Source organism: Stenotrophomonas sp. PS02297 (genome assembly GCF_029959705.1).
In the GTDB taxonomy this organism is placed as follows: Bacteria; Pseudomonadota; Gammaproteobacteria; order Xanthomonadales; family Xanthomonadaceae; genus Stenotrophomonas; species Stenotrophomonas nitritireducens.
Map to the genome: position 1 here is coordinate 1 of NZ_JASCOS010000011.1, position 57,052 is coordinate 57,052.

47 protein-coding genes, 1 tRNA gene, 1 pseudogene and 2 riboswitches (1 of these 51 cut by a window edge) are annotated in these 57,052 nt (G+C 69.2%); of the genes and pseudogenes, 16 read left to right on the plus strand and 33 right to left on the minus strand.

The annotated features are described in order from the left end of the window. Window positions 1–69: 69 nt before the first annotated feature. From QMX80_RS04420 to QMX80_RS04430, 3 genes are all read left to right on the plus strand, one after another. On the plus strand, window positions 70–792 hold the full coding sequence (locus tag QMX80_RS04420; protein WP_273081194.1) for a hypothetical protein: 723 nt from the start codon (window positions 70–72) through the stop codon (window positions 790–792). A gap of 86 nt (window positions 793–878) precedes the next feature. Further along, on the plus strand, window positions 879–1,679 hold the full coding sequence (locus QMX80_RS04425; RefSeq protein ID WP_273081196.1) for a hypothetical protein: 801 nt from the start codon (window positions 879–881) through the stop codon (window positions 1,677–1,679). A 420-nt stretch (window positions 1,680–2,099) separates the two neighbouring features. Next, window positions 2,100–3,149, plus strand: coding sequence for a hypothetical protein (locus tag QMX80_RS04430; RefSeq protein ID WP_282275508.1), 1,050 nt, complete (start codon window positions 2,100–2,102; stop codon window positions 3,147–3,149). Between the two features lie 253 nt (window positions 3,150–3,402). Here the strand turns inward: QMX80_RS04430 and QMX80_RS04435 are convergent. The 4 genes from QMX80_RS04435 to birA form a co-directional block, all read right to left on the minus strand. Further along, window positions 3,403–3,478 (minus strand) — tRNA-Thr (locus QMX80_RS04435). 42 nt (window positions 3,479–3,520) lie between these two features. Then, the gene (locus tag QMX80_RS04440) at window positions 3,521–4,285 is read right to left on the minus strand and encodes an SPOR domain-containing protein (RefSeq protein ID WP_282275510.1); all 765 of its coding nucleotides are present in this window, start codon (window positions 4,283–4,285) and stop codon (window positions 3,521–3,523) included. A gap of 9 nt (window positions 4,286–4,294) precedes the next feature. Next, window positions 4,295–5,032, minus strand: a complete 738-nt coding sequence (locus tag QMX80_RS04445; RefSeq protein ID WP_282275512.1) for a type III pantothenate kinase — start codon at window positions 5,030–5,032, stop codon at window positions 4,295–4,297. After that, complete coding sequence (gene birA, locus QMX80_RS04450) at window positions 5,029–5,994, minus strand: bifunctional biotin--[acetyl-CoA-carboxylase] ligase/biotin operon repressor BirA (protein ID WP_282275514.1); 966 nt, start codon at window positions 5,992–5,994, stop codon at window positions 5,029–5,031. Before birA ends, QMX80_RS04445 begins: the two co-directional genes overlap by 4 nt. Before the next feature lie 128 nt (window positions 5,995–6,122). Here birA and QMX80_RS04455 point away from each other — a divergent pair, with 128 nt between their 5' ends. Then, complete coding sequence (locus QMX80_RS04455; RefSeq protein ID WP_082443552.1) at window positions 6,123–6,410, plus strand: hypothetical protein; 288 nt, start codon at window positions 6,123–6,125, stop codon at window positions 6,408–6,410. Beyond that, complete coding sequence (locus QMX80_RS04460; RefSeq protein ID WP_282275515.1) at window positions 6,377–7,180, plus strand: M90 family metallopeptidase; 804 nt, start codon at window positions 6,377–6,379, stop codon at window positions 7,178–7,180. The genes QMX80_RS04455 and QMX80_RS04460 overlap by 34 nt, the downstream gene beginning before the upstream one ends. Before the next feature lie 88 nt (window positions 7,181–7,268). On the opposite strand, the gene QMX80_RS04465 is transcribed toward QMX80_RS04460, so the two are convergent. From QMX80_RS04465 to dusA, 4 genes are all read right to left on the minus strand, one after another. Continuing rightward, entirely contained in the window at window positions 7,269–8,693 is a 1,425-nt protein-coding gene (locus QMX80_RS04465) for an ATP-binding protein (RefSeq protein WP_282275563.1), read from the minus strand. Window positions 8,694–8,717: 24 nt separating this feature from the next. After that, complete coding sequence (locus QMX80_RS04470) at window positions 8,718–9,401, minus strand: response regulator transcription factor (protein WP_004136763.1); 684 nt, start codon at window positions 9,399–9,401, stop codon at window positions 8,718–8,720. 70 nt (window positions 9,402–9,471) lie between these two features. Continuing rightward, window positions 9,472–9,840 carry a hypothetical protein gene (locus QMX80_RS04475; protein WP_282275516.1) on the minus strand — a complete coding sequence of 123 codons (369 nt, stop codon included), beginning with the start codon at window positions 9,838–9,840 and terminating at the stop codon, window positions 9,472–9,474. A 184-nt stretch (window positions 9,841–10,024) separates the two neighbouring features. Then, window positions 10,025–11,029 carry a tRNA dihydrouridine(20/20a) synthase DusA gene (dusA, locus tag QMX80_RS04480; protein WP_282275517.1) on the minus strand — a complete coding sequence of 335 codons (1,005 nt, stop codon included), beginning with the start codon at window positions 11,027–11,029 and terminating at the stop codon, window positions 10,025–10,027. 160 nt (window positions 11,030–11,189) lie between these two features. Between dusA and QMX80_RS04485 the strand changes: the two genes are divergently transcribed. Beyond that, complete coding sequence (locus tag QMX80_RS04485; protein ID WP_055766793.1) at window positions 11,190–11,522, plus strand: SMR family transporter; 333 nt, start codon at window positions 11,190–11,192, stop codon at window positions 11,520–11,522. Window positions 11,523–11,603: 81 nt separating this feature from the next. Then, window positions 11,604–11,831, plus strand: a riboswitch (cobalamin riboswitch). 53 nt (window positions 11,832–11,884) lie between these two features. Beyond that, a pseudogene (locus tag QMX80_RS04490) lies at window positions 11,885–12,355 on the plus strand (5-methyltetrahydropteroyltriglutamate--homocysteine S-methyltransferase); the annotation flags it as partial. Between the two features lie 36 nt (window positions 12,356–12,391). Here the strand turns inward: QMX80_RS04490 and QMX80_RS04495 are convergent. Then, window positions 12,392–13,084, minus strand: a complete 693-nt coding sequence (locus QMX80_RS04495) for an MgtC/SapB family protein (RefSeq protein ID WP_055766799.1) — start codon at window positions 13,082–13,084, stop codon at window positions 12,392–12,394. Window positions 13,085–13,220: 136 nt separating this feature from the next. Here QMX80_RS04495 and pncA point away from each other — a divergent pair, with 136 nt between their 5' ends. Next, window positions 13,221–13,844, plus strand: coding sequence for a bifunctional nicotinamidase/pyrazinamidase (gene pncA / locus QMX80_RS04500; RefSeq protein ID WP_055766802.1), 624 nt, complete (start codon window positions 13,221–13,223; stop codon window positions 13,842–13,844). A 134-nt stretch (window positions 13,845–13,978) separates the two neighbouring features. Here pncA and purU read toward each other — a convergent pair whose 3' ends face one another. The 6 genes from purU to QMX80_RS04530 all read right to left on the minus strand — a co-directional run bounded on the left by purU (window position 13,979) and on the right by QMX80_RS04530 (window position 21,147). Continuing rightward, window positions 13,979–14,830 (minus strand): formyltetrahydrofolate deformylase, encoded by an 852-nt coding sequence (gene purU / locus QMX80_RS04505; protein WP_282275518.1) that lies wholly within the window; start codon window positions 14,828–14,830, stop codon window positions 13,979–13,981. A 96-nt stretch (window positions 14,831–14,926) separates the two neighbouring features. After that, window positions 14,927–16,021: an NADH:flavin oxidoreductase/NADH oxidase gene (locus QMX80_RS04510; RefSeq protein ID WP_282275519.1), complete on the minus strand. Its 1,095-nt coding sequence runs from the start codon at window positions 16,019–16,021 to the stop codon at window positions 14,927–14,929. 71 nt (window positions 16,022–16,092) lie between these two features. Next, window positions 16,093–16,929 carry an NAD-dependent protein deacetylase gene (locus QMX80_RS04515; protein ID WP_282275521.1) on the minus strand — a complete coding sequence of 279 codons (837 nt, stop codon included), beginning with the start codon at window positions 16,927–16,929 and terminating at the stop codon, window positions 16,093–16,095. A gap of 51 nt (window positions 16,930–16,980) precedes the next feature. Then, complete coding sequence (locus QMX80_RS04520) at window positions 16,981–17,385, minus strand: acyl-CoA thioesterase (RefSeq protein ID WP_055766815.1); 405 nt, start codon at window positions 17,383–17,385, stop codon at window positions 16,981–16,983. A 177-nt stretch (window positions 17,386–17,562) separates the two neighbouring features. Then, window positions 17,563–18,582, minus strand: a complete 1,020-nt coding sequence (locus QMX80_RS04525) for a ribonucleotide-diphosphate reductase subunit beta (protein ID WP_055766818.1) — start codon at window positions 18,580–18,582, stop codon at window positions 17,563–17,565. Window positions 18,583–18,762: 180 nt separating this feature from the next. Then, complete coding sequence (locus tag QMX80_RS04530) at window positions 18,763–21,147, minus strand: ribonucleoside-diphosphate reductase subunit alpha (RefSeq protein ID WP_055766821.1); 2,385 nt, start codon at window positions 21,145–21,147, stop codon at window positions 18,763–18,765. Window positions 21,148–21,334: 187 nt separating this feature from the next. Then, a riboswitch (cobalamin riboswitch) is annotated at window positions 21,335–21,558 on the minus strand. Window positions 21,559–21,828: 270 nt separating this feature from the next. On the opposite strand from QMX80_RS04530, the gene QMX80_RS04535 reads away from it, so the two are divergent. Next, complete coding sequence (locus QMX80_RS04535) at window positions 21,829–22,656, plus strand: DUF2884 family protein (RefSeq protein WP_282275525.1); 828 nt, start codon at window positions 21,829–21,831, stop codon at window positions 22,654–22,656. Between the two features lie 548 nt (window positions 22,657–23,204). Here QMX80_RS04535 and QMX80_RS04540 read toward each other — a convergent pair. The 3 genes from QMX80_RS04540 to QMX80_RS04550 all read right to left on the minus strand — a co-directional run bounded on the left by QMX80_RS04540 (window position 23,205) and on the right by QMX80_RS04550 (window position 26,863). After that, the gene (locus tag QMX80_RS04540; protein ID WP_282275526.1) at window positions 23,205–24,731 is read right to left on the minus strand and encodes a VWA domain-containing protein; all 1,527 of its coding nucleotides are present in this window, start codon (window positions 24,729–24,731) and stop codon (window positions 23,205–23,207) included. Window positions 24,732–25,094: 363 nt separating this feature from the next. After that, window positions 25,095–26,189: a cell division protein ZapE gene (gene zapE, locus QMX80_RS04545; protein ID WP_282275528.1), complete on the minus strand. Its 1,095-nt coding sequence runs from the start codon at window positions 26,187–26,189 to the stop codon at window positions 25,095–25,097. A 2-nt stretch (window positions 26,190–26,191) separates the two neighbouring features. Then, the gene (locus tag QMX80_RS04550; protein ID WP_282275529.1) at window positions 26,192–26,863 is read right to left on the minus strand and encodes an alpha/beta hydrolase; all 672 of its coding nucleotides are present in this window, start codon (window positions 26,861–26,863) and stop codon (window positions 26,192–26,194) included. Window positions 26,864–26,924: 61 nt separating this feature from the next. Between QMX80_RS04550 and QMX80_RS04555 the strand changes: the two genes are divergently transcribed. Next, window positions 26,925–27,788, plus strand: a complete 864-nt coding sequence (locus QMX80_RS04555) for an EamA family transporter (RefSeq protein WP_055766832.1) — start codon at window positions 26,925–26,927, stop codon at window positions 27,786–27,788. Between the two features lie 38 nt (window positions 27,789–27,826). On the opposite strand, the gene QMX80_RS04560 is transcribed toward QMX80_RS04555, so the two are convergent. The 3 genes from QMX80_RS04560 to QMX80_RS04570 form a co-directional block, all read right to left on the minus strand. Beyond that, window positions 27,827–29,554, minus strand: a complete 1,728-nt coding sequence (locus QMX80_RS04560; protein WP_282275530.1) for an ExeM/NucH family extracellular endonuclease — start codon at window positions 29,552–29,554, stop codon at window positions 27,827–27,829. Between the two features lie 75 nt (window positions 29,555–29,629). Continuing rightward, a complete protein-coding gene (locus tag QMX80_RS04565; RefSeq protein WP_055766839.1) occupies window positions 29,630–30,151 on the minus strand; it encodes a c-type cytochrome in 522 nt (173 codons plus the stop codon). A 109-nt stretch (window positions 30,152–30,260) separates the two neighbouring features. Then, window positions 30,261–30,887: a TetR/AcrR family transcriptional regulator gene (locus QMX80_RS04570; protein ID WP_282275534.1), complete on the minus strand. Its 627-nt coding sequence runs from the start codon at window positions 30,885–30,887 to the stop codon at window positions 30,261–30,263. A 137-nt stretch (window positions 30,888–31,024) separates the two neighbouring features. Between QMX80_RS04570 and QMX80_RS04575 the strand changes: the two genes are divergently transcribed. From QMX80_RS04575 to QMX80_RS04585, 3 genes are all read left to right on the plus strand, one after another. After that, window positions 31,025–32,188: an isovaleryl-CoA dehydrogenase gene (locus QMX80_RS04575; protein WP_282275536.1), complete on the plus strand. Its 1,164-nt coding sequence runs from the start codon at window positions 31,025–31,027 to the stop codon at window positions 32,186–32,188. A gap of 211 nt (window positions 32,189–32,399) precedes the next feature. Continuing rightward, the gene (locus tag QMX80_RS04580) at window positions 32,400–34,010 is read left to right on the plus strand and encodes a carboxyl transferase domain-containing protein (protein WP_282275537.1); all 1,611 of its coding nucleotides are present in this window, start codon (window positions 32,400–32,402) and stop codon (window positions 34,008–34,010) included. Window positions 34,011–34,029: 19 nt separating this feature from the next. Next, on the plus strand, window positions 34,030–36,003 hold the full coding sequence (locus QMX80_RS04585; protein WP_282275539.1) for an acetyl/propionyl/methylcrotonyl-CoA carboxylase subunit alpha: 1,974 nt from the start codon (window positions 34,030–34,032) through the stop codon (window positions 36,001–36,003). Window positions 36,004–36,031: 28 nt separating this feature from the next. On the opposite strand, the gene QMX80_RS04590 is transcribed toward QMX80_RS04585, so the two are convergent. Then, on the minus strand, window positions 36,032–37,216 hold the full coding sequence (locus QMX80_RS04590; protein WP_282275540.1) for a putative peptide maturation dehydrogenase: 1,185 nt from the start codon (window positions 37,214–37,216) through the stop codon (window positions 36,032–36,034). A gap of 239 nt (window positions 37,217–37,455) precedes the next feature. On the opposite strand from QMX80_RS04590, the gene QMX80_RS04595 reads away from it, so the two are divergent. Then, window positions 37,456–37,761: an NHLP-related RiPP peptide gene (locus QMX80_RS04595; protein WP_055766857.1), complete on the plus strand. Its 306-nt coding sequence runs from the start codon at window positions 37,456–37,458 to the stop codon at window positions 37,759–37,761. Here the strand turns inward: QMX80_RS04595 and QMX80_RS04600 are convergent. From QMX80_RS04600 to aceB, 4 genes are all read right to left on the minus strand, one after another. After that, window positions 37,702–40,212 (minus strand): putative peptide modification system cyclase, encoded by a 2,511-nt coding sequence (locus QMX80_RS04600; RefSeq protein ID WP_273081340.1) that lies wholly within the window; start codon window positions 40,210–40,212, stop codon window positions 37,702–37,704. The genes QMX80_RS04595 and QMX80_RS04600 overlap by 60 nt on opposite strands. Before the next feature lie 61 nt (window positions 40,213–40,273). Beyond that, window positions 40,274–41,296 carry a GGDEF domain-containing protein gene (locus QMX80_RS04605; RefSeq protein WP_282275541.1) on the minus strand — a complete coding sequence of 341 codons (1,023 nt, stop codon included), beginning with the start codon at window positions 41,294–41,296 and terminating at the stop codon, window positions 40,274–40,276. A 207-nt stretch (window positions 41,297–41,503) separates the two neighbouring features. Then, a complete protein-coding gene (aceA, locus tag QMX80_RS04610) occupies window positions 41,504–42,835 on the minus strand; it encodes an isocitrate lyase (RefSeq protein WP_055766866.1) in 1,332 nt (443 codons plus the stop codon). 143 nt (window positions 42,836–42,978) lie between these two features. Then, window positions 42,979–44,616, minus strand: coding sequence for a malate synthase A (gene aceB, locus QMX80_RS04615; protein WP_282275542.1), 1,638 nt, complete (start codon window positions 44,614–44,616; stop codon window positions 42,979–42,981). Window positions 44,617–44,723: 107 nt separating this feature from the next. On the opposite strand from aceB, the gene QMX80_RS04620 reads away from it, so the two are divergent. Together QMX80_RS04620 and QMX80_RS04625 are read left to right on the plus strand one after the other, a co-directional pair. Continuing rightward, window positions 44,724–45,692, plus strand: coding sequence for a LysR family transcriptional regulator (locus QMX80_RS04620; protein WP_282275544.1), 969 nt, complete (start codon window positions 44,724–44,726; stop codon window positions 45,690–45,692). A gap of 97 nt (window positions 45,693–45,789) precedes the next feature. Continuing rightward, window positions 45,790–47,871: a S9 family peptidase gene (locus QMX80_RS04625; protein WP_282275545.1), complete on the plus strand. Its 2,082-nt coding sequence runs from the start codon at window positions 45,790–45,792 to the stop codon at window positions 47,869–47,871. 66 nt (window positions 47,872–47,937) lie between these two features. Here QMX80_RS04625 and dld read toward each other — a convergent pair whose 3' ends face one another. From dld to QMX80_RS04660, 7 genes are all read right to left on the minus strand, one after another. Next, window positions 47,938–49,635, minus strand: a complete 1,698-nt coding sequence (gene dld, locus QMX80_RS04630; RefSeq protein WP_282275546.1) for a D-lactate dehydrogenase — start codon at window positions 49,633–49,635, stop codon at window positions 47,938–47,940. Beyond that, entirely contained in the window at window positions 49,632–50,771 is a 1,140-nt protein-coding gene (lldD, locus tag QMX80_RS04635; protein WP_273081353.1) for an FMN-dependent L-lactate dehydrogenase LldD, read from the minus strand. The genes dld and lldD overlap by 4 nt, the downstream gene beginning before the upstream one ends. Beyond that, window positions 50,768–51,553 (minus strand): transcriptional regulator LldR, encoded by a 786-nt coding sequence (gene lldR, locus QMX80_RS04640; RefSeq protein WP_055766885.1) that lies wholly within the window; start codon window positions 51,551–51,553, stop codon window positions 50,768–50,770. The genes lldD and lldR overlap by 4 nt, the downstream gene beginning before the upstream one ends. 55 nt (window positions 51,554–51,608) lie before the next feature. Further along, the gene (gene lldP, locus QMX80_RS04645) at window positions 51,609–53,267 is read right to left on the minus strand and encodes an L-lactate permease (protein ID WP_282275547.1); all 1,659 of its coding nucleotides are present in this window, start codon (window positions 53,265–53,267) and stop codon (window positions 51,609–51,611) included. A 211-nt stretch (window positions 53,268–53,478) separates the two neighbouring features. After that, on the minus strand, window positions 53,479–54,099 hold the full coding sequence (lepB, locus tag QMX80_RS04650; RefSeq protein ID WP_273081358.1) for a signal peptidase I: 621 nt from the start codon (window positions 54,097–54,099) through the stop codon (window positions 53,479–53,481). A 265-nt stretch (window positions 54,100–54,364) separates the two neighbouring features. Further along, entirely contained in the window at window positions 54,365–56,521 is a 2,157-nt protein-coding gene (gene dcp / locus QMX80_RS04655; protein ID WP_282275549.1) for a peptidyl-dipeptidase Dcp, read from the minus strand. A 111-nt stretch (window positions 56,522–56,632) separates the two neighbouring features. Next, window positions 56,633–57,052 carry the 3' portion of a deoxyribodipyrimidine photo-lyase gene (locus QMX80_RS04660; RefSeq protein WP_282275551.1) on the minus strand. The gene runs 1,017 nt beyond the window's last position, so 420 of the gene's 1,437 nt are visible here — the last part of the coding sequence; the start codon falls outside the window, past its right edge; its stop codon occupies window positions 56,633–56,635.

Sequence of the window (57,052 nt, forward strand, 5' to 3'; positions counted from 1 at the left end):
GTGCCGGCCCTCGTCGTCCGGCACCACGCCACCCCCGATGCGATTCCCCGCATTCCAACGGTGAAACCCATGATGAAAGCAAAAAACCGATCCTGCGCCGGCCTGCTGCACGCGCCGCTGCTCGCCCTGGCGCTGTGCGCCGCCCCCGCCTTCGCCGGCCCCGGCCGCGCGGCCGCGGACATGGTGGTGGTGGTGCCGGAAGGCAGCGCGCACCCGGCCGCACTTTCTTCCCAGGTGGAGGCATGGCGCAAGGCGCTCGGCCGCGACAACGTGGTGTGGGTGGACAGCCTCAAGCGCGACAAGCCCTCCGGCTTCGGCTCGATGGCCACGCTGCATTTCGGCGGCCAGGCGCAGATGACGGCATGGCAGCAGGCCAACGCCACCGCGCTGGCTGCGCCGCTGCAGCTGTCCATCGCCGACGTGATGACCCAGGGCGGCAAGGCGCCGGCGGCCAACGCGAAGCCCATGTACAAGATCAGCTACTACAGCCTCAACTCGCCGCGCGAGGCGATGCAGGCGTGGGTCGATGGCTACCTGACCAAATACCTGGACTCGCAGGTCGACAACGGCATCCTCACCCGCTACGCGATGTACCTGGAGCGCAACGCCGGCGGCCGCGCCCTGCTGGTGCTCGAGTACACCGATGCGAAGACCGAGCAGGAAGCCGAGCCGATCAAGGCCAGGCTCAGCGAGGACATCGCCCGCGCGGACAAGGAATACGCGCGCCAGTCCGCGCTGAAGGAAGAACTGCGTACCACCCAGAGCTGGACGCTGGCCGTGCCGGCGCACTGACCCCCGCTCTCGTCCTTCGGGACGGGAATCCGGCCTTGCCCGCAATGGCGCGGAGCCGGAACCTCTCGTTGCAAATGGAGAAGAAGATGAACCACCAAGTCAAAGCCCGGGCCACCCAGGTATTCGGCATCGCGCTGGCGTGCATGGCGCTGGTCGCCTGCGGCAAGCAGGAAACCGCCGCACCGGCAGCCGCCCAGGCCGCCACTCCGCCAGCCGCGACGGCCGCCGCCGCGGAACCGGCCAACGTCATCGTCTGGGCGCCGCCGGGCAAGGCCGCACCGGCCGGTTTCGCGCAGAAGCTGCGCGCGCTGAAGGACGAAGGCATCGCCTCGGAAGTGCGCGTGGTGAAGGAATACGCGTTCGAGGAAAAGCCCGGCTATGGCTCCGGTTTCGATGAACTGGCGATCGTGAAGTTCCCCAGCGAAGCGGCCTACGAGCAGTGGAAGGCCGGCCCGGCCGCCGACCTCGGCCCCGACGTGCTCAGCAGCCGCGTCGATGTCATGACCGAGCGCGTCAGCAGGAAGAACAATCCGGACCAGTCGGTCTACGTCGTCAGCCAGTACGAAACCTTCGTGTCGCCGCAGGCCTACAAGGAGTACTCGCAGGACTACATCGACCCGAACATGGACAACCAGTACCACTCCGGCATCATGACCCGCTACACGATGTACCTGGAGCGCGAGGCCAGCGGCGACCTGAAGAACCCGCGCGCGTTCCTGGTCACCGAATACGCCAATCAGGCCGAGTTCGACCGCAAGGCATCGGTCAAGGACCCGTACAAGGCGCTGCTGCTGTCCGGCCCGTACCCGGAATGGGCGCGCCTGAACGTCGACAAGAAGACCATGCGCCGCGACTTCAACGAGTCCTACGCCAGGCCGGCACCGTAATCCGGCACATCCTCCCCCTGGGATGCGCTCCGAAGCCCGGCACTGGGACGCCAGTGCCGGGCTTCCTTGTCTGGCCGTTGCCGCGTCCGGGCCGGATGCCGCATCAGGCGCAACCGCCAGGCCATGCGCCGCAGCGCCGCCCGCGACCAGCGTGGACCGCAGGCAGGCCAGCCGCCTTCGTCGAAGGCGCGGAGCCGGAGGCGACCGTTCGATGCGGCGTATCGGGACCATGCGCGGTATCCACGGCAAGGAAGTCCGCCATCCACGACACGCACGCGTTCCGTCGACAGGCTGATACCCACGGCGAAGCCGGGCTTGCCCACGGCAACGGGTAGATCGCTTGCGGGTTCCCATGGCCGATGACAGCGGCTTGTCAGCAACGCGGCGCAATCATCGCCCGACACCCATCGGGGATGGACCATGCACCTGCGCACCCGCTTCGCCCTGCTGCTCGCTGCCGGCGCCGCGTTTCCCGCCACCGCCGGCGACACGCTCTACCAGCTCGAAAACACCACCCGGCTTCCCAGCACGGACACCGACTGGGACTACATCCGGCTGGAACCGCATGGCTCGCGCCTGTTCATGGCGCGCCGCAAGGATGGGCTGACGGTCTTCGACGTCGATACCCGCAAGGTGCTGGCGACGGTGGAGAATTCGGTCGGCGCCAATGGTCCGCTGCTGCTGCCGCAGTTCGACCGCGGCTACGTCGCGATGACCGATGGCTCGCTGCTCAGCTTCGAACTGAAGTCGCTGAAGGTCATCGACAGGATCAGGCTGGCCGACGACGGCGGACTCAATGGGGTCGTGTTCGATCCGGCCACCCGGCGCATCCATGCCGTGGTGGGCGCACGCGCGGCCGAATCGACCTGGTTCACGCTCGACGCCGCCACCGGCAAGCCGCTGGGCAGGACGGCGTTCCCGTTCAAGAAGATGGACGACCCGGCCCCCGACGGAAAGGGCGCGCTCTATGCGCCGGCACGCTACGACAACCTCCTGCTCAAGCTCGACTCGCGCACGCTCGCCGAGCAGGCGCGCTGGCCGATCGACTGCGAGCAGGTGGTGGCGGTCGAGTACCAGGCCAGCCACGACCGCATCCTGATCGGCTGCCGCGGCGACGCGCCGCGCTTCATCGCACTCGATGCGCGCAGCGGCCACCAGCTTGCGAGCATCCCGATCGGCAAGGGCATCGACGGCATGGCCGTGGACGAGAAGCGCGGCCTGATCCTCACCTCCAACGGAGGCGACGCCAGCCTGACCGTGATCCGCCAGGAAGGCCCGGACAGCTATCGGCTGCTCGGCAACGTGCAGACGCGCCCGCAGGCGCGGACGATGCAGATCGACGAACGCGATGGCCGCGTGTACCTGGTGACCGCCGACGCGACCTTCGGCGCCCCCGATGCGGACGGCAAGGCACCCACGCCGTCCTTCCATCCGGACAGCTTCGTGGTGCTGGGCTACAAGCCACAGTGAGAATCCGCGTGCGTGGACGCCGGTCCGCCGCTCCCGGACATGAGTGCAAGGCCATGCTGGCGCAGCAGCAGCGGATACTGGTCAAGCGCGGCCCTCGTCCCGACAAGATCGCGGCTCATGCCAGGATCTGCCCGCAGGCGCCATGAAGCGATCGACAAGGATTGCTTCCCCGGCAGAACGGAAAAGGCCAGCGTACGTCGCTGGCCTTTTTCTTTGAAACCCCTGTTTTCAAGGGATTTCCGCGCGCTTCTTGTGGTGCCGCTTATCCGAATCGAACGGATGACCTACTGTTTACAAGACAGTTGCTCTACCGACTGAGCTAAAGCGGCGATGGTCCTCGCGGCGCATTCGCGATGCGCCCGCGCGGCATTCTAGCGCAGGCGGGCGCACTCCAGCGATTGCCGCTGCGCGGCACCGCTGCGCTTGAGCAGGTCCTCCGCGCTGGCGGTATCGGCATAGGCCGCATCCAGCCACCAGCTGTCGGCAGCCTCCGCACCATTGCCGACGATACGTGCCGTGAAGCCAGCCGCCGCCAGCGCGGCAAGGCGCCGCTCGGCGCCTTCGCGGTTGCGGTACTGGCCCAGCGCTACCGCGTTGGCGTCGTCGCCCTGGGCGATGATGAAGTAGTCGTTGATGCCGGCGTCCACGATGCGCTTGACCGTGGCCTGCGCTTCCTCGCGGCTGGCTGCCGGCGGAATGAGGACGCGATAGCCGGTCGCCGCCCTTGGCGGCACCTCGCGCGGCTGCGAGCGGACCAGGTCCGCTCCCAGCGTGGTCGCGGCCGCCTGTGCCTGTTCCCGGCTCTCGAACGGCCCGAAACTGGAACACCGCTGCGGACGGGGCGGCGTTGCCGCGACGGGCTGCGCCGCTGCGGGAGCCGTCGCGGCCACGGGCTTGCCGGCATCCGCCCGCGCATCGACCTGCACGGCTAGCGGCGTTGCAGCCGTTGCGGGCGGCGATTCCGGCACTGCCGCGGCCGACGTTTCCACCGCCTCGACGGGAACCAGTTCCAGCGTGGCCACACCGGCCTCGAGTGCCTCGGGCGCCATCGCCGGCGCCGCGCGCGGCGTCATCCACCACAACGCGACGCCGAGGTTGAGGATGGCCAGTGCGACGATGAGGAAGCGAATCAGCATGGGGCGATCCTAGCCTCCCGGCGCCCGCTGGTGCACGGCCCAGCGCGCCAGGCCATCCAGCACCAGGGCCGGCCGGTACTGCGCATCCGGCAGCAGCGGCAACAGCGGGGCCGCGCCGCCGCCGTGCATCACCAGCACCGGCGCGGCGCCGAGCAGGTCGGCGCCATGGCGCAGGCTGCGTTCGACCAGCGCCACCGCCGCGCCGTCGCATCCCGACGCCAGCGCGTCGGCGGTGTCGTTGGCGAATTCCGCATAGTCGCCGCCGCGTGCCGGCAGCTGCATGGCACGCGCGTGCAGGGCCTCGCGCATGACCGTGGGCGAGGCGCCGATGCGCCCGCCCAGATGCCGGCCATCCGCGTCCATCAGGTCGATGGTCAGCGCCGTGCCCACCCCGGCCACCAGTACCGGCTGTTGCGCGGCGGCCGCGGCGAGCAGGGCCAGGAAGCGGTCGACACCGAATTTTTCCGGGCGCGCATAGGCGATGGTGACGCCCGCGCATGCCGGCAGGGTCCGCGCCACCTGCACGCGCGCGAAACGGGCATGCAGCAGCTCCATCACCGTCGCGGTCAGGGCCGGCGCGGCGACGCTGGCCACCCAGGCCGTATCGCCGCGCGGCAGGGCATCCAGCGCGGTCGCGGTCATGGCCTCGGCGCCATGCGTCCATGCCTGCACGCTGCCGGCGGTGGCGCCTTCGAGCGGCGCGAACTTGAAACGCGAATTGCCCAGGTCGAACAGCCAGTCGCTCATTGCGCCCTCACGCTGACTTCGCCGGCATGGAAATGGCGTTCGCCGCCATCGATGGAAACACGCAATGCGCCGTCCTCGGCCAGGCCAAGCGCGGAGCCCTCATGCACGGTACCGGCCTCTTCCACGCGCACCGGCCGTCCGGCCAGCACGTCCATCGCCGCGTACCGTGGCAGGAACGGCGCCAGACCCCGCCGTTCGAACTGGTCCAGCGCCGGCAACAGATGCGCCAGCAGCGCCGCGACCACCCGGTTGCGGGATACCGGTGTGCCGGCCAGCGTGTCCAGGTCGATCCAGGGCTGGGTGATATCGTCGGCGATGCTGGCGGGCATGCGCACGTTCAGGCCAAGCCCGATCACCGCACGCGCCGGCCCGGCGAACTCGCCCCCGCCTTCCACCAGCAGGCCGCCCAGCTTGCGGCCGTCGACCAGCACGTCGTTGGGCCATTTCAGCCCCGCATCCGCGAAGCCAAGGGTATGCAGCGCCTCGCCCACCGCCACGCCCGCCGCCAGGCTCAGCCCGCCCATGCGCGACAGGCCGCCGGCAAAGGCCCGGGACACGGACAGATAGATGTTGGCGGCCAGCGGCGAGGCCCACTGCCGGCCGCGGCGACCGCGGCCCCCGGTCTGGCGCTCGGCCAGCAGTACCTCGACGCCGCGCAAAGGCGCGCTGCGCCGCAGCAATTCGCTGTTGGTCGACCCCACCGTCCAGCCGATTTCCAGCACCGCAAGCGAAGCCGCCACATCGGGCGCGAGCTGCCCCAGGATGCGGGTGCGGTCCAGCAGTTCCAGCGGCTGGGCCAGGCGGTAACCGTCGCCGGCACGGCCCTCGATGGCCACGCCTGCCGCCCGCAACCCCTGGATCCGCTTCCAGATGGCAGCCCGGGTCTGGCCTAGTCCACGGGCCAGGGCGTCGCCGGAAAAGGCGCCCTCGCCCAGCTTGGCCAGCAATTCACGGTCGTCCACGACGGATCTTCTGATCGCAACAGATCGGCCGATTATGCGTGAAGGCGCCCGGGCCGCCCATGGGGCTTTCCAATCCGGCCGGAAAAGCAGGCTAGAATCGGGAGCTCAACCGCCCCCGGATGTCGACGATGCGCCGTACCGCCCATTGCCTGATCCTGCTGCTGGCCCCCGTGGCCGGGCATGCCGCGGAGGCTATCGACACCCCGGCCCGCAATGGCTGCACCTATGCGCCGGGCGAAGTGGAACGCGTGGCGGTTCCCGCCGCGTCGGTGAACCTGGCCAACGCCGCTCCCCCGTCCCAGCCCAAGCACGCCATACCGGCGCCGCAGCAGGCCGGCGGCGGCGGCGACGAGGAGATCATCCCGCGGCTGCGCGCACCGAAGTGGCACCGGCTCCTGCCCGGTATGTTCCGCTGATCCAGTCGTTGCTGCGCCGCTGGCGGCGCAAACCCCCTCCCGTGGAAGAAGCGCTCTGGCAGGACACCTGCCAGGCATGCCCGTGGCTGCAAGCCCTGGACGCCGACCGCCAGGAGCGGCTGCGCGGGCTGGCGGCGCATTTCCTGCAACGCAAGACCATCACCCCGGTGGCCGGGCTGGAACTGGATGAAGGCCAGCGCCTGCTGCTGGCCGCGCTGTGCTGCCTGCCGCTGCTGGAATTCGGGCAGGAAGGCCTGCAGGGCTGGTCCGAACTGGTGGTTTATCCGGATGCGTTCCGGGTGCGCCGCAACCACATGGACGCGGCCGGCGTACTGCACGAATGGGACGACGAGCTGATCGGCGAGGCCTGGGACAGCGGTCCGCTGCTGCTGTCGTGGGCCGACGTGCAGGCCGACATCGCCGACCCGTGGTCCGGGTTCTGCGTGGCCGTGCACGAAATGGCGCACAAGATCGATGTACTGGACGGCGCGCTCGACGGCACGCCGCCGCTGCCGCGCGACTGGCAACGGCAATGGGCCCGCGATTTCCAGCGCAGCTACGACGCCTTCTGCGCGCAGGTGGACGCCGGCCGCGACACCGCGATCGATCCCTACGCGGCCGAAGCGCCGGAGGAGTTCTTCGCCGTTACCACCGAATACCACTTCTCCGCCCCGCAGCTGCTGGAACGGGAAATGCCGGAGGTGGCCGGACACCTGCGCCGTTTCTACGGGCCTTCGCCGTTCGCCGCGCTGCCGCCAGAACGCCGGTAGGAGCGGCTTCAGTCGCGAACGGCGGCATTCCCGGCAGAACCCATTGGCGGCTGAAGCCGCTCCTGCGGGCGGCCGGCCGGTCGCCGGATCACAACCCCGGCGGCAAGGTCACTTCAAAACGCGCGCCGCCCAGTTCGGGCGACCGCTTGACCTGCAGTTCGCCGCGATAGTCCTTGATCAGGTCCTGCACGATCGACAGGCCGATGCCATGGCCCTGCACGCGCTCGTCGCCGCGCACGCCGCGCTGCAGGACCTTGGCGATGTTCTCCTCGGCGATGCCGGGGCCGTCGTCGTCCACCGCCAGCACCAGGCCGGCGCGTCGCCCCGGTGCGCAGGGAATCGAGCGCGCGGTCAGCAGCACGCGGCGCCTGGCCCACTTGAAGGCGTTTTCCAGCAGGTTGCCCATCAGCTCCTGCAGGTCGCCCGGCTCGCCGTAGAAGTTGACGCCCGGCTCCAGCTCGAACTCGCACAGCACGCCCTTGCTGGCGTAGATCTTCTCCAGCCCCGGCACGATGTCCTCGGCGGTGGCCTCGATCGGCACCGGCGCGGAGAACAGCTTGTGCCCGGACGAAGCCGCGCGCGCCAGCTGGTAGGACACCAGGTTGTTCATGCGCTGCAGCTGCACGTCCAGTTCCTCGCGCAGCGCGCTGTCGCCGGCGCCGCTGTCCAGCTGCGTGCGCAGCACCGCGATCGGCGTCTTCAGGCTGTGCGCGAGATCGGCCAGGGTATTGCGCTGGCGTTCGAGGTTCTCGCGCTCGCTCTCGATGAAGGCGTTGATGCTGTCGGTCAGCGGTTCCAGCTCGCGCGGGTGCATCTCGCTCATGCGCTCGCGCTCGCCGCGCTGCACGCGGGTCAGTTCGTTGATCACGCGCTTGAGCGGGCGCAGGCTCCACTGCAGCACCAGAGTCTGCAGCAGCAGCAGGATCAGGCCGGTCACGCCCAGCCAGAACCACACCGCGCTGCGGAACACGCGCAGCTGCTTGCCCAGCGCGCGCGAGTCCTCGAGCACGTAGATGGTGTAGGGGAATTCGGTCTCGGGCGTGCCGTCGCCGCCCCATACCAGGCCCATGCCGTAGCGGTAGACCTCGCCGGGCGTCCCGTCGATCTGGGTGATCGGCAGCGGGCCTTCGAAGGTTTCCTCGCGCGGCTCGAGCATGCGCGCGCTGACGTCGGGCAGGATCGGCCCCTCGGCGGACATGGAGTTGCCGGAATGGCCCGGCATCACCACCTGCAGGTACAGGCCGCTGCCGGGCACGTCGAAGCGCGGATCCGGCGGTTGTTCGCGGATGTAGAGCGAGCGGTCGCGGGTGAAGTCGATGCCGGCCGCGTAGGAGGTGGCGTAGTTCTTCAGCCGCTCGGAGAGATTGGCGCGGGCGGTGCCGGCGAAGGCCGCGTCCAGCGCGTAGCCGGCCAGCGCGAGGAAGGCCACCAGGCCCACCGAGGCGGCCAGCAGCTGGCGCGCCTGCAACGAACGCGGCCGCCAGCGCCGGAAAAACCACAGACGGCCGTAGATCATGTCCGTACCGCGCGCGGCGGATCAGCCCTCGTTGCGCGGGATGGCGAAGCGGTAGCCGCGGCCGCGCACGGTTTCGATCGGCTTGAGCTCGCCGTCCGGGTCCAGCTTCTTGCGCAGGCGGCCGATGAACACTTCCAGCACGTTGGAATCGCGGTCGAAGTCCTGCTGGTAGATGTGCTCGGTCAGGTCGGCCTTGGAGACCAGTTCGCCGGCATGCATCATCAGGTACTCGAGCACCTTGTACTCGTAGCTGGTCAGGTCGACATTGCTGCCGGCCACGCTGACCGTCTGCGCGGCCAGGTCCAGCGCGACCGGGCCGCATTCCAGGGTCGGCTTGGACCAGCCGGCGGCGCGGCGCAGCAGCGCGTTGACGCGGGCCAGCAGCTCCTCGACATGGAACGGCTTGACCAGGTAATCGTCGGCGCCCTGCTTCAGGCCCTCGACCTTGTCCTGCCAGCTCGAACGCGCGGTCAGGATCAGCACCGGGAACTTCTTGCCCTCGTCGCGCAGTGCCTTGATCAGCTCCATGCCCGACATCTTGGGCAGGCCCAGATCGATGATGCCGACGTCGAACGGCACCTCGCGGCCCATGTACAGGCCTTCCTCGCCATCCTGCGCAGCGTCGACGGCAAAGCCTTCGCGCTTGAGCCGGGCTGCCAGGGTCTCGCGCAGCGGGGCTTCGTCTTCGACCAGAAGGATACGCATGAACTCTCCCTAGTTGCTTGGCCGGCCATCACCGGCATGTGTGTGCGGATTGCGGGACGACTATCGCTGTTCAGGGGTTATCGCCGCGTGGTGGCTGCTCGACCTGCCGGGGCGCCCGCGGCGCGCGCGGCGGCGGCGGCGCGTCGTCCATGTAACGCACGCGGCCGCGCTCATCCATGTATTTGACGCGGTTGATGTCGCGGCCATCGTAAGGCACCCGCTCGGCGCCCAGGATGCGCCCGCCGGTCTCGCGCTGGACGCGCCGTACCGCATCGGAAAGCGATCCCACGTTGTCCTGCATGCGCGGCCGCGGCACTTCCCGCTCGCCGCGCGCCGGCTCCTGCCGGATGTCCTGCGCCCAGGCTCCCGCCATCGGCGAACCGGCCGCGAAAGCGGCGGCAACGGCGAGGACCAGAATGTGACGCGGAGCCGGAAGCATGGGGTGATCCTATCGAACTGCGACGGTTCGTTCAAAATCCGTGAAAACGGGTCCTCGGCGGGATTCGCGTGACCCTCACGAAATCGAGGCAAATTCTTGATTTTTAGGGGTGAATCCGATCTGAACTCTCCCCGCCCGCGGCCCGCTTCGTTCAGCTACATGAGCAAAATGAATGGGGCCGAGCTCAGGCCGCGTGCGCCGCCTGCTCCCGGGTGACCTGCACGGCCTGCTCGACCAGCGACCAGTCCGCGCCGGGACGATGGGCGCCTTCGCTCAGCACCTTGCGGAAGCCGCGGCCGCCCGGCTGGCCGTGGTACAGCCCGAGCAGATGCCGGGTGATGTGCTTGAGCGCCAGCCCCTCCTGCAGGCGGGCCTCGACATAGGGGCGCATCCGTTCCAGCAGCTCCTCGCGGCTGCGCAGCGGGGCACCGGTCTGCGCCGCTTCCAGCGCATGCAGCACGTAGGGGTCGTGGTAGGCGGCACGGCCAAGCATCACCCCATCGACGTGGGCCATCTGCGCCTGCGCCGCTTCCACCGTGGCCAGGCCGCCGTTGAGCACCACCGGCAGCGCCGGGCGCACGGCCTTGAGCCGGTAAGCCCAGTCGTAGCGCAGTGGCGGGATCTCGCGGTTCTCCTTGGGCGACAGGCCTTTCAGCCAGGCGTTGCGCGCGTGTACGACGACCATCGCCGCGCCGGCCTGTACCTGGCGGTCGACGAAGGCGGCGAAGGCGGCGTAGTCGTCGTCATCGTCCACCCCCAGCCGGCACTTCACCGTGACCGGGATGTCCACCGCCGAAGCCATCGCCGCCACGCACTCGCCCACCAGTTCCGGCTCGCGCATCAGGCAGGCGCCGAAACGGCCGGCCTGCACGCGGTCGGACGGGCAGCCGCAGTTGAGGTTGACCTCGTCGTAGCCCCAGTCGGCGGCGATGCGCGCGGCCTGCGCCAGCAATGCCGGGTCGCTGCCGCCCAGCTGCAGCGCGAGCGGATGCTCGCTGGCGTCGAAACCCAGCAGCCGCCGGCGGTCGCCATGGATCACCGCGTTGGCGTGCACCATCTCGGTATAGAGCCGCGCACCCGGCGCGAGGATGCGGTGGAACACCCGGCAATGGGTGTCCGTCCAGTCCATCATCGGGGCGACGGACAGGCGCAGGGAGGCGGCATGGCGCGAGTCGTGGTTCGGCTGCAAAACGGATTCTTCCGGGCGTGGCATCGGCTTCGCCTGCGGCCGGAGGGCGGCACAGGGATGCCAAGGGTAAACGAAGCGCCTGAACAGGGCCGCTCCCGGGCCGGTGCAGGCGGGCAGGCGTGGCGAGGCACGCGGCGCCGTGGCAGGCGAAAATAGGCCCATGAACGCCTATGTCCTGCTCGCCTGCGCCATCGTCCTGGAAGTCATCGCCACCTCCCTGCTCAAGGCCTCCGACGGCATGAGCCGGCTGTGGCCGACACTGGGCTCGCTGGCCGGCTACGGCCTGTGCTTCTGGCTGCTGTCGATGGTGATGAAGTCGGTCCCCACCGGCATCGCCTATGCGATCTGGTCCGGAGTGGGCATCGTGCTGATCTCGCTGATAGGCCTGGTCGTGTTCAGGCAGAAACTGGATCTGCCGGCCCTGCTCGGCATCGCCCTGATCTGCGCCGGCGTGGTGGTCATCAACGTGTTCTCGCGCGCGACCGTGCACTGAGCCGCGGCATCCCCCTTCGCCTTCCGGATCCATGCCGCGGCGCGGCTTGACCGCCGCTGCGCACCTGCCTGTCGTGAGCGCGCCGATTTCACCCGTCTCTTTATTCGAATAAAGGAATGGAATTAAACGGTAGTCCGGTGAAGCGCGCCCGCAAGGCCCGCCACTCCGGAGCTGCCCCGCAGCGGTGAATGGAAACGACCGCCGTCACCGGGCACTGGGCCCAACGCCCGGGAAGCGACGGCCACCAGGCGGACGCAGCCGCGTCCATGTCCATCAGCCCGAATACCGGCCTGGGCTGGAGGCGCGTCGCCTCCTGTTTCGACCTGGCGTCTCCGCGGGGAGGCGGCCGGAACCGTCCGCGCATCCAGATCGACGAACCGGCGTTGCGCGAGGGCCTGCCGTTGCGCAAGGCGCAGCGGCGGCCGTATCGGGCGTGGGCGGCGGAGGCCTTCCGCATCGCCGCCAGCGGCGTGGCCGACGCCACCCGGATCCATACCTACATGCGCTACGCGCAGTTCAACGACATCATAGATTCGGCGGCGGCGCTGGGTGCGGACGTGATCCCGATCGAGACCTCGCGCTCGCGCATGGAGCTGCTCGATGCGTTCGCGCGCTTCGACTCTCCCAACCAGGCCGGGCCAGGCATGTACGACATCCATTCCCCGCGCATACCCGAGCGCACCGAGAGGGTCGAGCTGCTGCGCAGGGTCGCCGGGGTACTGCCGGCGGAAAAGCCGTGGGTGAACCCGGACTGCGGCCTGAAGACCCGCGCCGCGCTGGAGGCGATGCTGGAAGCGGCGCAGGTGCTGCGCGGTGAACTCTCCGCGGCCTGATGGACGCCACGGAGGCCCGGCGCCGGGCCCCCGCGGTCAGCCGACGGCCAGCCCCGGCAGTTCCACCGACACCACGCCTTCGACGCGGCCCAGCTGCTCGGCCTTGGCCAGCATCTGTTCGCGCGGCAGCGGCGGGTCGCAGTCGATGTCGACGATGTCGTTGTCCTGCTCGCGCGGGCGCAGGGTGATACGCTTCACCGGCAGGCCGGCGTCGCTGGCCGCCGTTTCGACCCGGGCCAGCGGCGTGCCCAGCGCCACGCGCAGGCGCAGCCGGCCGCTGCGCGCGCGGCGGCGCAGATAGCGCTGCTCCAGCGGCTTGAGCAGCGCCAGGATCGCCCACAGCAGCGCCGTGGCCATGATCGCCGCCGCGTACAGGCCGGAGCCCGCGGCCAGGCCGACCGAGGCCACCGCCCACAACCCCGCCGCCGTGGTCAGGCCACGGATCACCTGCTCGCGCTGCAGGAACAGGATGGTGCCGGCGCCGAGGAAGCCGACGCCGCTGACCACCTGCGCGGCGATGCGCGAGGGATCAAGCTGGACGTTGGGATGCCCCAGCACGTCGAAGAAGCCGAACGCGGACACGATGATCGCCAACGCGGAACCCACGCACACGAGCATGTGCGTACGCAGGCCCGCCGCCCACTCCAGGCGCCCGCGGTTGATGCCGATCACCGCGCCGAGCAGGGCCGCCAGCAGCAGCCGCAGGCCGAGTTCCCACCACTGGATCATTGCCGCCTCCCCATCGCTTGCCGTTGCCGCAGTGTAGGCCGTCGCGCGCGCCGTGCCGCATCGCGTCGTGAACGCTCCGGACCGGCACCGGACGGCGCGGCGTTACACTCCAGGGCTCCCCGCACCGGAACCTGCGATGTACGGCAATGACACAGCCCTGCTGGTGATCGACCTGCAACCCGATTTCATGCCCGGCGGCGCGCTGCCCTGCCACCAGGGCGATGCCATCGTGCCGGGCATCGCCGCGCTGCTGGCGCAGCGCCGCTACGCCACCGTCGTTGCCACGCAGGACTGGCACCCGGCCGACCATGCCTCGTTCGCCAGCCGGCACGCGGGTCGCAGGCCGTTCGAATCGATCGAACTGCATGGCCATGCGCAGACGCTGTGGCCGGACCATTGCGTGCAGGGCAGCGCGGGCGCGGCGCTGCACCCGCAGGTGGACTGGAGCAGCGCCGACCTGATCCTGCGCAAAGGCACTGACCGGCAGGTGGATTCGTACAGCGCGTTCCGCGAGAACTTCGGTCCGCAGGGCGACCGCCCGGCGACCGGTCTGGCCGGCTGGCTGCACGAGCGCGGCATCGCCGAGGTGCACGTGTGCGGGCTGGCGCGCGACTACTGCGTGCTGTGGAGCGCGCAGGACGCGGCCATCAGCGGCTTCCGCGTGCGCTTCCTGTGGGAACTGACCCGGCCGGTGTCGGCCGACAACGATGAAACCACGCGCATCGCGCTGGTCGAGGCGGGGATAGAAATAGAGAAGTGAGAAAAAGCGGAAGCGCTGCCCTTGCTTGACGTTTCCGCGTGCGAAAAACGATGCCGGGCTCGCTTCCGTTTCTCATTTCTCATTTCTCGTTTCTCGTTTCTCGTTTCCCGCTCCTCTTCACCCGCTCCTGCGGCTCAGCGGAACACCACCGTGCGGTGGCCGTTGAGCAGGATGCGGTGCTCGACATGGCGCCGCACCGCGCGGGCCAGCACCAGTGATTCGGTATCGCTGCCCAGCCGCACCAGGTCGCGCGGCGTCATGGCGTGGTCCACGCGGGCCACGTCCTGCTCGATGATCGGGCCCTCGTCCAGGTCGCTGGTGACGTAGTGCGCGGTGGCGCCGATGATCTTGACCCCGCGCGCGTGCGCCTGGTGGTAGGGCTGGGCGCCCTTGAAGCTGGGCAGGAAGCTGTGGTGGATGTTGATCGCGCGCCCGGCCAATGCCTGGCACAGCTGCGGCGAGAGGATCTGCATGTAGCGCGCCAGCACCACCAGGTCGATGTTTTCGCGTTCGACCAGATCCAGGATCTGCCGCTCCTGTTGCGCGCGGTTTTCCGCGTCCACCGGCAGGTGCTGGAACGGCACGCCATAGGAACCGGCCAGCGCGGCGAAGTCGCCGTGGTTGGAGGCCACTGCGGCGATGTCCACCTTCAGCTGCCGGCTGTGGGCGCGGAACAACAGGTCGTTGAGGCAATGGCCCTGCTTGCTGACCAGCACCAGCAGGCGCGCGCGGCGGCGGGCGTCGTGCAGTTGCCAGTCCATCGCGAACTCCGTGCCAAGCCGCCGCAGGCGCTCGCGCACGGCGGGCTCCTCGCCGGCCGCGGCCATGTCGAAGTGCACGCGCAGGAAGAAGCGGCCGCTCTCCTCGTCGCCGAACTGCTGGGCGTCGAGGATGTTGCAGCCGGCCTCGAACAGCAGGCCGGAAACGCGGTAGACGATGCCGGTACGGTCCGGGCAGGAAAGCGTGAGGATGTAGTCGGGGCGCATCGCGGAAGTCTAGCGACGCACGAAATTTTCCGGGGAAACCTTTGCCGCCACGACGGCCGCAGGAGCGGCTCCAGCCGCCCCTGCGGATGTGCTGGGCTACTGGAACAGCTCGCGCAGGCCGTGCGGCTGGCAGCGCAGGTACTGCGGCGCGGCGTGCACCTGGGCGCCGAGTTCCGCGGCCGCATGCCACGGCCAGCGCGGGTCGTAGAGGATGCCGCGGGCGATGCCGATGGCATCGGCATGGCCTTCGGCCAGGATCGTTTCGGCCTGCCGGGGCGCGGTGATCAGGCCCACCGCGATCACCGGCGTGGCGACCTGCGCCTTGATCGCGCCGGCCAGCGATACCTGGTAGCCCGGACCCACTGGAATCTGCTGCCGCGGGTCCAGCCCGCCGCTGGAGACGTGGATGAAGTCGCTGCCGCGCGCCTCCAGCGCCTTGGCGACAGCAATGCTCTGGGCCACATCCCAACCGCCCTCCACCCAGTCGGTGGCGGAAATGCGCACGCCCACCGCGACGCTGGCCGGCACCGCCGCACGTACCGCATCGAACACGCGCAGCAGCAGGCGCATGCGGTTCTCCAGTGCGCCGCCGTATTCGTCTTCGCGCCGGTTGCTCAGCGGCGACAGGAACTGGTGCAACAGGTAGCCATGCGCGGCATGGATCTCGATCAGGTCCAGCCCCAGCCGGGCCGCACGGCGCGCGGCGGCGGCGAATGCCTCCACCACCGCGTCGATGCCGGCGGCGTCCAGCGCCTGCGGCACCGGGTCGCCCGCATTGAACGGCAGCGCCGATGGCGCCACCACCTGCCAGCCATGCGCCTGCCCTGGCGCAATGGCACCGCCGCCATCCCAGGGCCGCGCCGTCGAGGCCTTGCGCCCGGCATGAGCGAGCTGGATGCCGATGGGCATCTTCGACCAGCGTCGCACCGAGGCCAGTACCTCGCCCAGCGCCGCTTCGGTGGCGTCGTCCCACAGGCCGAGGTCGGCCCAGCTGATGCGGCCGCACGCTTCCACCGCGGTGGCTTCAAGGATCAGCAGCCCGGCACCGGACTGCGACAGCGTGCCCAGGTGCTGGGCGTGCCAGTCGGTGGCACGGCCTTCATCGGCCGAGTACTGGCACATCGGCGCGATGACGATGCGGTTGGAAAGGGACAACGGGCCGAGCGACAGCGGCGAGAACAGATGGCTCACGTGGGAGGTGATCCGGTTGGGGGGCGCCCATTGCACTCCCCCACCCCGGCCGGTTCAACCGGAACCGTGGATCACTGCGTCTTGGAACCGGCCCACGCGCCGTCAAGCAGGAAGGCCAGCGCCTGCGCGCAGGGCTGCTCGATCTTCAGCGACAGCAGGGCGTCGGCGCGGGTGCGGCCGAGGTTGACTGCCGCCACCGGCAACCCGGCCCTGGCAGCGGCATCGACGAAGCGGAAGCCGGAATAGACCATCAGCGACGACCCCACCACCAGCACCGCGTCGGCGCGCTGCAGGTGCGCGTGCACGGCGGCCACGCGTTCGCGCGGCACGTTCTCGCCGAAGAACACCACGTCCGGCTTGAGCAGGCCGCCGCAGGCGGTGCAGTCCGGCACCGCGAAACCGGAAAAGTCCCCTTCCAGGTCGGCGTCGCCATCGGGCGCCTGCGCCGCCTGCAACCCCGCCCAGGCCGGATTGGCGTCGAGCAGCCGCTGCTGCAGCGACTCGCGCGGAGAGCGTGCCTCGCAGCCCATGCAGCGCACCTCGTCCAGCCGTCCATGCAGGTCGATCACGCTGCGGCTGCCGGCGCGCTGGTGCAGGCCATCCACGTTCTGGGTCAACAGCAGTTCTACCCCGCCGGCCGCCTCCAGTGCGGCCAGCGCATGGTGGGTGGCGTTGGGCCGGGCCTGGCCGAAACGCGGCCAGCCGGCCAGGCTGCGCGCCCAGTAGCGACGGCGTACCGCCGCATCAGCCATGAACGCGCGGTAATCCACCGGCGGCGTGCGTTTCCACTGGCCATCGGCATCGCGATAATCGGGAATGCCCGAGTCGGTGCTGCAACCGGCGCCGGTCAACAGCAACAGGCGCCGGTGGGCGGCCATGAACTCCGCCAGCCGCGTATCCGTCGCCATGGACGGGATACCGGCCTGCCCAGGCCGCACGGCCATCGCCCGCGCCCCGGCTCAGGCCTGCGGCGGTAACGCCGGCACCGGGGCCGGGCGTCCTTCGGCGTCCAGCGCCACCATCACGAAGTGGCCGCGCGTGCACAGCTTGCGTTCGCCGCTGTGCAGGTCCTCGGCGATCAGCTCGACCTGCACCGTCATCGAGCTGCGCCCGACCTCGACCACGCGGCCGACGGTCTCGACCATTTCGCCGATGCGGATCGGCAGCTTGAAATCCACCTGGTCCGAATGCGCGGTGACCACGGTGCGGCGCGAATAGCGCGCCGCGGCGAGGAAGGCGGCCTTGTCCATCCACGCCATCGCCTGGCCGCCGAACAGGGTGCCGAGATGGTTGGTGTGGTTGGGAAAGACGATCTCCGCCATGCGGACTTCGGTGGGCGGGACGATGGCGGGCGTGGCGTTCATGGCGGGATGCGCGGGAATGGATGGCGGGCGGATGATACGCAGGGCGGATGATGCCGGGTGTGACGCCCGCGTCGCGTCCGCCGGCGGCGCCGGCTTTCCGGGTGGGGGTCGACCGGCAACGCTTCGGGCGGGGCATTGCCCCGCCCTGCAGGAAGCGCCGGCCGGCAGCTCCTCGCCTCAGAAATTCATGTCGAAGGCGACCTCGCCCTTTACGCCGACCTGGTAGGCCGAGACGCGGCGCTCGAAGAAGTTGGTCAGCTCCTGGACGTCCTGCAGTTCCATGAACGGCAGCGGGTTGCGCACGTTGTATTTCCGGGCCATGCCCAGCTTGGCGAAGTGCTGGTCGGCGCAATGCTGCAGGTACTGGCGCATGTCGCGGGTGGAGATGCCGGCCACGCCGCCGGAAAGCACGTCCTCGGCGAACTGCACCTCGCACTCGATGGCTTCGGCCAGCATCTCGTAGACCTGCTGCTCCATCGTCGCGTCGAACAGGTCCGGCTCCTCGGCGCGGATGGTGCGCACGCATTCGAAGGCGAATTCCATGTGGCAGCTCTCGTCGCGGAACACCCAGTTGGTGCCCGAGGCCAGGCCCGGCAGCAGCCCGCGCGAGCGGAAGAAGTACACGTAGGCGAAGGCGGCGAAGAAGAACAGGCCCTCGATGCAGGCGGCGAAGCAGATCTGGTTGAGCAGGAACTGGCGGCGCTGCTCGCGGGTCTCGATGCGCTTCATTCCCTGGATCGAGTCGATCCACTTGAAGCAGAAATCGGCCTTCTTCTTGATCGATTCGATGTTTTCCACCGCCGCGAACGCCTTGAAGCGCTCCTCCGGGTCCGGCAGGTAGTTGTCCAGCAGGGTCAGGTAGAACTGCACGTGCAGCGCCTCTTCGTACAGCTGGCGCGACAGGTACATGCGCGCTTCCGGCGCATTGAGGTGCTGGTAAAGGTTCAGCACCAGATTGTTGGACACGATGGAATCGCCGGTGGCGAAGAAGGCGACCAGGCGGTGGATCAGGTGGCGGTCGGCCGGCGTCATCTTGTGATGCAGGTCGGTGATGTCGATCTGGAAGTTGATCTCGTCCACCGTCCAGGTGTTCTTGATCGCGTTGCGGTACATCTCGTAGAAATCCGGGTAGCGCATCGGGCGCAGGGTCAGTTCGAAGCCCGGATCGAGCAGCATCTGGCGGGGTTGTGCGGACATTGGAGTCTCCTTTCTCTTCTCCCTGCGGGAGGCGGCGCGGCAGGATCGCCGGGGTTCGCGGCAAGGCCGCCCGGAGGGGGCGGCACAGGGATGTGCCGCATGCAGGTGGCGCGGAGCGCCGGACGAGGGTTCGGTGGGGGCGAGCTCGCCCCTCTCCCGCCGGGAGAGGGGCGGGAACGATTACTGGCAGGCCTCGCAGGCTTCCGGGTTCTCCAGCGAACAGGCCACGGCCTCGGTCGGCGTGTAGCTGCTGACCGTGGTCTTGGCGATCTTCGTGGCCGGGCGCGAGCGCAGGTAGTAGGTGGTCTTTACGCCCTTCTTCCAGGCATACATGTACATGGAGGACATCGCGCCGATGTTCGGGCTCTCCATGAACAGGTTGAGCGAGGCGGACTGGTCGATGAAGGCGCCGCGGTCCGCGGCCATGTCGATCAGCGAGCGCATCGGCAGTTCCCAGGCGGTGCGGTACACCGTGCGCAGCGCTTCGGGGATCTGCGGCAGGTTCTGGATCGAGCCGTCGGCCAGCTTGATCGCATCGCGCATCTCCGCCGTCCACAGTCCCAGCTGCTTGAGCTCGCCGACCAGGTAGCGGTTGACCTGCAGGAAGTCGCCGGACAGGGTCTCGCGCTTGAACAGGTTGGACACCTGCGGCTCCACGCACTCGTAGCAGCCGGCGATGGAAGCGATGGTCGCGGTCGGGGCGATGGCGATCATCAGCGAGTTGCGCAGGCCATGCTGGCGGATGCGCTCGCGCAGCGCGTCCCAGCGCGCGGCGTCGGCCGGAGCCACGTTCCAGGCATCGAACTGGAGCTCGCCCGCGGCCGCGCGGGTGTCGTTGAACGACGGGTGCCGGCCACGCTCGATGGCCAGTTCGCACGAGGTTTCCAGCGCATGGAAGTAGATGGTCTCGGCGACCTTCGCCGACAGCACGCGCGCGGCCTCCGAATCGAACGCCAGGCGCTTGCGGAAGAACACGTCCTGCAGGCCCATGCAGCCCAGGCCGACCGGGCGCCAGCGCAGGTTGCCGCGGCGCGCGGTCTCGATCGGATAGAAGTTCAGGTCGATCACCCGGTCGAGCTGGCGCACGGCCAGGCGCACGGTTTCGGCCAGCTTGTCGAAGTCGAAATCGCCGTGCTCGTCCAGGTGGTTGCCCAGGTTGATCGAGCCCAGGTTGCACACCGCCGTTTCCTCGGCGCTGGTGACTTCCAGGATTTCGGTGCACAGGTTGGACAGGTGGATCACGTTGCCGGCGCGCAGGGTCTGGTTGCTGGCGCGGTTGCACTTGTCCTTGAAGGTCATCCAGCCGTTGCCGGTCTCGGCCAGGGTGCGCATCATCCGCGCGTACAGCTTGCGCGCCGGCAGCGTCTTGACCGCCTTGCCCTGCGCCTCGGCCTGCAGGTAGGCGCGTTCGAACGCCTCGCCGTACAGGTCGGTGAACTCCGGCACCACGCGCGGATCGAACAGCGACCATTCCTGGTCGGCTTCCACGCGCTGCATGAACAGGTCCGGCACCCAGTTGGCCAGGTTGAGGTTGTGGGTGCGGCGCGAATCGTCACCGGCGTTGTCGCGCAGCTCCAGGAAGTCCTCGATGTCCGCATGCCAGGTTTCCAGGTACACGCAGGCCGCGCCCTTGCGCTTGCCGCCCTGGTTGACCGCGGCCACAGAGGAATCCAGCGTCTTCAGCCACGGCACGATGCCGTTGGAGTGGCCGTTGGTGGACTTGATCAACGAGCCGCGCGAACGCACCCGGGTGTAGCTCACGCCGATGCCGCCGCTGAACTTGGACAGCTGCGCGATGTCGCCGTACCTGGCGTAGATGGATTCGAGCGAATCGGACGGCGAATCCAGCAGGAAGCAGGAGGACAGCTGCTCGTGGCTGGTGCCGGCGTTGAACAGGGTCGGGCTCGACGGCAGGTAGTCCAGGCTGCCCAGCCGCTGGTACAGCGCCAGCGCCTCGGGCACGTCCTCGCTGAGCGCGCTGGCGATGCGCAGGAAGAACTGCTGCGGGGTCTCGATGACCTTGCGCGTGTGCGGGTGGCGCAGCAGGTAACGGTCGTACAGCGTGCGCAGGCCGAAGTAATCGAAGTTGAGGTCGTACCCGGGATCGATCGCGTCGTTGAGCTTGCGCGCGTTGACCTGCACGAAGTTCAGCAGGCGGTCGTTGATCAGGCCGACCTCATGGCCGCGGCCGACCGACTGCGAGAACGCGTGGATTTCCTGGCCGGACACTTCCTTGGCGATGAAGTTGGCCAGCAGGCGCGCGGCCAGGCGGCCGTATTCCGGCTCCTCGCCGATCAGCAGCGCGGCGGTGCGGATCGACAGTTCGTCCAGTTCCTGGGTGGTGGCGCCGTTGTACAGGCCGGAGATGGTGCGGGTGGCCACGCGCATCGGATCGACCGCATGCAGGCCTTCGCAGCAGCGCTGGATGGCGCGGACGATCTTGTTCAGGTCCACCGGCTCGGTGCCGCCATTGCGCTTGGTCACGCTCATGGCGGTGGCGGTCGGCGGCGGGGTCAGTTCGAAGCCGGCCTCGGTCGGGACAACGGCGGTATCGGTGGCGGTCACGGTGATGTGTCCTCATGGCGGGATGCACGCGGCGCCTGCCCTCGCAGGAACCTGGGCCGGTGCGGTTGGCGAGCATGGAAGGACGGCGTCGCAGCGACCGAGACGGACGCGACCCAGGGTCGCCACCGGCGGTACCGCGTCGCCAGCCGTCTTCCCCTCGAAGACTCCGCAGCCGGCACCGCGCGCTGTGCTTCGCGCGGCCGTCGGCAGGTCTTCGGACTCATGGGCATGGAGGCGGGGGCCTCCTCCTACTCCGCCGCTTCCCAAGGCATCGGGCCTCAGTGCTTGGTGGCGGGATCGTTCCCAATTACCGCTGCGGGGCAGTGCCGGAATGGCCATCCAAGGCGTCACCGGCTTCCCTTTCAATCCGGTGGGGAGCAACCCACCAGAACCGACGGGACACAAGATAGTGGGGGTAAATGACAGGGTCAACGCCAAATCTTGTGGATAACCGCCTGCCCCTTGGGGCACAAGCGATCCGGCTCGCGGCCTCGTGCCCGCCCATGGCGACCTGCCCATCGCGGCTGCGCAGTCAAGCCCTCGGAGCACCATTCAGAGGTAGGAAAACACCGCGCGCATTCATCATCCATTGCCCAGGCTTCGCCGCCATGACTTCCGGCCGGCGCCGCGACCGACGGCAGCCGGCGATGCTGTCTCCCTGTCGAACACGGAACACCCCGCATGCGCCGCCTGGTTCTCGCCACCGCCCTGCTCGCCCTGGCCGCGTCCGTGGCCGCCCGCGCCGGCACGTTGAAATCGCCGGAGCTCTCCTCCACCCAATGCGGTGTCAGCACCGACTACGACGTGCTGGTCGATGGCGGCGGCATCTGGCTGCGCAGGCACGACGCCACGCCGCGCGAGATCGTGTTCCACAACGGTGAACTGAGCGTCGACGGCCGCATGCAGGTGGTCAGCGCCGACGATGCGCAACGCCTGCGCGTGCTTGAGGCCGGGGTGCGCCAGATGATGCCGGCGGTCACCGGCATCGCCAACGAATCGGTGGGGATCAGCTTTGACGTGCTGGACGTGGTCTATGGCTCCATGACCGGCAACTTCAACTCGCGCAAGGTGCGCGCGCTGCGCACGGATGCCGAGCGCTTCGTCGCCTCGACCATCGGCCGCGGCCGCTGGGAGCAGGATCTGTTCGGCGAAGGCTTCGACCAGCGCGTGCAGGAAGCGGCCGAGTCGCTGAAAGGCTCGATCGCCCGTGGCCTGCTGTGGACCATGCTCACCGGCGGCGAGGAGCGCATCGAGAAGCGCAGCGAGAAGATCGAAGCCGAACTCGAGCCGAAGATCGAAGCGCGCGCCCATGCGCTGGAGCAGCACGCGCAATCCCTGTGCACCCAGGTCCTGGCGCTGGACCAGCTGCAGTCGGCGCTGGAGTTCCGCTACAACGGCCAGCCGCTGCGGATGATGAACGTCAGTGGCGAAGCATCGGCATCGGCATCGGCGCCGGTGGCGAAGGAGCACGGCCCGGACAACCGCATCGCCCTGCCCGCACACCCCTGACCGCAACCCGTAGAGCGGGGCAATACCCCGCTGGAGCTTTCCCGGCAATGCCCCCGCCGGGCGTTGCCCGGCGCTACAAGGCCCGCCGCGATCCACCTCCCCGTAGAGCGGGGCGACGCCCCGCTGGAGCTTTCCCGGTAATGCGCCCCGTCGGGCGTTGCCCGGCGCTACAAAGCCCGCCGCGATCCACCTCCCTGTAGAGCGGGGCGACGCCCCGCTGGAGCTTTCCCGGTAATGCCCCCGCCGGGCGTTGCCCGGCGCTACAAAGCCCGCCGCGATCCACCTCCCTGTAGAGCGGGGCAACGCCGCGCTGGAGCTTTCCAGGTAATGCCCCCGCCGGGCGTTGCCCGGCGCTACAAAGCCCGCTGCGATCCATCTCCCTGTAGAGCGCGGCAACGCCCCGCTGGAGCTTTCCCGGCAATGCCCCCGCCGGGCGTTGCCCGGCGCTACAAAGCCCGCTGCGATCCATCTCCCTGTAGAGCGGGGCGACGCCCCGCTAGGGCTTTCCCGGGCCTGTCCCCGCCAGGCGTTGCCTGGCATTGCAGAACCTAGTCCCCTGTGGAACGGGCACGCCCCATAACTCGGGCGGCGTACCGTCCTCCCCCCTTCGGCAACTGCGCCAGTTCCTCGCGCACCAGCCGCACCACCAGCGTGTCCAGCGTGTCCACCGAGTAGTCGGCCACGTCGTGCACGGTCTCGCGGCCGGGGCCGCTGCCCGGATCGGACGCGTCCTTGTAGGTGAGGAAGATGAAACGCCCACCGGTGTACTGGGCGATCTGCCGCTGCACGATCTCGCCGGTGGTGTCCTGCCCCGACGCGGCCACGCTGAACACCTTGATGCCCTTGCCCAGCGCGGCGAGCATGGTCTGGTCGTAGTGCGGCCGCGGATAGTCCATGTGCGGCGGCGCGTCGGCCAGCGACACCAGCAGGCGCGTGGTCGCCGGGCCGCGCCAGGCCAGTGCCTGCACCGCATGGTCGAAGGCTTCGTTCATCGCCTCGGGCATGTCGCCGCCACCGCCGGCACGCACGCCATCGAGTACCTGCTGGAACGCGGCGACGTTGCCGGTCAGGTCCCAGCTGCGCACGAAGTACTCGTCGCCACGGTCGCGATAGGCGACCAGCCCCAGGCACACGTCCGGGCGCGATGGCAGCTGTTCGATGCCGCGCACGATGTCGTGCAGCGAAGCGCGCAGCTTGTCGATCTCGTCGCCCATCGAGCCGGTCGCATCGACCATGAACACCAGGTCCAGCCGCGCGCCCGCCGCTGTCGCGGCGGCAGGCAGGCGCACCTCCAGCGCATCCTTCTGCCCGCGCCGCAGCTGTGCCTGCGCCTGCCGGCCATCGCGACGCACATCCACGCGGTAGCTGGCCGAATCGCGGTCGTCGAACGCGTTCAGGTGCAGCCAGGCCTGGCCGCCGGCGTCGGTGCGCGCCCACATGCGCGCGCCATCGGCGCTGGAAACGGCGACTTCGGCATCGGGCACCGGCCGCCCCTGCGCATCGATCACGCGCAGGCGCTGGCGCACCGAGACATCACGCCCGAGCTGCGCCGCTTCGGCATGACGCTGCAGGAACTGCTGGAAACCTCCGAAATCGGCGTTGTCGTCGACCACGCCGGCGGTCACCGGCGCAGCAGGCTGCTGGCGCACCGGCGCCGGTGCCGGCGCGTAGGGAACCGCCAGACCGGAACGCGCCACGCTGGTCGCCACCGCCGGCGCATCCGCGGCGACCGGAGCAGGCGGCGAAGCAGGCGTGGCCTCCATCAGCACCTTGCTGCGCCCGCCCTTCCCGATCAGGGTGGGAACATCGCGCACGCGCTGCGGCGGCTGCGGATCGGGCACCTCGCGCATGCGCGGCGTGTCGCTGCACACCGTGGCGGCAGGCGCGCGGAAATTCGGCGCGGTCTGGCGCGTGCGCTTGAGCGCCGGCGCCTTCAAGTCGGGTTCCGCGACGACGGTGGCCGGCCCGGGCCACAACGGCTCACCGGCGAGTGCCGGCAGCCCGGCCAGCACCGTCAACGCGAACGCCATCGAACGTACCGGCAGGCGCCGGGAGGCCATGCTTGCGTGCTTCATCTGCTTGCTCCGTTCCATGCAGGGTGGGCCGCCGTGGCGGCATGCGACAAGGAGAACGGATGGGGGAAGCGAATGGGGTTTTGCAGGAACGCACAGCGTACGCATCGAATCCGCATTTCCCTTCTCCCTCCCGGGTGAAGGCCTGTGGCCTGCACGCCTGGCCCACGCATGCGCGCGGGGCCGGGGCGTGGTCCCGCGGGGGCGGGATCAGGGCACGGGCGAGCCCCCGCCTTGTTCGATCGCACACGGCTGCGCCCGTCGCCCTCTTTCCTGCTCCGTGCCCTGGCCCGCGGCATTTGCGCCGGTGGCGTGGGCGCAAGCCATGCGGCTCCGCCCCGAAGGAAGAGGAGGCTTCCCTCGCCCCTACAGGCGGTGCGCGGCTCCCAGGTATTCGGCGCTCTGCATCTCGATCAGGCGGCTGGCAGTGCGCTCGAAGGCGCCGGCCAGGCGCGTGCCGGAATAGAGCAGCGGCGGCGGATCCTGCGCGGTGCAGACCAGGTTGACCTGGCGGTCGTACAGCTCGTCGATCAGGTTGACGAAGCGGCGCGCGGCATCCTCGTTCATGCGGTCGAAGTGGGGGATGCCGCCGAGCAGCACGGTGTTGAACTCGCGCGCGATCTCGATGTAGTCCGAAGGCCCGCGCGGCCCCTCGCACAAGCCGGGGAAATCGAACCAGACGATGCTCTTGCCGCGCCCACGCACGGGAATCTTGCGGCCCTCGATCTGGATGTTGCCGCTGCGTGCCTCCTCGCCGCCACTGAGCTCCTTCCAGCGCCCGCCCAGCCAGGCGTCGCTGCCGTCCTCCAGCGGCGCGCGGTACACCGGCGAGCGGGTCAGCGCGCGCATGCGGTAGTCCTCGGTGCCTTCGGCGTACAGCTCCACGCAGTATTTCTGCAGCAGGGCGATGGCCGGCAGGAAGCTGTCGCGCTGCAGGCCGTTGAGGTACAGGTTCTCCACCGCGGTGTTGGAAGTGGTCACCAGGGTCACGCCTTCGGCGAACAGGCGCTCGAGCAGGCGCGCCAGCAGCATCGCATCGCCGATGTCGGTGACGAAGAACTCGTCCAGCACCAGCACGCGCAGCCTGCTGCGCCACTCCTGGGCGATCTTCGCCAGCGGGTCGCTCTGCCCCTGGTGTTCACGCAGCCGCTCGTGGATGCCGCGCATGAAGCGGTGGAAGTGGGTGCGGTATTTCTGTTCGATCGGCAGGCCGTCGTAGAACAGGTCGACCAGGAAGGTCTTGCCGCGGCCGACGCCGCCCCAGAAGTACAGGCCCTTGACCGGCTCGGGCTTCTTCCAGAAGGCCGACAGCCGGTCGAGCCAGCCGTCCTGCGTCGAATCGACGATGGCCTCGTGGATGCGGTCCAGTTCGGCCAGCGCCGCGTGCTGGGCCGGATCGTCGCGCCAGTCGCCACGGGCCACGCCGGCGGCGTAGCGCTGCGAGGGGGTCGTCGCGTCCATGCTCAGCAGCTGCCGTCGGGCAGCCAGCGCCGCACTTCGTGCTGGATCGCGCCGCGCAGGTCGATCAGCTTGCGATGGAAGAAATGGCTGGTGTCGGGCATGCGCACCAGTTGCGGCGGAGCGGCCAGCGTTTCCAGCCAGGCATAGACGGCCTGCGCATCGACCACCTCGTCGGCGTCACCCTGCACCACCAGCCATTGCGCCGGCGGCCGCAGCCCGTCGAAATCCCAGGTGCGGCGGCCGACCGGCGGTGCGATCGAAATCAGCGCCTGCGGCTGCAGCGCGCCGCTGGCGCGCAGCGACACATAGGCGCCGAAGCTGAAACCGGCCAGCCACAGTGCGCAGTCCGGGCGCTCGGCGCGTACCCACGCCGCCACCGTGCGCAGGTCGTCCTGCTCGCCCTCGCCGTTGTCGTAACTGCCGGCCGAAGCGCCGACGCCACGGAAATTGAAGCGCACGGTGGTGACGCCCAGCTCGCGCAGCGCGCGCGCGGCCATGGTTACCACCTTGTTGTGCATGCTGCCGCCCTCGGTGGACAGCGGATGGCAGATGACGGCGACGACCGGATGCGCGGCGATGCCGCCCTCGGGCGGATCGACCGCGACCTCCAGCGGCCCGGCGGGGCCTTCCAGCATCAGCGCCATCGATTCGTGGGGAAAGGAAGGATTGCTCATGCCGCCATAATAACGGCCCCATCCACCGGCTTCACCGCCGCCCTGCCCGGTAACGAACGCGATGCACTTCCTGATCCTGAGCGTGGTGTGCAGCGTGCTGGTCTCGGTCCTGCTGAAACTGGCGCCGCGGCGCGGCATCGACATCGCCCAGGCGGTGACCTGGAACTACCTTGCCGCCAGTGCGTTGTCGCTGCTGCTGCTCCAGCCCTCGCTGCAGTCGCTGCGGAACGGGCACGCGCCCTGGCTGGCGCTGCTCGGCCTGGCGCTGGCCCTGCCGGGCATCTTCCTGGTGCTGGCGCGCGCCGTGCGCGAGGCCGGCATCGTGCGCAGCGACGTGGCGCAGCGGCTGTCGCTGCTGCTGTCGCTGGGCGCGGCGTTCGCGCTGTTCGGCGAACATGCCAACGGCTGGAAGCTGGCCGGGCTGGGCCTGGGCCTGCTGGCCATCGTCGGGGTGAGCGCGCGCAACGGCGATGCCGGCGGCGCCACGGCATCGGGCTGGCGCTGGCTGCTGGCGGTATGGGCCGGTTTCGCGCTCATCGACATCCTGCTCAAGCAGGTGGCGCTGTCCGGCACGCCTTCCACCGCCGCGCTGCTGGCCAGCTTCGCCATCGCCTTCGTGCTGATGCTGGGCTGGCAGCTGCAGCGCCATTTCAGCGGCCGCCGCCGGCTGGAAGCCCGCAACCTCGGCTTCGGACTGCTGCTGGGCGCGATCAACTTCGGCAACATCCTGTTCTATGTGCGCGCCCACCAGGCGATGCCGCACAGCCCGGCCACCATCTTCGCCGGCATGAACATCGGCGTGGTCTGCCTGGGCGCACTGGTCGGCATGCTCGCCTTCGGCGAGAAGACCAGCCGCTGGAACCGCATCGGCCTGGGCCTGGCGGTGATGGCGATCGCGCTGATCGCGCGCGGGGCGCAGGCGTAGGAGAGGCTGGAGCCGCTCCTACGATCGCGATTCCCCGATCAGGGATCGAAGCCCAGCAGCAGCGGGTCGTGGTCCGAACTGCGCCAAGGACCGGGCACGTTGCGCCCCTGGTAGCCCGCTTCGTCGGCCTCGTCGGCATTGATGTGCCACTCGGCGGCGCCCTTCAACCGCGCCGCCATGCCGGGATTGAGCAGGGCGTGGTCGAGGCGGCCGGTCAGTCCGTTGTAGACATAGCTGTAGGGCTGGTGCACGCCGGCCACCTTGAACGCATCGCGCCAGCCATCGGCATGCAGCTGGCGGATCGGGTCTTCCATCGCATAGGCGTTGAAGTCGCCCAGCAGCACCGCGTCGCGGCTGCCGCTGCCGGTCGGGTCGCGCTGCAGCCACTGGCTCAACAGCCGTGCCGATTCCACGCGGGTTGCGTTCCAGCAACCCTGGCCGTCGTTCTGGTCGGCATCGGCACCAGTCGCGTCGGTACAGCCCTTGGACTTGAAATGGTTGGCCACGACCACGAACGGCTGGCCCTTGCGCCCCACGCGGAAGGCCTGCGCCAACGGCACCCGGCTGCGCTCGCCGAAAGGTTCGTGCTCCAGCACCACCGGCTTGCCTACCGGCGCCACGCGCGAGGCGCGATAGATGATGCCCACGCGGATCGGGTTGTCGCCCGGACCCTTGCCGGCATCGACGAACGCCCACTGGCGGTCCTTGCCTTGCCCCTCGTTGAGCGCACGCACCAGCCCGGCGATCGCCGAATCCGGACCGTAGCCGTCGTTCTCCAGCTCCATCAGCGCGGCCACGTCCGCGTCGAGAGCGCGGATGGTGGCGATCAGCTTGGCCTGCTGCGCCTGGAACTGCGCAGGCGTCTTTGCGCCGCGCAGCGTCGGGAAACCGCCGCCCCGGCCGTCGCCATTGAAGTAGTTCTCCAGGTTGAACGCGGCGATGCGCAGCGCGCCCGCCACGGCCGGCGGCTGCGGGCGCTCGATGGCGGGCACCTGCAGCGGGCGGGTCAGCTGCAGCCGGTATGCGCCGTCGTAGCGCTGGTCGACCACGCCCTCGACACCCGTGAACACCATGCCGGTGCGCAGCTGCGCATCGTCGGGCAGATAGGACACATGGCCCGGATCGCGCTGGCCGCTGCCATCGTCCAGGCGCAGGCGGCGGCGCGCGTTGTCGGCCAGCAGCGCCGCGTTTTCCGCGGTGCCGGCGGCGGCCAGCTCGGTGGGCTGCCACAGCCGGCCCTCGAATGCGACGGCGAGTTCGCCATGACGCGCCAGCTGGTCCTGGCCGGACAGGGTCAGCGGCGCGGCGATGCGCACCTGCATGCCTTCCAGCGCTTCCCAGTTGGCCGGCACGCCGTCGAGCACGATGACCGGCGGCGCCGGCCGGGAACGGGCCGCGACGACCGTCTCCGCCTTGAGCGCGGTGAGGCTCTGCCCGCCCTTGCCGGCCGGCAGCTCCTGCACCGTGCCGGTAATGCGCAGCCACTGTCCTGCCGATGCGTTCTGCGCCGGATCCAGCTGCACGAACACCGCATCGGAGGTCGCCGGATCATGGTCGCCTTCATCCTGCACGAAGACGCCGCCCAGCCCAGCGCGCAGATCGGCGGTGACGATGCCTTCGATGGTCACCTGCCGACCTTCCAGCGGACTGCGTTCGCCGCTGCCCTGGACCTGGCCGATGGCGATGACGGCCGGCCCCCTGGCGACGGCCTGCGGCACGAGGGCGACGGACAGCGAGAGGGCGAGCAGCGAGGGAAGGTGGCGCATGTGGCGGACTCCAGAACGGCGGAAAACAAAGCGCCGCCCGGGAGGGCGGCGCCGAGTGTCCATGATGAGGACGTTTTATTTCAGGTTTGCGAGCATCCAGTCCACGGTGGCGTGGATCTGCGCTTCGCTGAGCCCGGCATTGCCGCCCTTGGGCGGCATCACTCCGCCGTCCGGACCGGTATAGCCGTCGATGGCGTGCTTGTAGAGCGTTTCGGTGCCCTGGGCGATGCGCTTGTCCCAATGCGCATGATCCAGGGTCGGCGCCATGCCCACGCCGGTCAGGTGGCAGGCGGTGCACAGCTTGTCGAAAATCACCTTGCCGTCGAGGGTGCCTTCATAGGCGCCGCCCGCGGCTGCGGCCTGTGCGGCAGCAGCTTCCGCGGCCGCGGCCTGCGCTGCCGCGCCGGTGCTGCCCGCATAGACGGCGCCGGCCGGCGCGATGCGCTGCTCGACGCGCGCAACCGCCTGCGGGGAGGCTTCGGTGGGAATCGCGCGCTGCAGGAACGAAGCGAAGATGATCAGGCCGATCGTGACGACAGCCAAGAAGGCGATCACGATGGAGAAGCGTTTCAGGAACTGAAGGTCGTAATTCCGCACGTATCAAACCCCTGGCAAGTAGTCGATGGACCACAGCTACCGGCGGAGTATAGACCAGCGCCCCTACCCACCGGCAACGGTCGCCGGCCGGGACCGCGCCGGCATGCCGTCATGGCGCGCCCGCGACGGCTCCCACGCCGGCCGCGCGCAGGCACAGCGCGCCGATCGCCTCGACCAGGGGCTCACCGCCGCGCAGGCCGTCGCGGCTGGGCGCGGTCGGCCCGACCAGCGCTTCGGTGAAAGCGCCGACGATGCAGGCCGCGCCCACGTCCAGGTCCTGCGGCGGGAATTCGCCAGCGCGCACGCCATCGTCGAGGATGCGCTTGAACACATCGCCGAACAGGCGGCGGCAGCGGATGCGCTCGGCCTCGACCTCCGGGTCCACCGGTTCGGCGATGAAGGCATAGGCCAGCGCCGGCCCGGCCAGCGCGCGGCGCACGAAGGAGGCCACCGCCTGCTGCAGGCGCAGCGCCGCCGGCTGCGGCTCGTCGGCGATGGCCGACAGGATGTCCAGCTCGTGCTCGACCGCGGCGCTCAGCACTTCCACGAACAGCTCGGCCTTGGACGGGAAGTGGCGGTAGATCAGCCCGGTGGACACGCCCGCCTCGGCCGCCACGGCGGTGATCGGTGCATTGCGGTAACCGCCGGCGGCGACCAGCCGGCGGGCCGCGGCCAGGATCGCCTCGCGGTTGCCTGCGAGGCGTTTTTCCATCAGTTCCGAGCGTTTGTAGGCCATGGTTTGATTCTAGGTTCAATTTTTGAATTTGTATTCACTTTTTCATGGAGACCCGCTAGGCTGCGCGCAAACGCCCGTGCTGGCGGCCGGTCCGCCCCCACCATCCCGGAGCGCCCTCTTCCAGCCGGAGCCGCCCCATGCACGTCCCCACCCTTTCCTTCGATCTCGGCGAAGAGATCGACATGCTGCGCGAAAGCGTGGCCCAGTTCGCGGCCGCGCATATCGCCCCGCTGGCGGCGGAAGCCGATGCGACCAACCACTTCCCCAACCCGCTCTGGCGCCGGCTCGGCGAGCAGGGCCTGCTCGGCATGACCGTGGAGGAAGAATACGGCGGCAGCGGCATGGGGTACCTGGCCCATGTGGTGGCGATGGAGGAAATCTCGCGCGCGTCCGGCGGCATCGGCCTGTCCTACGGCGCGCATTCCAACCTGTGCCTCAACCAGCTGCGCAAGAACGCCAGCGAAGCGCAGAAGCAGCGCTACCTGCCGAAGCTGTGCAGCGGCGAACACATCGGCGCGCTGGCGATGAGCGAACCGGGCGCCGGCTCGGACGTGGTGTCGATGAAGCTGCGCGCGGACCGGCGCGGCGACCACTACGTGCTCAACGGCAACAAGATGTGGATCACCAATGGCCCGGATGCCGACGTGCTGGTGGTCTATGCCAAGACCGATCCGGAAGCCGGCTCGCGCGGCATCACCGCCTTCATCGTCGAGAAGGGCATGAAGGGCTTCTCCACCGCGCAGAAGCTGGACAAGCTGGGCATGCGCGCCTCCAACACCTGCGAGCTGGTGTTCCAGGACTGCGAGGTGCCGGCCGGGAACGTGCTCGGCGAAGTCGGCGGCGGGGTCAAGGTGCTGATGTCCGGGCTGGACTACGAGCGCGTGGTGCTGTCCGGCGGCCCGCTCGGGCTGATGGCCGCGGCGCTGGACGTGGTGCTGCCCTATGTGCACGAGCGCAGGCAGTTCGGCGAGGCGATCGGCAGCTTCCAGCTGATCCAGGCCAAGCTCGCCGACATGTATGTGGGCCTCAATGCCTGCCGCGCCTATGTATATGCGGTGGCACGCGCCTGCGACCAGGGGCGGACCACCCGCCAGGACGCGGCCGGCGCGATCCTGTATTCGGCCGAGAAGGCCACCTGGGCCGCCGGCGAGGCGATCCAGATCCTCGGCGGCAACGGCTACATCAACGAATACCCGGCCGGGCGCCTGTGGCGCGATGCCAAACTGTATGAAATCGGCGCTGGTACTTCGGAAATCCGGCGCATGCTGATCGGGCGCGAGCTGTTCCAGCGCACGGCGTGATCGAAGCCGCTCTCCCTCCGGAGGGAGAGCGGCGGTTTGCGGACCTCCGCGAGCGCCCCTGCGCCAGCGCAGGGGCAGCGCGCGAAGCGGAAGCGATGGAGAAGGCGCGGGACGACACCCCCTGAATCTTCCCGAGGCTTCTTCCGGACCCTCATCCGCCCCATCGGGGCACTTTCTCCCACCGGGAGAAGGGAAAGCCAAGGCCACCGCCATGACCGTACTGAAATCCCAGCTGCAACCCGGCACCGACTCCTTCGAAGCCAACCGCGCGGCGATGCAGGCGCTGGTCGACGATCTGCGCGCCACGCTGGAAGCCACCGCGCGCGGCGGCAGCGAGGCGGCGCGGGCCAAACACACGGCGCGCGGCAAACTGCTGGTGCGCGAGCGCATCGACGCCCTGCTCGACCCCGGCAGTCCGTTCCTCGAAATCGCGCCGCTGGCCGCGCACGGCATGTACGACGACCCGGTGCCCGGCGCCGGCATGGTCGCCGGCATCGGCCGCGTCTCCGGCGTGGAATGCCTGATCGTCGCCAACGACGCCACGGTCAAGGGCGGCACCTACTACCCGGTCACGGTGAAGAAGCACCTGCGCGCGCAGGAAATCGCGCAGCAGAACCGCCTGCCCTGCATCTACCTGGTGGATTCCGGCGGCGCCTTCCTGCCGCTGCAGGACGAGGTGTTCCCCGACCGCGACCACTTCGGCCGCATCTTCTACAACCAGGCCAACCTCTCCGCACAGGGCATCCCGCAGATCGCCTGCGTGATGGGCAGCTGCACCGCCGGCGGCGCCTACGTGCCGGCGATGAGCGACGAGACGGTCATCGTCAAGGAACAGGGCACCATCTTCCTCGGCGGCCCGCCGCTGGTGAAAGCCGCCACCGGCGAGGTGGTCAGCGCCGAGGAGCTGGGTGGCGCCGACGTGCACACGCGCATCTCCGGCGTCGCCGACCACCTGGCCGACAACGACCTGCAGGCGCTGGCGCGGGTGCGCGCCATCGTCGCCAACCTCAACTGGCGCAGGCCCGAACCGGGCGTCACGCTGCAGGCCGGCGAAGCGCCGCTGTTCGACGCCCGGGAACTGTATGGCGTGATCCCCGGCGACACCCGCAAACCCTACGACGTGCGCGAGGTGATCATGCGCATCGTCGATGGCTCGCGTTTCGACGAGTTCAAGCCGCGCTACGGCAACACCCTGGTCACCGGTTTCGCGCACGTGCACGGCCATCCGGTGGGCGTCATCGCCAACAACGGCATCCTGTTCTCCGAATCGGCGCTCAAGGGCGCGCATTTCATCGAGCTGTGCTGCCAGCGCGGCATCCCGCTGCTGTTCCTGCAGAACATCACCGGCTTCATGGTCGGCCGCAAGTACGAACACGGCGGCATCGCCAAGGACGGCGCCAAACTGGTGATGGCAGTGGCCAACGCGCGCGTGCCCAAGTACACGGTGGTGATCGGCGGCTCGTTCGGCGCCGGCAACTACGGCATGTGCGGCCGCGCCTATTCGCCGCACTTCCTGTGGATGTGGCCGAACGCGCGCATCGGCGTGATGGGCGGCGAGCAGGCCGCCAGCGTGCTGGCCACGGTCAAGCGCGACGGCATCGAAGGCAAGGGCGGGCAATGGTCGGCGCAGGAGGAGGATGCGTTCAAGCAGCCGATCCGCGACCAGTTCGAGCAGCAGGGCCACCCCTATTACGCCAGCGCGCGGCTGTGGGACGACGGCGTGATCGATCCCGCCGACACCCGCCGCATCCTCGGCCTGGCGCTGGCCGCCAGCCTCAACGCGCCCACGCAGGACACGCGCTTCGGCGTGTTCCGCATGTAACGGCGAACGGAGACCGGACATGTTCGACAAAATCCTGATCGCCAACCGCGGCGAAATCGCCTGCCGCGTCATTGCCACCTGCCGCCGCCTGGGTATCGCCACCGTGGCGGTGTATTCAGATGCCGACCGCGACGCGCGGCACGTGCGGCTGGCCGACGAGGCCGTCCGCATCGGCGCGGCGCCGGCGGCGGAGAGCTACCTGCGCGGCGATGCCATCCTCGACGCCGCGCGCCGCACCGGCGCACAGGCGATCCATCCCGGCTACGGCTTCCTGTCCGAGAACGCCGGCTTCGCCCGCGCCTGCGCCGAGGCCGGCATCGTCTTCATCGGCCCACCGGCCAGCGCCATCGATGCGATGGGCGACAAGAGCGCGGCCAAGGCGCTGATGCAGCAGGCCGGCGTACCGCTGACGCCGGGCTATCACGGCGAGCGGCAGGAGCCTGCGTTCCTGCGCGCGCAGGCCGACGCCATCGGCTATCCGGTGCTGATCAAGGCCAGCGCCGGCGGCGGCGGCAAGGGCATGCGCAGGGTCGAGGCCAGTGCGGATTTCGAAGCGGCCCTGGCCAGCTGCCAGCGCGAGGCGCAGTCGGCGTTCGGCAATGCGCACATGCTGGTGGAGAAGTACATCGAGCGCCCGCGCCATATCGAGATCCAGGTGTTCGGCGACGGCCACGGCAACGTGGTCCATCTGTTCGAGCGCGACTGCTCGGTGCAGCGCCGCCACCAGAAGGTGCTGGAAGAAGCGCCCGCGCCGGGCATGACGCCAGAGCGCCGCGCGGCAATGGGCAGGGCTGCGACCGACGCCGCCCGCGCGGTCGGCTACGTGGGTGCCGGCACGGTGGAGTTCATCGCCGCCCCGTCGGGCGAGTTCTGGTTCATGGAAATGAACACCCGCCTGCAGGTCGAGCACCCGGTGACGGAGATGATCACCGGCACCGACCTGGTCGAATGGCAGCTGCGCGTGGCCGCGGGCCAGAAGCTGCCGAAAACGCAGGACGAACTGCGCCTCCATGGCCATGCCATCGAGGCGCGGCTGTACGCAGAGGACGCCGACCGCGGCTTCCTGCCCTCCACCGGCACGCTGCGCCACCTGCGGCTGCCGCAGGCCAGCGCCAATGTGCGCGTGGATGCCGGCGTCGAGCAGGGCGATGCGATCACCCCGTACTACGACCCGATGATCGCCAAGCTGGTCGTCTGGGACGTGGACCGCGGACGCGCGCTGCTGCGCATGCGGCGTGCGCTGGCGCAGTGCCAGGCGGCCGGCGTCACCACCAACGCCGCCTTCCTGCATCGGCTGGTGGCGACCGCGTCCTTCCAGCACGCCGATCTGGACACCGCCCTGATCGAACGCGAACACGAAGCACTGGACATCGCGCATCACCCTGCCAGCGCCGCGGACTGGGCACTGGCCGCGGTGCTCGCCGTCGAGGAAAGCGCCTCCGCGACAGTCGAGGCCTCACCGTGGGCCATCGCCGACGGCTGGCGCCTGACCGGACCAGCAGCGCGTTCGATCACGCTGGAGCACCTGCAGCAGCAACAGACGCTGCAGGTACGCCGCGAGGCCGATGGCTGGGAGGTCCAAGGCGGCGACGCCACCCCGTTGCGGATCAGCGGCCATGCCGGAAGTGGGAGCTACGCATTGCAGATCGACGACCGCCTGCTCCGCGGCGAGGTCCTGCACGACGGCAGTGCGCTGTACGTCTTCGGCGACACCGGCCAGCGCCGCTACACCCTGCATGACCCGGTCGCCGATGCCGACAATCCCGGCGACCACGGCGGCAGCCTGCTCGCGCCGATGCCCGGCCGCGTCATCGCCCTGCTGGTCGAACCCGGCAGCAGGGTCGCCCGCGGCGCCCCGCTGCTGGTGATGGAAGCGATGAAGATGGAACACACCCTGCAGGCCCCGGCCGAGGGCGTGGTCAACGGCTATCGCGTGCGCGCGGGCGAACAGGTCGGCGATGGCGCGGTGCTGGTGGATTTCGAGGCGGACTGAGGTCGTAGTCCGCCCGGGACGGCGAACCTCAGGCGCCGCCCGGTGCGGGCCAGGCGCTTTGAAGCGGGTCCAGCTCGGCGGTCGTCCTTTCCTGCGCACGCCAGCCCATGCCGCAGATGGCCAACGGGCCTTCCTTCAGCGGATCGAGCGCAAGCACCTTCTCGATGTCGACTTCATTGATCGCCGAGGTAACGAAAGCGCCCAGCCCGCATTCGGTCGCGGCCATGTACAGCGCCTGCGACAGATGGCCGGCGTCGAGCATCATCGCGCGATAGACCTTGCGATGGTTGCGGTACTTCCAGAGGCTGCGCTCGAAGCGGCAGACGAAGACCACCAGCACCGCCGCATCCGCGAACCAGTGCTGGCCCGCCAGGAACCGCCGCGCCGCGTCCGCATCGAGCTCGCACTCCGGGACCACCGGCGTCAGCGCGTGCCGGAGCGGGTGATAGCGATAGAGGCCGGGCGCCAGGCCTTCCACGCGCTGCACCAGCAGGCACGCCTCCATGGGATGCAGGCCGCCGGCGGAGGGCACGTTCTTTTTCAGGAACACCAGGCCGGGCGCGGGTTCGAGTTGCGCATGCGCGCGGAACGTCTGCTGCAGGGCTGCCGCCAGCTGCGCCATCGACACGGAACGCCCAGGGTCGAAATTGCGGCAGGTCACTCGCCTGCGCCCCAGTGATTCCAGTGCGCTGGCGGGAACCTCCGGCAGGCCGATCTGCCCCGGCAGCGGCCCCTGATCCGACACCGCGGGCGGCGGGGAACCGAGCCGTTGGCGAAGATCGTGGGCCGTGACCAGCTGGCTCCTCTCCATGTCCGTCACGCTGTCCACGCCCTGCCAGCGCGAATGGCGGTGGTGGATCGCCGCCAGCGGCCACCAGTGGCCCTCTCCCGGCGTGGAACGGGACACGGGCCCGACGCCCGTTTCCGCATCGGGCACCTCTTCGGCCACCAACAGTTCCAGCGCCAGCAGCGAGTGCACCAGCGCCCTTGAATCCGCATCCGCAGGCAGGTCCTGCCAGTACTCGGCGCTGCACTGGAGCAGCCATTGCGCCTGCGCGGGGCTTACCCGCCGGTATTCGTCCAGGTGCGCCGCCCATACCCTGATCTCGACCCGGGTCCGTACTCCATCGCCCCCCGACAGCAGGTCGCCGATATCCAGGGATGGAATTTCATTCGGCTCGATTACCAAGGCACCACATCGACGTACTCGCACGCTGTTTCCTCATGACGGGCTCTGCAGGATGCCGGAAATCCCCCGCGCGGCGCGGCGGCCACATGGATGCTTATCGTTGGCCGGCACCATCATGCAGCCCGCTTGACCAGGTGTCGGGCGTTGTCACGGCGTAGAAACATTCCGCCAGTTGGGCTGGACCAATGAATCCGGCAGGTTTGGACTGTATGCTCGCGGCAGATCCTTCGCATCAGGCGGAGGCCACACACCACAGGGGACCCATGAACCACCATCACCACGGCAATGCCGCACACCCGCCGTTGAGTCAGGAAGTAGCGACGCACCTGCTTGACCTGTTGTCCGAAGACGATGCCTTCCGCGATCTGTTCGCGCAGGATCCGGAACAGGCGTTGGTCCAGTTGGGACTGTCGCCCGAACAGGCCGCGCTGGCGCTGCGCGGCCAAAGCTGCCTGCGCGTCACCACCGTGCTGGCGAGCAAGGAAGCGCTGCGTGCCGCACGCGAGCGCCTAATGCAGGGTCTTACCTGCGAGCAGCCGCACACCGTCATTTTCGCCTTCAACGACTGAGGCCCCCACGCTCGCGGCATCCCCCGCGAGCGTCTCCACCACGTTCATCACCAAGCACGCCTCGCCGCCCATCCGGTTGCCCCAGGCGGCGCCCGGGTGGCTGGAAAGCCAGGCCTGCTCCCGTCGGCTGCCCTGCGCGTCGCCCGCAGCCTGCTGGCCATCACGCATCGCCACATGCCACTGGGTCAGGGCGCTGGCTTTGCCAGCCGCACGCAACCGCCGCATCGCCTGCTGCGGGTCGCCCCGCAGCCGCCACTGGTCGGCGGCAACGACCGCATGCAGGGCCTCATTCCCGGGATCCCCCGAGCGCTGCACCAGTCTCGCCAGACGCTGCTCGTCCGCCGCACTCAGCGCACGCCCCGCGTAGCGCTGCTGCAGGCGGGCCGCCGCAAGCGTGTTGCCGGTCAGGTCGTCCAGTTCCCCGGCACCTGCGGCCTCGGCCATCCCGATGGCCTGCTCGAGCAGAGCGGCGAGCTCGGCCGCGGGCCGCACACCGGTGCGGTAACGGGCCACCAGGGCGCCCAGTTGCTGGGACAGGCGCGTCCCATTGCTGTCGCCCGCCGCCTTGGCGATTCCCGCCTCGGCAACCTGCACCGCGTCCGCGGCCCGCCCGGCAGCCAGCAGCGCCGCCACCCACTGCACGTGGATCAACGCACTGGAAGGCTCGCGTGCCGCGCTCGCCTCCAGCATGCGCAGGGCTTCGGGCAACTTGCCCTGCGCGGCCAGGGCCGAGGCATGGTGCCGGTTCGCCGGTGCCCCGGAAATCCGTTGCATCTGTTCGAAGCTGGCGATCGCGGCGTCGTACTTTTCCTGAGCCAGCTGGATCCGGCCCTTCAGTTCCCAGGAGACATAGCGCAGCGGCTCTTTGGATGCAGTCGCCGCGGTGACCGCCGTCAATGCCTCGTCCAGGTTGCCGTTGGTGAACTGGTCCCAGGCATAGTTCTGGTGGGCGGCGGCATAGTCCGGATATACCTCGCCGAGCAGGCGCCATTTCGCAGGGGCATGGCGCAGCGGCTGCGGCTCGAACTCGGCCGCCAGGGCTTCCATGTACAGGCGGTTGCGCATCGGCAGATGGTCAGGCAGCGCCAGCGCCCTGCGCAGATAGGGCTCGGCCTTTTCCGCATCGCCCTGCGTCATGTAGGTGCGGGTAATGCCGAGCAGCGCCAGCGCGAACTGCGGATCGATGTCCACCGCCTTCTGGTACAGCACGCGTGCGTCTTCCATCCGCCGCTGGTTGTAGACACTGTTGCCGGCGGCATACAACTTCAACGCATCGAGACTGGCGGTGGTGACTTCAGGCAGCGGCTGCGACAGATTCCGGATCGCATCGGAAGATTCGCCCAGGTGGTCGCGCACCGAACCGGCGATGCTGTCGATGGACGCCAGCAGGTCATCCATCTTCCAGACATCGCGGGTCAGCACATAGACGGTGGCCTGGGTCTGCGGATCGACTACTTCCACCGTCACCCGCAAGCGCCCGCCAACCTGCGCCAGCGTCGGCAGGACGACCGCACGGGCGCCATCGCGGATCGCGATCTCGCTGCCGATGGCGCGGTCGATGCGGGTTCCGCGCTGCCTGCGCATCCGCGCCAGGGTATCGCCGACGGTCATGTCGCTGAGCACGTTGAGATAGCGTGACTGCTCCAGGCTGATGCGCAACGCCTGTGCCATCGAGTCATCCAGCACGGCATTGCCGGTCAGGTTGCGTACGTCGCCCATCACCACCCAGTCGCGCTCGGCGAAGGCGATGGCCGGCTCCGGGCGCAGGATGAACCACGCACCGATGCCCAGGACCCCCAGCAGCGCCAGCTCCGCCACCAGGGCCACCGGGCGCCGCCACAGCGGCAGGTCGCGCCAAGCCTTGGGAGTGCTGCGCGGCATGCGCAGCGGGGCGAAGCCCGGCTCGCCGACCTCGAACACTTCCTGCGTGATCGGCACGCCCTTGAAGTGCCAGCGGCCGTGCGATTTCCACAGCAGGTGCTCGCTGCGCCCGCCCAGCTCGCGGGCGGAACGGCGCGCCAGCGATTCGGCCACGGCCGAAAGCAGGATCTGCCCCGGCCGCGCCAGCGCCATCAGTCGCGCGGCCAAGGGTTTGGCAAGGCCTTCGACCTCCAGCGGCTTGGCGCCGGCCTGCACCGCTTCGGCGCTGTTGTGCCAGGTCAGTACCTCGCCGACATGCATGCCGGTCCGCGCCTGCAGGCCGACGCCGCGCGAGCGCGCCAGCTCCTCCAGGCCCTGCCGGTAGTCCAGCGCGAACCCCAGCCCGTTGATCGGCCGGTCGAACAGCAACAGCAGGCCATCGGAGCGGTCGATCATCCGCCCCTTCCAGTGCTGCTGCAGGCGCAGCACCAGGCGGTCGTGTTCCTGGAACAGTTCCGCGGCCGCGGTATCGCCCAACCTCTCCACCAGAGCGACCGAATCGCACAGGTCGGTCAGCAGCAGCGTATGCAAGCGGGGGGCGGGGATATCCGCCATTGCGTCGTTGCCGCGCGCGGCCTGCTCCTGCCGCACGTCAGCCGGCTCCCAGCCAGTCCACCGGCCATTGCAGCCGGTTGCCGCCACGCCGCTTGGCCTCGTACAGGGCGCTGTCGGCATGGGCATACCAGTCGTTCCAGTCGCGCGCAGGATCGAGCAGGCAGGCGCCGATGCTCACCGGACAGACGCGCGGCACCGGTTGCGAGCGTTCCAGCAGGCCGTGCACCGCATGCAGGATGAAACCGGCCACATGCTCCAGCACCCCGGCGTCCGCGTCCTGCACCAGCAGGCAGAATTCGTCGCCGCCGAGGCGGCAGGCCAGCCCGCCGGGCTGCACCACCGAACGCAGGATGTTGGCGACCGCCTGCAGCACCCGGTCGCCCACCAGGTGGCCGTGCTCGTCGTTGACGCTCTTGAAGCGGTCGCAGTCGATCAGCAGCAGCCCCTGCGGCGGGTTCCGCGACGGCTGCCGGCATTCCTGCAGATAGAGGGTAAGCCCGCGGCGGTTGTACAGGCCGGTCAGTTCGTCGGTACGCACCAGCTCTTCGGTGTGGTTGAGCTGGTGGGTGGTGGTGTAGAGGTTGTCCAGCGCCGCTTCCAGGTCGTGGTTGCGGCGGCGCAGTTGCCGGATCAGCATCTGCTCGTTGGACACCACGCGCATGATCGTGCGGCGCAGGAAATAGGCGACCCGGCCGGGATCATGGTCCACGAGCTTCTGGAAATCGGGATGGCTCAGTTCGAACAGGGTCAGTTCCGTCGACGCGCGGGCATCGGCGCCGCGGCGATGGTCGCCGATCAGCAGGCCCAGTTCGCCGAAGAACTCGCCCGGCCCGAGGTACTTGACCACCAGGTCCTCGCCGAAATCGAGATCGACGATGCCGTTGACGATGACGAACATCCCATCGCCCGAATCGCCACGGCGGAACAGCATTTCCCCGGCCGCGACCTGGCGCTGCCGGCCGAACCGCGAGAACAGCGCGAATTCGTCGGGCGACAGAACGGGATGCACGATTTCGGCCATCGCCATGCGGGCGACGCCCAGTTCGCGTTCTTCGGCCATGATTGCAGCACTGTCGCTGGTCATTCCCTCAGCCCCACCGCCCCGTCGTCCCCTGGGGCCAGCGCGGAAGGATAGCACCGGCGCAAAGCATGCGGGATGCCGCAATCCGGCATCCCTCCCATTCATGCCGCAGCGGCGCGACGGACGGCCGCCGCGGCCGCCCGCCCTCCATACCCGAAAGCTCAAAAAAGTATCGATGCGAGCCGGTCAGGCCGCCTTGCCCGGCTGGAACTGCGCTTCCTCGGTGGAACCGGTCAGCGCGGTGACGCTGGAAGCGCCGCCCTGGATCACCGTGGTCACGTCGTCGAAGTAGCCCGCACCCACTTCCTGCTGGTGCGAGACGAAGGTGTAACCCTGCCCGCGCGCCGCGAACTCCGGCTCCTGCACCTGTTCCACATAGTGGCGCATGCCTTCGCCGCGGGCGTAGTCCTGGGCGAACCTGAAGGTGTTGAACCAGTTGATGTGGATGCCGGCCAGGGTGATGAACTGGTACTTGTAGCCCAGCGCCGCCAGTTCATCCTGGAAGCGGGCGATGGTGCGGTCGTCCAGGTTCTTCTTCCAGTTGAACGAGGGCGAGCAGTTGTAGGACAGCAGCTTGCCGGGGCTGGCGGCATGCACGGCCTGGGCGAACTCGCGGGCGAAGCCCAGGTCCGGGGTGCCGGTCTCGCACCACACCAGGTCGGCGTGCGGGGCATAGGCCACGCCGCGGCTGATCGCCTGCTCCAGGCCGTTCTTCACGCGGTAGAAGCCCTCGGCGGTGCGCTCGCCGGTGACGAACGGGGCGTCGTTGGGGTCGAAGTCGCTGGTCAGCAGGTTGGCCGCCTCGGCGTCGGTACGGGCCAGCACGATGGTCGGCACGCCCAGCACGTCGGCCGCCAGGCGCGCGGCCGACAGCTTCTGGATCGCCTCCTGGGTCGGCACCAGCACCTTGCCGCCCATGTGGCCGCACTTCTTCACCGCCGCCAGCTGGTCCTCGAAATGCACCGCGGCGGCACCGGCGGTGATCATGTTCTTCATCAGCTCATAGGCATTGAGCACGCCGCCGAAGCCGGCCTCGCCATCGGCGACGATGGGCAGGAAGAAGTCGATCGCGTCCTCGGCCTTGAGCTTGCCGTCGATGATGTTCTTCCACTGGATCTCGTCGGCGCGCTGGAAGGTGTTGTTGATGCGGCGGACCATGGCCGGCACCGAGTCGTAGGCGTACAGCGACTGGTCCGGGTACATGGTCTCGGAGGTGTTGCCGTCGGCGGCCACCTGCCAGCCGGACAGGTACACCGCTTCCAGCCCCGCCTTGGCCTGCTGCATCGCCTGGCCGGCGCTGATCGCACCGAAAGCATTGACGTAGCCCTTCTTCGAAGCGCCATTGACCAGCTCCCACAGGCGCTCGGCGCCGCGCTTGGCCAGGGTGTGCTCGGGCTGCACGCTGCCGCGCAGGCGCACCACGTCGGCGGCGCTGTAGGTGCGCTTGATGCCGGTCCAGCGCGGATTGCTGTCCCAGTCGTGCTGCAGGGCGTCGATCTGTTGCTGATGGGTGCTCATGGTGTAACTCCTTGGGGTCGCGTGGCTTGCTTGCGGGGCGGCTTCCGTCGTGAAGGGGCTTCACCGGGAAAGCTCCGTCGCGGCTGAAACCGCTCCTACGAGGAAGGACAGGTACGGGGAAAGGACAGGAAGGAAGGAAACCGTCAGTCGATCTGCCGGTACGCCGGCAGGGTCAGGAACTCGGCCAGTCCGTCGGCGCGGCTGAGCTCGTCGAGCAGGTCGATGGCCTGGGCGATGTGGCCGCCGCCGGGCAGCGCGGCGGTGTCGCCGAGCCGCGCAGGCAGCGCGCGCAGCGTGCTCTGCAGCAGGGCGAAGTCGATCGCCGTGCCGTCGTCCAGGTGCTGGTTGCCGGCATGCAGCCACTGCCAGATCTGGCTGCGGCTGATCTCGGCGGTGGCGGCGTCCTCCATCAGGTTGTGGATCGGCACGCAGCCATTGCCGTCCAGCCACGCGGCCATGTAGCGCACGCACACTTCCACGCTGTTCTCGAAGCCGGCGCGGGTGATGGTGCCGGCGCAGGGCGCGATCAGGTCGTCGCGGCAGACCTGCACATCGCGACGCAGCACGTTGTGCTGGTTCGCGGCCGGCATGTATTCGTCGAAGATCGCGCGCGCCACCGGGATCAGCGCCGGATGCGCCACCCAGGTACCGTCGTGGCCGGCGGTGACCTCGCGCAGCTTGTCCGCGCGCACCCGCGCCATCGCCTGTTCGTTGGCGGCCGCGTCATGGTTGATCGGGATCTGCGCGGCCATGCCGCCCATCGCATGCGCGCCGCGGCGGTGGCAGGTCTGGATCAGCAGTTCCGAATAGGCCTTCAGGAACGGCTGGGTCATCGTCACCTGGCCACGCTCGGGCAGCACCTTGTCCGCATGCCGGCGGAAGGTCTTCAGGTAGGAAAAGATGTAGTCCCAGCGCCCGCAGTTCAGGCCGGCGATGCGCCCGCGCAGCGCGTGCAGGATCTCGTCCATCTCGAAAACCGCCGGCAGCGTCTCGATCAGCACCGTGACCTTGATCTGCCCGTGCGGCAGGCCGAGCATGCCTTCGATGTGCGACAGCGCCGCCTCCCACAGCGCCGCCTCCTCCATCGACTGCAGCTTGGGCAGGTAGAAGTACGGGCCGCGGTCACGGCGCATCAGCGCGCGGGCGTTGTGGAAGGCGAACACCGCAGCGTCGAACAGGCCGCCGGCGATCGGCTGGCCGTCGACCAGCACGTGCTTCTCGTCCAGGTGCCAGCCGCGCGGCCGCACGATCAGCACCGCCTGCTCCTCGAACGGGCGCAGCGCGTAGTGCTTGCCGGGCTTGCCGCCCACCGCCGGCGCCGTGTAGTCGAGGTCGCCGCGCACCGCACTGGCCAGCGCCTGCTGGCCGGCCAGCAGGTTGCGCCAGGTCGGCGAGGTCGAATCCTCGAAGTCGGCCATGAACACCCGGGCACCGGAGTTCAGCGCGTTGATCACCATCTTCGGATCGGTCGGGCCGGTGATCTCGACGCGACGGTCCTGCAGCGCGGCCGGGATCGGCGCCACCGTCCAGTCGCCTTCGCGGATGGACGCGGTGTCGGCGCGGAAGTCCGGCAGGCCGCCCTGGTCGAAAAAGGCCTGGCGCTGGCGCCGCGCCGCCAGCCGCGCCTGCCGCTCGGGCTCCACCGCCCGGTGCAGCGACACCAGCAGTGCCAGCGCCCCGGCCGGCAGCAGCGCCGCCTGGCCGGCGAGCCGGGCGGCCACGGTGATGCCCGGGGTCGGGCGGGCGGGAACGGACGGGATGGCGGCGGCGACGGCGGACATGGCGGAAACCTGCGTGTGTCGGGGATTCCACCGTGCCGCCGGAGCGGCTTATTTATCAAAACAGTTTTTGCAATATCCAACATAAGTTGTGCTAATAATAGACCGGGATGACCGGAAACAAGCCCGCAAGTCCGCGTTTTTCCTACAAGTCCGACCGGCTCAAGCCGCTGCGCGCGTTCTGCCAGACGGTCCGCCTGGGCTCGGTTTCGCGTGCGTCGGAGGCCCTGTTCGTCAGCCAGCCGGCGGTGAGCCTGCAGTTGCAGGCGCTGGAACGGGAGCTGGGGGTGGTGCTGTTCGAGCGCAGCGGCCGGCGCCTGGTGCCCAGCCGCGAGGGCCAACTGCTGTACGAGATGGCGCAGCCGCTGGTGGAGAGCCTGGACGGGCTGGAGGCCAGCTTCCGCGACAAGGTCCGCGGGCTGGACGCGGGCGAACTGACCGTCGCCGCGAATTCGTCGACGATCCTGTACCTGCTGCCGAAGATCGTCGAGGAGTTCCGCCAGCGCCATCCCGAAGTGCGGCTCACCCTGCAGGACGCGATCAGCGCCGACGGCACCGAACTGCTGCGCAGCGACGCCGCCGACCTGGCCGTCGGCTCGATGCTGGATGTGCCGGGCGACCTGAGCTACGCGCCGGTCTACGACTTCGAGCAGGTGCTGATCGCCCCGCGCGGACACCCGCTGGCCGGCAGGCGCGAGCTCACCCTGGAAGACCTCTCGTCCTGCCCGCTGATCCTGCCGCCGAAGCGGCAGATCACCTGGCGGCTGGTGGACCTGGTGTTCCAGCGCCACCGCGTGCCCTACACCGTGGCACTGGAGGTCGGCGGCTGGGAGGTGATCAAGCAGTACGTGGCGATGGGCATGGGCATCTCCATCGTCACCGCGCTGTGCCTCAACGAAGCCGACCGCGAGCGGCTGGCGATCCGCCCGATGGCGCGTTACTTCCCCAAGCGCAGCTACGGGGTAACGGTGCGCCGCGGCAAGGTGCTTTCGCCGCAGGCGCGCGCCTTCATAGAGCTGATCCGCCCGGATCTGTTCGCCCCGCGCCAGTACGACGACACCGGGCCTTCGGAGCGGTGAACGCCGCGTCCGGCCGGCGGCCTCCGGCTTAACGCTTGATGCCCGCTTCCGCGCTAGCGTTGCCGCACCCGCCAGCGCGGCCTACCGGAGTTTCGCCATGGATCGCACTCTGCTGTTCGCTGTCAGTCTCGCCCTCACACTCAGCCTTTCCGCCTGCAACGGCACGCCGGCCGGCAGCGACGCGCAGATGGCGCCAACCGCCGCCGCGCCGGCCGCTCCGCCCGAACTCATCCCGCGCGATGCCCTGTTCGGCAACCCCGAACGCGCCAACGTGCAGATCAGCCCCGACGGCAGATACCTGGGCTGGGTCGCCGCGGTCGACGGCGTGCTGAACGTCTGGGTCGCCCCGGCCGACGACATCGGCAAGGCGCGCGCGGTGACCGAGGACAAGGCGCGCGGCATCCGCCAGTACTTCTGGAGCCACCGGCCGGACACCCTGCTGTACCTGCGCGATACCGGCGGCGACGAGAACTTCCACCTGTTCTCGGTGGACCTCGGCTCCGGGCAGGCGCGCGACCTGAGCAACTTCCCGAACACCCGCGCCGAGGTGGTCGGCGTCAGCCACCTGCATCCGGAGTCGGTGCTGGTGGCGATGAACGACCGCGACCCGAAATGGCACGACCTGTACCGAGTGGACCTGGCCAGCGGCCAGCGCACGCTGCTGCAGAAGAACAGCCAGCAGATCGCCGGCTACATCGCCGACCCGGATTTCAAGGTCAGGATGGCCAGCCGCGCGCGTGACGACGGCGGCAACGACCTGCTCGAACCCGACGGCAAGGGCGGCTGGAAGGTCAGCGGCGAAATCCCGTTCGCCGACTCGCTGACCAGCTTCCCCGGTGGCTACACCAGCGACGGCAGGACCCAGTACTTCTTCGATTCGCGCGGCCGCGACACCGCGGCGCTGTACGCCATCGATACCGGCACGGGCGCGAAGACGCTGGTCTTCGAGGATGCCCGCGCCGATATCAGCGACGCCCTCGACGAGCCGACGACCCAGCGCGCGCAGGCGGTGGCGGTCAATTACCTGAAGAACGAGTGGAAGGCGATCGATCCCGCCGTCGCCCCCGACCTGGAGAAGCTCAAGGCCATCGGCCCCGGCAGCTTCAGCGTCACCTCGCGCACGCTCGACGACAAGACCTGGATCGTCGCCTACTCCGCCGCCGAAACGCCGGCCGCGTACTACCGCTATGCGCGCGGCGGCACACCGGAAAAACTGTTCTCCGCGCGCCCGGCGCTGGAAGGCAAGGCGCTGGTGGCGCAGTGGCCGCAGGAAATCCGCTCGCGCGACGGCCTGACCCTGGTCAGCTATCTCACCCTGCCCCGGACCGCGGACGCCAATGGCGACGGCAAGGCCGACGCACCGGTGCCGCTGGTGCTGCTGGTGCATGGCGGGCCGTGGGCGCGCGACGACTATGGCTACAACGGCTATCACCAATGGCTGGCCAACCGCGGCTATGCGGTGCTGGCGGTCAACTACCGCGGTTCCACCGGCTTCGGCAAGGCTTTCACCAATGCCGGCGACGGCGAATGGGCCGGCAAGATGCACGACGACCTGATCGATGCGGTGGACTGGGCAGTCAAGAACGGCGTCACGACCAAGGAGCAGGTCGCGATCATGGGCGGCAGCTACGGCGGTTACGCCACCCTGGTCGGGCTGACCTTCACCCCCGAGACGTTCAAGTGCGGCGTGGACATCGTCGGCCCGTCGAACCTCGACACGCTGCTGTCCACCATCCCGCCGTACTGGGCCGCGTTCTTCGAACAGTTCGCCAGGCGCGTCGGCGATCCGCGCACCGCGGCCGGCAAGCAGCTGCTGGCCGAACGCTCGCCGCTGACCCGCGTCGCCAGCATCAGCAAGCCGCTGCTGATCGGCCAGGGCGCCAACGACCCGCGCGTGCACCAGGCCGAGAGCGACCAGATCGTCAAGGCGATGACCGAAAAGCACATCCCGGTCACCTACGTGCTGTTCCCGGACGAAGGCCATGGCTTCGCGCGCCCGGAGAACAACAAGGCGTTCAACGCCGTGACCGAAGGCTTCCTGGCGCAATGCCTGGGCGGCCGCGCGCAACCCATCGGCACCGACTTCAACGGTTCGAGCATCACCGTGCCGGCCGGCGCGGACGGCGTGCCCGGCCTGGCCGACGCGATCCGCACCCACGTCCAGGACATCCGCCGCTGAGGCGGGCGTAATGCAGGCGGCCCGGTCCATGGGATCGGGCCGCTTCCCGCGGCGCGGCGCGGCCGCTCAAGGCGCGCAGTCGCAGCCCTTCCAGCCCGCCTGCTTGCTGGTCCGGCCGATGCCCGGGTTGAAGGTATTGCTCGGGTCCAGGCGCCGGTAGAAATCGGCCAGCGCGGGTTTGGCCGGATACAGATGGCCGACGTTGTGCTCGGCCGGATATTCGGCGCCGCGCGCGTCCAGAAGCGCCCACATCGCGTGCTCGATCGCCAGCGGATCCTCGCCCTTGCGCGCGATGTAGTCCTGGTGGAACACGTGGCACAGGAAGTGGCCGTAATACAGCTTGTGCAGCAGGCGCGCATCGAGATCGGCCGGCAGCCGCTCGAACCAGTCGCGGTCGTCGCGGCGCAGCGCGATGTCCAGCGCGACGATGTCCTCGACGCGGTCGCGGTGCGCCTCGCGGTAGCGCACCGCCGCGCTGGCGATGGCGAAGCGGTGCAGGAAGGCCTTGCGCCCCTCATCGGCACTGCAATGGAAGAAGCCGCCTTCGTGGCCGTCGAAGAAGCCGCGCAGCCAGGCCTCGGTTTCCGCCGCGTCACGCGCGGAAACCTTCAGCAGCAGGTGGTGTTCATAGCGCTGGCGGAACTGGCCCATGCGCGGCGGCAGGTGCGCGGGCAGCAGCCCGGCCAGCGCCTGCAGCGCGCGGTCGCTCGCGCCGCGCAGGCCCAGCCGCTCGAACCAGCCGTCGATGCGGCTCTTCCACGCGAACACGGCCGGCACGCGCGCGGTGCCGAGCCTGTCGATCAACAGGAACACGTCCTTGCCGTAGCGCTCGCCGATGTCGTACGCATCGCGGTGGATGTACTCGCCGGAAATCGGCAGGCGCTCGAAGCCGGTGAGCAGCTGCCGGCGGATCGCGGTCAGGCTTTCGGTGCGGTTGCTGCCGATGTAGAAGACCTCCGCCGGCTCCTTCTCGAAGGTGTCCAGGCGTACCGCGAACACCGCCAGCTTGCCGGCCGACCCTGCGGCTTCGTAATGCCGCGCCGGATCCGCGTTGAAGCGCGCCGGCGTGGCGGCATCCACCTGCCGCACCTGCGCGGCGTAATCCGGATCGGACGCGGCGCGGCCCTCGCCGGCGCCGACATCGGCCGCCGTGTAGCCGCCGGCCTGCAGGCGCTGCAGGATTTCCTCCGGGCTCCCGCCCAGCGCGATGCCGAGATGGTTGACCAGGCGCAGCCGGCCATCGGCACCGACCTGCGCGAACAGCGCCATCTCGGTATAGGCCGGCCCGCGCCGCACCAGCGCGCCGCCGGAGTTGTTGCAGATGCCGCCCAGCACCGAAGCGCCGATGCACGAGGAACCGATCACCGAATGCGGTTCGCGGCCCAGCGGCGCCAGCACCTTTTCCAGCCGGTCGAGCGTGGCGCCGGGCAGGCACAACACCTGGCGGCCGCCGTCCAGCAACTGGATGCCGGCCAGGCGCAGCGTGCTGACCAGCACGACGGGCCGTCCGTAGTCGTCGCCATCGGGCGTGGAGCCGCCGGTCAGGCCGGTATTGGCCGCTTGCAGGATGATCGCCGCACCGCCCTCCACCGCCGCCTGCAGCGCGCGCCACAGTTCCAGCAGCGTGCCCGGCCGCACCACCGCCAGCACCGGGCCATCGCCGAAGCGATAGCCCCTGCGGAAACGGCGCGTGGCCTTGTCGCCGGTCAGCACATGGCCGGCGCCGACCGCTCCGCGCAGGCGCGCCAGCAGCGCGTCGCTCACGGCAGCCGCACCAGCGAGTCGCGGCCGATGTCGGCGATGCGGCGCGCGCCGGTCAGGGTCATGGCTACCTGCATCTCTTTTGCGATCAGGTCGAGAAGATTCGCGACGCCGGCTTCGCCCTGCGCGGCCAGCGCATAGACGAAGGCGCGGCCGAGCAGCACGCCGTCGGCGCCAAGCGCCAGCATGCGCACCACGTCCAGGCCGTTGCGGATGCCCGAATCGGCAAGGATCTTCAGCTCGCCCTGCACCGCATCGGCGATCGCCGGCAGCGCGCGCGCGGTGGACGGCACGCCGTCGAGCTGGCGGCCGCCATGGTTGGAAACGACGATGCCGTCGGCGCCGAACTTCACCGCGTCGCGCGCGTCGTCCGGGTCGAGGATGCCCTTGATCAGCATCGGCCCCTTCCAGAACTCGCGGATCCACTCCAGGTCCTTCCACGAAATCGACGGGTCGAAGTTGCTGCCCAGCCAGCCGATGTAGTCCTCCAGCCCGGTCGGGTGGCCACGGTAGGCGGAGATGTTGCCCAGGTCATGCGGACGCCCGCACAGGCCCACGTCGAAGGCCCAGCGCGGATGGGTCGTCGCCTGCAGGTAGCGGCGCAGCGCCGCGTGCGGGCCGCTCATGCCCGAATGCGCGTCGCGGTAGCGCGCACCCGGCACCGGCATGTCCACGGTGAACACCAGGGTGGTGACGCCCGCCGCCTGCGCGCGTTCCAGCGCGTTGCGCATGAAGCCACGGTCGCGCAGCACATACAGCTGGAACCACATCGGCCGCCTGATCGCCGGCGCCACCTCCTCGATCGGGCATACCGAGACCGTTGACAGGGTGAACGGAATGCCGCGGCTGTCGGCCGCGCGCGCGGCCTGCACTTCGCCGCGGCGCGCGTACATGCCGGTCAGCCCGACCGGCGCCAGCGCCACCGGCATCGCCAGTTTCTCGCCGAACAGTTCGGTGGCCAGGCTCAGGTCGGCCATGTCGCGCAGTACGCGCTGGCGCAGGGCGATGTCGGCCAGGTCGGACACGTTGCGCCGGAGCGTGTGCTCGGCATAGGCGCCGCCGTCGATGTAATGGAACAGGAACGGCGGCAGGCGGCGCTGCGCGGCCGCGCGGTAGTCGGTGGAGGCGGAGATGATCATGGGTCGGCCGTGGAAGAAGGCAGGCGCGAGGCGCGCGCGCGCCGGGCCTCGTTGTCGTCGAGCGTGCGCAGCGTGGTGTGCACGAACTCCAGGTGGGCCAGCGCGGCGGCGCGCGCGCGCACGGGATCGCCGGCCAGCACCGCGTCCATCATTTCCCGGTGCTGGTCGGACAGCGGCGAGAAGGTGCGCGGCGAGGTGTACAGGCGTTCCCGGCTCTGCGAGATGTTGGTCTGCAGCAGGTCGAACAGGCCGCGCATCACCTGCAGCAGCACCAGATTGTGCGAGGCCTCGGCGATGGACAGGTGGAAATCGGCGTCGGCGCTGGCCTCGCCGGCAGGATCGTCCTTGCCATGCGCGTCCATCATCGTCTGGAAGGCCTGGGCGATGCGCTCGCGGTCTTCGGCGGTGGCGCGCAGCGCGGCATGCCACGCTGCCGCGCCTTCCAGCGCATGACGGATCTCCAGCACGTCGAAGCGGTATTCCGGGTCGCCCTGGAACAGCGGCAGGTAAGGCGCCAGCGGCTCGTCGATGGCCTGTCGCGCGCGTGCCGCCGGTTCGGCCACGAAGGTGCCGCCACCGACCCGCGCGCTCAGCAGGCCCTGGCTGCTGAGCTGGGCGATGGCCTCGCGCAGCGCGGTACGCGACACGCCCAGCTGCACCGCCAGCGTGCGCTCGGCGGGCAGGCGGTCGCCGGCCTGCAGCTGTTGCTCCTGAACCAGCGCGCGCAGCTGCGCGGCGACCCGGTCCGATACCCGCTGCGGAGTTCCGCGATGCATGTTCATGCCGCCATTGTGCCGCCCCGCACCGTGAAGCCGCGTCGCGTACCGGCCATGGCGCTCACGGGATCATCCACGTCAGCCACCATGCCTGCGCGCTGGTGATGAGCCCGACCAGCACCGTGAACGCGAGGCTGTGGCGGATGGTGAAGCGGAACAGGTCCGCCTCCTTGCCGGCCAGTCCCACCGCGGCGCAGGCGATGGCGATGGACTGCGGCGAGATCATCTTGCCGGTGACGCCGCCGGTGGTGTTGGCCGCCACCAGCAGCACGTCCGATACGCCGATCTGCTGCGCAGTGGTGGCCTGCAGCGCCGAGAACAGCGCGTTGGACGAGGTATCCGAACCAGTCAGGAACACGCCCAGCCAGCCCAGGAACGGCGAGAAGAAGGTGAACGCATCGCCGGTATGCGCCAGGGCCAGCGCCAGCGTCGCCGACAGCCCGGAATAGTTGGCGATGAAGGCGAAGGCCAGCACCATGCCGATGGAATAGATCGGCGTTTTCAGCTCGCGCACGGTCTCGCCGAAGGTGGACAGCGCAGCCCTGGCCGGCATGCGCAGCACGAGGATGGAGATCAGCGCCGCCAGCAGGATCGAGGTGCCGGTGGCCGAGAACCAGTCGAACTTGTACACCGCCTCGTAGGCGGAGGGCGTATCGACGATCGGCGGCATCTTCCGCACCAGCTTGTCCAGGCCGGGCACCTGCAGTTTCAGCACCCAGCCTTCCAGCGCGCCGCCGGCGGCGAACAGCGCCTTGAACGGCTTGATGCTCCACAGCGTGACCAGGGCGGTGAGGACCAGGAACGGCGACCACGCGCGCGCGATCTGCCCGGCGCTGTGGCGCGGCGCCTGCTGCGCCAGCGTCACGGCCTCGGCGCTGGCCTCGGTCTCGAAGCGGAAGATGCGCCGCGGCTTCCAGCGGCGCAGGAACAGGGTCAGGCACACCAGCGAGGCCAGCGAGGCGGTGATGTCCGGTAGTTCCGGGCCGATGAAGTTGGACGTCAGGTACTGGGCGAGCGCGAACGAACCGCCGGCCACCAGCACCGCCGGCCAGGTTTCGCGGATGCCGCGCCAGCCATCCATGATCGCCATGATCCAGAACAGCACGACCAGGGTCAGGAACGGCAGCTGGCGGCCGGCCATCTGCCCGATCTCGAACGCGTCCAGCCCGGTGACCTGGCCGGCGACGATGATCGGGATGCCCATCGCGCCGAACGCCACCGGCGCGGTGTTGGCGATCAGGCACAGGCCTGCCGCGTACAACGGCTTGAAACCCAGCCCGACCAGCAGCGCGGCGGTGATCGCCACCGGCGCGCCGAAGCCGGCCGCGCCCTCCAGGAACGCGCCGAAGGCGAAGCCGACCATCAGCATCTGCAGGCGCTGGTCCTCGGTCACCGACAGGATCGAGGCGCGGATGATGTCGAACTGGCCGGTCCTGACCGAAATCTTGTACAGGAACACCGCGCCCAGGATGATCCAGGCGATCGGCCACAGGCCGTAGACGAAGCCGTACAGCGCCGCGCCCAGCGCCTGCAGCGGCGGCATGCGGTAGAACAGCAGCGCCACGCCCAGGGCGATGGCCACGGTGAGCGTGCCGGCCAGCCAGCCCTTCATGCGCAGCACGGCGAGCGCGACGAAGAAAAAGGCGATGGGCAGCAGCGCGATCAGGCTGGACAGCCAGATATTGCCGGCCGGGTCGTACAGTTGTTCCCAAGGCTGCATGTCGACTCCCCATTGGACAGGACAGCGCCTGCACGCGGCAGGCATGGCACGGCGTCGCATATTGGTATTACCAATATGCAACAACCGGACCGACGGATGCAGATGGAATCAGGCGCTCCGTGGAGAGCGCATTAGAGCACAGCTATTTTCTGGATATTGGACAGACCAATTTGAAGGAAAGCCGGATACACACACGGCCAATGCAGCACGACTACAGCGCCCGCCACTCCATGCCCTCGCCCCGGCGCCAGAACACCGCGCGCGCCTTGCCGTACACGGTGTCGGCATCGACCAGTCCGAAGAAGCGGCCGTCGAAGCTGTTGCCTCGATGGTCGCCCAACACCAGCAGCTTGCCCTCGGGAATGGTGATGCCGTCGATGTCCGGACCGCCGCCGGCATCCAGGTCCAACGTCACCTGCTTCGCGCCGAAGCTTTCCTGCCGTGGCTCCTGGTTCAGCGGCAGGCCGTTGATGCGCAGGTAACCGCCGTGCAGTTCGACGTGGTCGCCAGCCACCGCCACCACCCGCTTGATCAGCCGCGTGCCGTCGGCCGGCGAATCGAACACGGCCACGTCGCCGCGCTGCGGGTGGCCGGTGTCGAGCAGGCGGATGCCGGTGAACGGCAGGCGCAGGCCATAGGCGCGCATGTCCACCATGACATGGTCGCCGGGCTGCAGCGTCGGCTGCATCGAGCCGCTGGGCACCTGGTAATGATTGGCCAGGGTGTCGCGCGCCGCGCCCAGCAGCAAAAGCATCGCCGCCAGCGGCAGCGCTTCGCGGCGCAGCCAGGCCAGCACGGGGTGGGCGGAAGCGGCGCGGTCGTCGCGGGTCATGGCGGGACTCCATCGGCAGGTCCAGCATCGACTGCCGGCCTTCGTGGAAAGTTCCTGGCTTCGTGGACGCATCGGCAATGCCGGGCAAGCCCGGCTGACGGACGATCGCCGCGCGTCGGACCTGTAGATGCGGGGCTTGCCCCGCATGGGCATTGCCGGTGAAGCCCCGCATCTACGGCGTGTGGATAGGCGTTGCCCCTCCGCCCAAGGAGGGCGGCAACAAAAAAGCGGGAGGGTCGCCCCTCCCGCTTCGATGCCGCCAGGCTTACTTCAGCCCGCGGTTCTTCAGCAGCGGCTCCACGCTCGGATCCTTGCCGCGGAACTCGCGATAGGCGGTGGCCAGATCGCGGGTGTTGCCGATGGACAGGATCTTGTCGCGGAACACCTGGCCGTTCTCGCGGGTCAGGCCGCCATGTTCCTTGAACCACTCGAAGGCGTCGTGGTCGATCATCTCCGCCCAGAAATAGGCGTAATAGCCGGCCGAATAGCCGCCGCCCCAGATGTGGTCGAAGTAGCTGCTGCGGTAGCGCGGCGGAACCTGCGCCAGATCGACGTGGTACTTCTTCAGCGCATCGGCCTCGAACTTGTCCACGTCCTGCTGCGGCGCGTCGGCGCCCTGCGTGTGCCAGGCCAGGTCCAGCAGCGCCGCGGCCAGGTACTCGGTGGTGGCGTAGCCCTGGTTGAAGGTCTTGGCCTTGGCGATCTTGTCCACCAGCGCCTGCGGCATCGCCTCCTTGCTCTGGTAATGCTTCGCATAATTGGCGAACACCTTCGGGTCCGACGCCCAGTGCTCGTTGAACTGCGACGGGAACTCGACGAAGTCGCGCGGCACGCCGGTGCCGGCCACGCTCGGGTACTTGGTGTTCGAGAACATGCCGTGCAGGGCGTGGCCGAACTCATGGAACATGGTGGTCACGTCGTCCCAGCTCAGCAGCGCCGGCTGGCCGGCGGCGGGCTTGGTGAAGTTGCACACGTTGTAGACCACCGGCCTGGCGCCGGTCAGCCCGTCCTGCTCGACGAACACGTCCATCCACGCACCGCCGGACTTGCTGTCGCGCTTGTAGTAGTCGGCATAGAACAGCGCCAGCGGCTTGCCGTCGGCGTCGCTGACCTCGAACACGCGCACGTCAGGGTGGTAGACCGGGATGTCCTTGCGTTCCTTGAAGGTCAGGCCGTAGAGCTGGTTGGCGGCGAAGAAGACGCCGTTCTGCAGCACGTTGTCCAGTTCGAAGTACGGCTTGATCTGCGCTTCGTCCAGGTCGTACTTGGCCTTGCGCACCTGCTCGGCGTAGAAGTCCCAGTCCGAGGCCGCGGCCTTGAAGCCGCCGTTCTGCGCATCGACCACCTTCTGGATCTCGGCCAGCTCGCCGCGCGCCTTGGCGGTCGCCGCCGGCACGGTGTCGGTCAGCAGCTTCAGCGCATTGGCCGGGTTCTGCGCCATCTGGTCGGTGAGGTTGTAGGCGGCGTAGCTCGGGAAGCCCAGCAGCTTGGCCTTGGCCGCGCGCAGCTGCGCCAGGCGCTGGATGATCTTGCGGGTGTCGTTGGCATCGCCATGCTCGGTACGGGTTTCCGAGGCCTCCAGCACCTTGGCGCGCAGGTCGCGGTCCTGCAGGGACATCAGCACCGGCTGCTGGGTGGTGTTCTGCAGCGCGAGCACCCACTTGCCGTCGAGCTTGCGGCCCTTGGCGTCTTCGGCCGCCGAGGCGACGTCGCCCTCGGACAGGCCGGCCAGCCGCGCCTTGTCCTCGACCACCACCGCACCGGCAGCGGTAGCCGCGACCAGCTTGTTGTGGAAATCGTTGGCCAGCGTGGCTTCCTCGGCGTTGTACTGCTTCAGCGTTTCCTTGTCGGTGTCGCTGAGCTGGGCGCCGGCCTTGACGAAGCCCTTGTAGGTTTCCTCGACCACGCGCAGCTGTTCCGGATCGAGCCCGGCGCCGGCGCGCGCGTCGTAGACCTCCTTCACCCGCTCGAACAGCTTGGCGTCCAGGTGGATCGCATCGCTGTGCGCGGCCAGTTTCGGGATCACCTCTTCCTGGATCTTCTGCCGCTCCGGGTTGGTATCGGCCTGCACCACGCTGAAGAACACGCGGCTGGTGCGGTCGAGGATGGCGCCGGATTTCTCCAGCGGCAGCAGGGTGTTGTCGAAAGTGGCAGGTTCGGTGTTGTCGGTGATCTGCCCGATCTCGGCCAGCTGCTGGCGCATGCCCTCCTCGAACGCCGGCAGGTAGTCGCCATCCTTGATCTTGTCGAAGGCCGGCGCCTGGAACGGCAGCGCGCTGGCGGTCATGAACGGATTGGCCGAGGCATCGGCCGGCTGGCCGGCAGTGGGGGTCTCGGTGGTCACGGGGGCGGTGGACTCCTTGCCGGAACAGGCCGCCAGCGCAAGGCTGATGGCGGCGGCCAGAATGACGGTACGCGACATGTAACGTGCTCCTGTGGGACGGGTTGCGTGCGATCGCAAACCCTACTCCGTCGGCCGCGGACTGGCATGTGCCGATGGTGGCGTGTGGGTACGCGGCGCCTGTCGTTTGGCTCAGTCCGCACGCCCGCGACGCAGCGTGGCGAAGGCGGCCAATGCCCCCTCCCGGCCCGCGGCCAGCTCCACCTGCGGCCGTGCCGGGTAGCCCGGCGCCAGCCGGCGCGCCAGTTCAGGATGCTCCCACGGCGCGAAACGCGCCGGCAGCGGCAGGCCCGCCAGCTCCGGCACCCAGCGCGCGACATAGGCGCCATCCGGGTCGAACCGCCGCGCCTGGCTGACCGGATTGAACACGCGGAAGTACGGCGCCGCGTCGGCACCGGTACCGGCGGTCCACTGCCACCCCTGGGTGTTGTTGGCCAGGTCGGCATCCACCAGCGTGTCCCAGAACCAGCGCGCGCCGTGCAGCCAGTGCTGGCGCAGGTGCTTGGTCAGCCAGCTGGCCACCACCATGCGCACGCGGTTGTGCATCCAGCC

What these genes read in the sequence shown, in the direction of transcription:
- pncA (WP_055766802.1), top strand. Translation starts at nt 13,221, where the DNA reads ATGTACGGCAATGACACAGCCCTGCTGGTGATCGACCTGCAACCCGAT.
- QMX80_RS04555 (WP_055766832.1), top strand. Translation starts at nt 26,925, where the DNA reads ATGCACTTCCTGATCCTGAGCGTGGTGTGCAGCGTGCTGGTCTCGGTC.
- QMX80_RS04420 (WP_273081194.1), top strand. Translation starts at nt 70, where the DNA reads ATGATGAAAGCAAAAAACCGATCCTGCGCCGGCCTGCTGCACGCGCCG.
- lldD (WP_273081353.1), bottom strand. Translation starts at nt 50,771, where the DNA reads ATGATCATCTCCGCCTCCACCGACTACCGCGCGGCCGCGCAGCGCCGC.
- lldR (WP_055766885.1), bottom strand. Translation starts at nt 51,553, where the DNA reads ATGAACATGCATCGCGGAACTCCGCAGCGGGTATCGGACCGGGTCGCC.
- QMX80_RS04520 (WP_055766815.1), bottom strand. Translation starts at nt 17,385, where the DNA reads ATGAACGCCACGCCCGCCATCGTCCCGCCCACCGAAGTCCGCATGGCG.
- QMX80_RS04430 (WP_282275508.1), top strand. Translation starts at nt 2,100, where the DNA reads ATGCACCTGCGCACCCGCTTCGCCCTGCTGCTCGCTGCCGGCGCCGCG.
- aceA (WP_055766866.1), bottom strand. Translation starts at nt 42,835, where the DNA reads ATGAGCACCCATCAGCAACAGATCGACGCCCTGCAGCACGACTGGGAC.
- QMX80_RS04570 (WP_282275534.1), bottom strand. Translation starts at nt 30,887, where the DNA reads ATGGCCTACAAACGCTCGGAACTGATGGAAAAACGCCTCGCAGGCAAC.
- QMX80_RS04560 (WP_282275530.1), bottom strand. Translation starts at nt 29,554, where the DNA reads ATGCGCCACCTTCCCTCGCTGCTCGCCCTCTCGCTGTCCGTCGCCCTC.
- QMX80_RS04535 (WP_282275525.1), top strand. Translation starts at nt 21,829, where the DNA reads ATGCGCCGCCTGGTTCTCGCCACCGCCCTGCTCGCCCTGGCCGCGTCC.
- QMX80_RS04475 (WP_282275516.1), bottom strand. Translation starts at nt 9,840, where the DNA reads ATGCTTCCGGCTCCGCGTCACATTCTGGTCCTCGCCGTTGCCGCCGCT.
- QMX80_RS04550 (WP_282275529.1), bottom strand. Translation starts at nt 26,863, where the DNA reads ATGAGCAATCCTTCCTTTCCCCACGAATCGATGGCGCTGATGCTGGAA.
- QMX80_RS04620 (WP_282275544.1), top strand. Translation starts at nt 44,724, where the DNA reads ATGACCGGAAACAAGCCCGCAAGTCCGCGTTTTTCCTACAAGTCCGAC.
- QMX80_RS04515 (WP_282275521.1), bottom strand. Translation starts at nt 16,929, where the DNA reads ATGGCGACGGATACGCGGCTGGCGGAGTTCATGGCCGCCCACCGGCGC.
- QMX80_RS04540 (WP_282275526.1), bottom strand. Translation starts at nt 24,731, where the DNA reads ATGAAGCACGCAAGCATGGCCTCCCGGCGCCTGCCGGTACGTTCGATG.
- QMX80_RS04625 (WP_282275545.1), top strand. Translation starts at nt 45,790, where the DNA reads ATGGATCGCACTCTGCTGTTCGCTGTCAGTCTCGCCCTCACACTCAGC.
- dcp (WP_282275549.1), bottom strand. Translation starts at nt 56,521, where the DNA reads ATGTCGCGTACCGTCATTCTGGCCGCCGCCATCAGCCTTGCGCTGGCG.
- QMX80_RS04445 (WP_282275512.1), bottom strand. Translation starts at nt 5,032, where the DNA reads ATGAGCGACTGGCTGTTCGACCTGGGCAATTCGCGTTTCAAGTTCGCG.
- QMX80_RS04455 (WP_082443552.1), top strand. Translation starts at nt 6,123, where the DNA reads ATGCGCCGTACCGCCCATTGCCTGATCCTGCTGCTGGCCCCCGTGGCC.
- QMX80_RS04595 (WP_055766857.1), top strand. Translation starts at nt 37,456, where the DNA reads ATGAACCACCATCACCACGGCAATGCCGCACACCCGCCGTTGAGTCAG.
- QMX80_RS04575 (WP_282275536.1), top strand. Translation starts at nt 31,025, where the DNA reads ATGCACGTCCCCACCCTTTCCTTCGATCTCGGCGAAGAGATCGACATG.
- QMX80_RS04580 (WP_282275537.1), top strand. Translation starts at nt 32,400, where the DNA reads ATGACCGTACTGAAATCCCAGCTGCAACCCGGCACCGACTCCTTCGAA.
- QMX80_RS04605 (WP_282275541.1), bottom strand. Translation starts at nt 41,296, where the DNA reads ATGGCCGAAGAACGCGAACTGGGCGTCGCCCGCATGGCGATGGCCGAA.
- aceB (WP_282275542.1), bottom strand. Translation starts at nt 44,616, where the DNA reads ATGTCCGCCGTCGCCGCCGCCATCCCGTCCGTTCCCGCCCGCCCGACC.
- lepB (WP_273081358.1), bottom strand. Translation starts at nt 54,099, where the DNA reads ATGACCCGCGACGACCGCGCCGCTTCCGCCCACCCCGTGCTGGCCTGG.
- QMX80_RS04425 (WP_273081196.1), top strand. Translation starts at nt 879, where the DNA reads ATGAACCACCAAGTCAAAGCCCGGGCCACCCAGGTATTCGGCATCGCG.
- lldP (WP_282275547.1), bottom strand. Translation starts at nt 53,267, where the DNA reads ATGCAGCCTTGGGAACAACTGTACGACCCGGCCGGCAATATCTGGCTG.
- QMX80_RS04495 (WP_055766799.1), bottom strand. Translation starts at nt 13,084, where the DNA reads ATGATCCAGTGGTGGGAACTCGGCCTGCGGCTGCTGCTGGCGGCCCTG.
- QMX80_RS04585 (WP_282275539.1), top strand. Translation starts at nt 34,030, where the DNA reads ATGTTCGACAAAATCCTGATCGCCAACCGCGGCGAAATCGCCTGCCGC.
- purU (WP_282275518.1), bottom strand. Translation starts at nt 14,830, where the DNA reads ATGCGCCCCGACTACATCCTCACGCTTTCCTGCCCGGACCGTACCGGC.
- QMX80_RS04525 (WP_055766818.1), bottom strand. Translation starts at nt 18,582, where the DNA reads ATGTCCGCACAACCCCGCCAGATGCTGCTCGATCCGGGCTTCGAACTG.
- QMX80_RS04440 (WP_282275510.1), bottom strand. Translation starts at nt 4,285, where the DNA reads ATGCTGATTCGCTTCCTCATCGTCGCACTGGCCATCCTCAACCTCGGC.
- QMX80_RS04485 (WP_055766793.1), top strand. Translation starts at nt 11,190, where the DNA reads ATGAACGCCTATGTCCTGCTCGCCTGCGCCATCGTCCTGGAAGTCATC.
- QMX80_RS04470 (WP_004136763.1), bottom strand. Translation starts at nt 9,401, where the DNA reads ATGCGTATCCTTCTGGTCGAAGACGAAGCCCCGCTGCGCGAGACCCTG.
- zapE (WP_282275528.1), bottom strand. Translation starts at nt 26,189, where the DNA reads ATGGACGCGACGACCCCCTCGCAGCGCTACGCCGCCGGCGTGGCCCGT.